Genomic DNA, 55,965 nt, shown 5'->3' on the forward strand with positions numbered 1-55,965 from the left:
CGGATTACATGACGGGCCTGATCATGATCGGCATTGCCCGCTGCATCGCGATGGTCATCGTCTGGAACGACCTGGCCCTCGGCGATCGGGAATACGTAGCGGGGCTGGTAGCGTTCAACAGCATCTTTCAGGTCCTGTTCTATTCGGTCTACGCGTATGTATTCGTAACGGTGCTGCCGCCTTTGTTTGGCCTGCCCGGCGCCACGGTAGCCATCAGTATCGGGCAGATTGCCGAAAGTGTGGCCATCTACCTGGGTATTCCGTTCCTGGCCGGGCTGCTCTCGCGGCTCCTGCTAACCCGGCTGTTCGGTACCGAGTGGTACGAGACCCGTTTCCTGCCCTTCATCAGTCCTATTACGCTGGTGGCGCTACTGTTCACGATTGTGCTCATGTTCAGCCTGAAGGGAACGCTGATCGTACAGATTCCGGGCGATGTGCTGCGGATTGCGCTGCCCCTGGTCATTTACTTCGTGCTGATGTTTTTTATGGCCTTTTACCTGGCCAAGCGGGCCGGTGCCGATTACGCCAAAAGCACCTCACTGGCCTTCACCGCAGCCGGTAACAACTTTGAGCTGGGCATAGCCGTGGCCATTGCCGTCTTCGGCATCAACTCGGGGGTTGCCTTCGCGGCCGTAATCGGTCCCCTCATCGAAGTCCCCGTCCTGATTTTACTCGTCCATGTAGCCCTTAAACAACGCGCTTCGTTTAACCCGGTATCCCAATGAAAATTGCTCTTTTCTCCGACATTCATGCCAATCTGCCCGCGCTGGAAGCGGTGCTGGCCGATATTGACCAGCAGGCCGTCGATGCCGTCTATTGCCTGGGCGACCTGGTAGGCTATAATGTCTGGCCCAACGAGGTCATCAACACCATCCGCCAGCGGGGTATTCCCACCATTGCCGGCAACTACGACTACGGTATTGGCCGGCAGAGCGACGATTGCGGCTGCGCCTATCGCGAAGACGCAGAAAAAGCGATGGGCAACGTGTCCATCAGCTACACCAACCAGGTCGTTGGTGCCAGCGAACGCCAGTACCTGCGCACCCTGCCCACCCACATCCGGCTCGAGTTTGAACTCGGCTTCAACCCGGATCAGCTCTGGCATCAGCAAACGCCCTTTGTCGTGATGCTGGTACATGGCAGCCCCCGGCGCGTCAATGAATACCTGTTTGCCGACCGGGGCGACCGCAGTCTGGGCCGGGTACTGGAAGGGGCCGGAGCCGACGTCCTCTGCTTTGGCCACACCCACAAACCGTTCTATAAAGTAGTCAGTGGCGAACCCGAAGGCCAGGAAACCTATTTTCGGCATGCCATCAATATCGGGTCGGTGGGTAAGCCGAAAGATGGCGACCCCCGCGCCGGCTATGTCCTGCTGACCATCGACGAAACGGCCCGGCCGGGCGCTAAAGAAGGCATTCAGGTCGACTTTGTACGGGTCGAATACGACGTTGAACAAGCAGCCCGCGCCGTTGAGGATAGCATCCTGCCTGACCCCTACGCCGACATGCTGCGTACAGCGCGCTAATCCATTCTCTGTTCATACCCAGGCCCCGTTCTGACGCACTCCTGCGCCGAACGGGGCTTTTTTTGGGCGCAAAGTCAGGGAATCGAAGCCGGTGGATATGACACATGAAAAAAATACAGTATCCTTCTTGCATATATAGCTTTCTTATATATACATTCGCTTATTACTAACCGTGCTTCATGAGTTTATATGGAACCAACCCAGAGTGAATTTCTGCGCGGAACGCTCAAGACAATCGTGCTGACGCTGCTAACGAACCAGGAACGCATGTACGGCTATGAAATAACGCAGGCCGTGAAAGAGCGTACGCGGGGGCAGCTCGTGCTCACCTTTGGCGCGCTTTACCCCGTTCTGCACAAGCTGGAGCAGGAGGGGCTGCTCATCACCGAATCGGTGGAAGTAGAAGGCCGGCTGCGCAAGTATTATTCGCTCACGCCCAGCGGTACCCAGGCGGCCCAGCAAAAAGTTTCTGAGTTCGAACGATTTGTTTCCTTGATGCGCTTACTCCTTCCTTCGCCTAAACTGGCCCTTAACAACTTATAAACGAATCTCGGTTATGGAAAAGCTAAACCCACAACAGGTTGCCCGGCTCTACGACCACCTGGTCCGCTCCGGCACGGATACCGACCTGCTCTCTGAACTACTCGACCATCTCGCCTGCGAAGTCGAATACTACATCTGGCTTGGTTTGCCGTTCGAGTCGGCCATGGACAAAGCACTGATGGAAGCCGACGTCAATGCGGTTCAGACCCTGCGCCAGACCTACCAGCGGGAACTAAGCCTGAGCGGTCTGCAACTTGAGTCAGCCAGCAAGGACGACATCCTCTTCCAGTTCCGCAACAAGGCCTACGGAGCCTATTACCTCCGGCAGGCCTACCCCACGGCGCTGCGCAATGCCTTTGGTCTGACGCTGGGCCTGTTTATGATGCTGATCGGGCTGATGCACATGATCGGTCGGGGTTCGTTTTCCTATTTCAGCATCTGGGGGGCGCTCTGGCTCGGTGGCCTCGTTGCGGTTACCCTGGCCAGTTTAAGCTGGTACCTGGAAAACGAACGCCAGCGCATTCAGCTTGGGTAATCAACAGCTAAACGCCCGTTCGTTCAATCGGGCATCGATGTCTTCCTCTCTTGGCTGGTAGCCAGCCGTTTACCACCCGCCAAAAAGCCTGCCCCCTCATGGGTCAGGCTTTTTGGCGTTGCCGATTGCCGGTTTTGGGTTGCCTACCTGCCGTAATTTTGGTTTATTACCGGCTTAAACGGAGCAGATCAACCTACCGGTTACGAGTTTTTTGCCCACTAGCCAACTTTTTTCTACTGACCAGGCTTATTGACAGGTCACCAATCCTACCAGCCATCTGATGGTCTCACCCAGTCATTTTCGACAGTCAGCCAACCGGAGTTGGTCGTCGTGGTTTCAACGCTCCGGACTACCTGCCGCCGATTCATATACCCGATTTGTTTTTATACAGCCTCATGAATTCTAACCTGAACGTTATTCTGGACGTCAGCATGCTGGGCATTGGCTTTTATCACAGACAGGCCAAGACGGGCGTAAGTCGCGTAGCCGAACAACTGCTTGATGGTCTGTGGCAGACCGACGACATCCAGCTTTCCCTGGCGGCTCCTACCCATCTGCCCGAAGCAATGCGCTACGCCCGGGCGCATTTTGGCCCATCAGCCCCCGCCTTCGTGAATCGCCCGGCCGAACGAACGGTAGCCAGGCTAGAGAACGGGGTACTGAGCCCGTTTCCTGTTGGCAGTGTACCCAGCAAAGCTATTCGGGCGGGCGCGTACAAGCTTCGGAAACGTACCGGCTCCCATACTGCCCGATTCGACACCCGGTCCTGGCAGGGCCGCATCTATCACAGCCCTTTCTACGAAATTCCGGAAGCCATTGCGCAAAGCCGGGCAGTACAGAGCGTCCAGACGATCCATGACCTGATTCCGATTTTTCATCCCGAATGGTTTCCCGCTGGCGATAACAGTGTGCGGAGTATGCTGGCCCGGCTGAACCCCCGAACCCATATTGTCACTATATCGGAAGCAACCCGTAATGACTTTTGCCAGCATACCGGAACAGACCCGGCGCGGGTAACTCCCATTCATCTGGCGGCCTCTCCGGCCCTGTTTTACCCCGTCACGGATCCTGACGCCCGGCAACGCGTTCGCCAGCGCTATCAGTTGGGCGATGCCCCTTACCTGCTTAGCCTGGCCACGTTCGAGCCCCGAAAAAACCTGGATCGGCTGATTCGGGCTTTTGTAACAACAGCACAAAGTGGTGATCTACCGGCCGAGGTCAAACTGGTACTCGTTGGCGCCAGGGGCTGGAAACTGGATCAGATTCTGAACGAACTGGCCAGTCACCAGGCGCTGCAATCCCGGATCGTCGTGACCGGGTTCGTTCCTGATGCCGAGCTGGCCTCCCTGTATTCGGGGGCAACGGGGTTTGTTTACCCGTCGCTGTATGAAGGGTTTGGACTGCCTCCGCTGGAAGCGATGCAATGCGGTTTGCCGGTTATCACCTCCCGCATACCCGCCATTCGGGAGGTAGTTGGCGAGGCTGCCCTGTACGTCTCCCCCACCGATACCGATGATTTATGCCAGGCTATGGTGAAGCTGGTCAGTTCGGATACCCTCCGCGCCGATCTGGCTCAGCAGGGCCTGCAGCGGGCTCGCCTGTTTTCGTGGAGCCGATTCGTAGCCGAGCATGTAGCCCTGTACCGGCGGATAGCAAGCTAATTTACCCGCTTATAAAAGAGACGGCCCACTCAATGAGCGGGCCGTCTGCTAAACACACCTAATTAAACAAATCCTGGTAGGCATGATTGGCACTAAGCTATACCTACGTTAAAAACTATCTCTTCGATTTCAGTAGACTAAAGCAATTCCGACTTTGCTCCCTCGATTTAACAGCTGATTTACCAAGACCGTTTCAGTCGGGTCTTATCAGACGAGTTCGTGCGTTCAGAGTCATCGGTACGACCTTATAATTTTCTTAGGCGCTGAGGTTCCGGTCTGCCTATGCCGCAAACCCGGCTTGCGCACCCCACCCATCTTTGATTCATCTCATTCTGTAGGGTGTATAATGATATAATATCAGGGAGGCACCAAATGTTTCAGTTGGCATGGCCCAAGAAAGACAGGGGTAGCAGCTGACGCACAGCCTGCTTCTTATCAGGTAGTATCGGGATGCGTGATGAGGTGTCAGCGCCCAAAACCCGGTGGAGCCCGGAGAGCGCCTTGTACAAGACGGCCTGTGATTACGTACCGGGTCGGCAAAAAATAATGGGTTCGGATTGATATGAGCAACGACCAGATTGGACCCGCTAAATAGGCGAATGAGCCGGACAGCCATTGCCCAACATGAACATCGGTCCGTTCATTCCAGTCCCGCCAGACGGCTGCCAATTCGGCTACGGGGCCGAAGCGGTCGGTCAGAAAATGGGTCAGCGCCGACGCCAGCCCTTCGTTCTGCCACGGCAGCGCACTGAAGCCTTCGGATGAGTCCGGGTTCAGAAACCGCTGATCAACACCCAGCAGGTAAATACCTCCGCGACGGTCGTACCCAATCGGCAATTGCCCCTGCTGTAGCCGCGTGGCAGCCGTCAGCAGATCACTTACCCGCAGATCGGGGCAGTCGTCACCCACAATGATAAGCTGGTTATAGCCCCTGGCCAGGGTTCTTGACATAGCCAGCTGAAGCTGCTCTCCGAACGGACGGGTGTAGTCGGCTGCGGTAAGCAGGGTACCCGATCGAACGCACACCAGACCGGCCGCCTGTATCTTGGCCCCGGTCAGTTCCGTCATACGCTCCCACAGCCGCTGGTTGCGAGCCATACGGCTTCCGGCCAGCTTCTTGCCAGCAGCCGTCCAGCACGCCGGGCGCGAGAACAATAAAACGGCTGTTGACAACGGAAAAACAGGCATGTGAACAAATAAAGGCCACAAATCAACGATGTAAATCTGTAAATTATATCATCTGCCCGACAAACCTAGGCAACGGTAGTTTATTCGCCTTCCTCGGCGGGTAACTTTCAGTTCGGCCTGACGTCAATCAAACTAAACATCGGCTATCTTTGCCCCGTTTTATTCCGTTCTTGTAACGAAAGGCGTAAGCCTGTTTTATGGAAGATAAGAAGCATTCAGACACCGTAACGGCCGCCGGTCTACTGGTGGCGATGGGTATCATTTACGGCGACATCGGCACCTCGCCCCTGTATACGCTTCGGGCTATTATCGGCGCCGATAATGTTATCCGGGCTGATGTTATATACGGCGCTTTATCCTGTATTTTCTGGACACTTACCCTGCAAACCACCGTCAAGTATGTGATCCTGATCCTGAGGGCCGACAACCGGGGTGAGGGTGGCATCTTTGCGCTGTACGCCCTGGTTCGTCGGCATGCCCGCTGGCTTACCTTACCGGCTATCATTGGCGGATCGGCCCTGCTCGCCGATGGGATCATTACCCCGCCTATCTCCGTGTCTTCTGCCATCGAAGGCCTGCGGCAGCTCTACCCCAACATAGAAACCATTCCGATCGTCATTGCGATTCTGACAATACTATTCCTGATTCAGGCCTTCGGCACCAGTGTGGTCGGTACGACTTTCGGTCCGATCATGCTGATCTGGTTTTCGATGCTGGCCGTGCTGGGTATTGCTCAGCTGGTACAGGCTCCGGGGATTCTGATTGCCCTTAACCCCTACTACGCCTGGTGGCTGCTAACTCAATACCCGGACGGATTCTGGCTGCTGGGATCGGTGTTCCTCTGTACTACCGGTGCCGAAGCGCTCTATTCGGACATGGGCCACTGCGGCCGCTCCAACATCCGGGTGAGCTGGGTGTTCGTCAAAACGGCCCTTCTCCTGAACTACTTCGGTCAGGGAGCCTGGCTGCTGAGCATCGAAGGGCAGAAGCTCTCCGAACGCATTCCCTTTTACCAGGTGATGCCCGGCTGGTTCCTGACAATTGGCATTGGCATTGCCACGATGGCCACTGTTATTGCCAGTCAGGCGCTGATTAGTGGGTCGTTTACGCTGATTAGCGAAGCCATCCGGCTCAACTTCTGGCCCAAGGTACGGCTGCGTTACCCCAGCGTTCAGAAAGGGCAGCTGTACGTACCCAGTGTCAATTTATTGCTCTGGGCGGGTTGCGTGGGGGTCGTTCTGTATTTCCGGGAGTCGAGCAATATGGAAGCCGCCTACGGGCTGGCCATCACGCTGACCATGCTGATGACAACCCTGCTGATGACCTACTATCTGTATACGCACAAATACCAGGCGTGGGGAGTAGTACTTTTTTTAACGGTTTATCTGGGTATTGAAGGGTCGTTCCTGATTGCCAACCTGATCAAATTCCCGCACGGAGGCTGGGTATCGGTATTCATCGGCGCTTCGATCGCCAGCGTGATGTACATCTGGCTACAGGCGTTCCAGATCAAACTTCGCCTGACGGAGTACGTTCGTATCGACCAGTACATTCAGGCCATCAAGGAGCTGAGCCGCGACATCAGCATTCCCAAATATGCGACCCATCTGGTATTCATGAGCAACGCGGCCCGTCAGTCGGAGATCGAATCGAAAATCATTTATTCGATCTTTCAGAAGCGACCAAAACGGGCCGATATCTACTGGTTTGTGCATGTTGATACGACGGATGATCCATATACGATGGAGTACAAGGTAAACACGATCGCTCCCGACGACGCCTATAAAATCACCTTCAAACTGGGGTTCCGGGTCGAGCAGCGGATCAATCTGTTCTTCAGGAAGGTAATCGAAGACATGGTGAAGAATAAGGAAGTGGACATCACCAGCCGCTACGAATCGCTCAGCCGGCAGAACGTAATCGGCGATTTCCGGTTCGTTGTTCTCGAGAAATTTCTGTCGTTCGAAAATGAGCTGCCCGCCCGCGAACGGCTGATCATGAACATTTACTTTACCATCAAGGGCTTCACCACGCCCGAAGACCGCTGGTTTGGTCTGGACAGCAGCTCGGTCAAGGTCGAAAAAGTCCCCCTCGTTATTCGCCCGGTCGAAAACGTGAAACTCAAACGCATTGCATCCTAACTACAGAACGACCGGGTGGAAGGGCAAACGAGCCCCGTACGAACCGCTCGTTTGCCCTTCCACCCGGTCATTTTAGTCAATTTTATGAAACTTCTCATCACCGGCGGGGCCGGTTTCGTTGGCTCCTCGATCGCCATCTCGCTAAAAAAGAACTACCCCAACTACCAGATTTTTGCCCTCGACAACCTCAAACGACGCGGCTCCGAGCTGAGTCTGGCGCGGTTGAAAGCGGCTGGTATCGAGTTTTTACACGGCGACATTCGCAACAAAGAGGACTTCGACGCCCTGCCTGCTGTTGATGCGGTCATTGAAGCATCGGCCGAGCCGAGTGTACTGGCCGGCCTCGACGGTACACCCGATTACCTCATCAATACCAACCTGTTCGGTACGGTCAATTGCCTCAACTACGCGCTCAAGCATAAAGCCAGTTTCATTTTTCTGTCAACAAGCCGCGTATACCCGATCAAAACGATCGAAACCTTAAACTTTGCCGAAGCCGAAACCCGCTTCGTGCTGACCGACGATCAGCCGGTTCCGGGCGTTTCGTCGAAAGGGATCGCCGAGAATTTCCCGCTCGACGGGGCGCGCTCGCTCTACGGAACAACCAAGCTAGCTTCGGAACTGCTCATTCAGGAGTACAACGAGTTTTACGGGCTGAAAACCGTTATTAACCGCTGTGGCGTCATTACCGGTCCGTGGCAGATGGGCAAGGTCGATCAGGGCGTCATGGTGCTCTGGATTGCCAAACATTACTTCGAACAGCAGCTGGCGTATATAGGGTACGGTGGCACCGGCAAACAAACCCGCGACATGCTCCATATCGCCGATCTCTACCGACTGGTGGACTGGGAGCTGCACAACCTCGACGCCGTCAACGGCGAAATACTGAACGCCGGCGGCAGCAACGAAAGCTCGGCTTCCCTGCAGGAGCTGACAGCGATTTGTCAGGAAGTAACGGGCAAAACCATTCCCATCAACGCCGTAACCGAAAACCGGGCCGCCGACATCCGGCTTTACATCACCGACAACACCAAAGTAACGAACCTGACCGGCTGGAAGCCCGAATTAGGTATCCGCGAGATTGTCACCGACATCCACGACTGGTTAGATAGTAACAAGGATGCACTGGAGCCGATATTGAAGTAATACGTATATTTTTCAACACCTTATTCTCTTTTCGTAAAAATGACCTAGCAAATCGGGTCATTTTTCATTTATACACATGTGTGTCAATAGCTTATCCCCCTTATTAATGAATTATATAATTATAAAGCCGTATAATGTATACATAAATTGGCTATATTGACAGACTACTTTTAGCAGATTGTAAAATGACAGTTGAGTCTCTTTGGAGTCAGGTTTCTGAAAGTAAGCTACAAAAATTACTAATGTTGAAGCTTGTAGCAAAAAATGGTCAAAAAGACTTGAAGCCCAGTCGTTACATTGTTTTTCTTGACACACCCATGAAGGATGATGGAACTGACAATGATGAAGTAGCTGGTGATGGCATCTACACTTCAGTCGAGACAAAGGCAGTTAGTGCCGAGGAGCCAACCTTTCAGTACCTATACGCTAGTAAGGAGCTTCAATCAAAAGCAAGATACAGTTGGCCAAAACTGACCATAAAGTGTTCCGATTTCTGCCTTGTATTTAACGGACAGAAATGCTGTGGTCAAACTTGTTCAAAAGGCTCCATTTTTGGTGACCACGCCTACGTCTGTATTGGCGGCTGCGGTTGCAGTTCTGAATTTTCCTGGTAGAAATTATAATACCATTGATGTCAATGCTTAATGCTAGCATTGACATCAATGGTATTTGTAAAATACTGCGTTCATGGATACCTTAATACAATTGCTCAGTGTATGTAGGTTAGCTCTAATTACACTATTTTTGCATTTTTCATCAACAGCTATTAGTGGAATAGTTATCTCTTTGCTAACAAGAGACAATATAGGGTCTGTATATTTAGAGTTATTAGCTAGAACATTTGTGGAGGTATTTTTTGCAGTAATTATCTTGTTCTTATATAACAAAAAATATACTAATAATATATATCAACAAATAAGTATAGTAAATATTAACAAATGTATTAACGTATCAGCAATAGCTACTGGCTTTTTCTTGTTTAATATATTTGTTATGTGGGTTTTATGCATCCAAAAATCCATATCAATCAACCAAGAAATGAATGTTATAGATTTTTTCATATTTATGGTTCGAAGCATAGTTTTAGGTTTAAGAGGCTCCTTACTGGAAGAAATAATTTACAGGGGTTTTCTACAAAAAAAACTTATGAGTTATTCTTATAGGCTTAATTCTATTATTGTAAGTTCGTTAGTATTTAGTACAAGTCATCTAATCGGCATACAATCCTTTACTGAAGGGCTTTGGACATTTGTCGACGTCTTTCTATTTTCTGTAGTTGTTGGCACCATATTCATCAAATATAATAGTTTCGTATATAGTTTTGCTTTTCACTGGATATGGAATTTATTTATCTCCATGCACTGGGTATATGGAGATTGTAATTTACCAAAAAAAGACTATTTGTTTAGAACATACATATACTGTGATAATTATTTATCTAATTTTGAATTCCTTAAACAAGCACCTATTACATACATACTCACCTCCTTTGCCTTCCTTTTTATATTAAATAAAAACCTAAGAGCATGTTTAAAAATTGAGAAAGTTTGATAATCGTGTCAATTTTGTGGTCGACAAACTACAGAGCCATGACCAAAGGGTGGAAGCCACTGACCGACTCTCAATGGGCCGTAATCGCTCCGGCGACAGCAAAACGGCAAAGCTAAACAGCTCAAGCGCATCAAACCGGGCTTTTTTAATCCACCAGGCGGAGGCCCTATCCATGTACCTGGCTTCGAGTGGATGGGGCTATTACTGGCGGGCTTGAAGAGCCACCCTATGGTTGCCTTCTTTCGCTGGTATACCACCTGGGTTGAGTACGCGCAAGACCGCTTAAGAGTACGGTCGACCTTGTTAAGCCAAGCGGTCAGCGCCTTTGGCGGGCAACTCTGGCCTGTCTTCGACCAGGTTTATGCCGGTAAACGCTGGCTGGGGGAGCTACTCACCCAACGGGTGGGCTCTGTCCTACGCTGGCCTACACGGTATCAGTTGGTCGATGACAAGGGTCGGCGAGCGGCCTGGCAGATCGCCCGGCGCCGGACCGCCCAAGTGCGTCGCCGGGTGTGGGATACCCATCACCAGCAGTGGCGGACAGGAGCGGCCCTGGCGCTGGCCGTGAATCATCCGGATTATCCTGATGAAGCGCTGTGGCTGGTTGTCTGCCGGCTGGGTAAAGGCAGGAAGCCCTGGTATCTGCTGACCAATTAGGCCTGTGATCAGGCGGATGTGCTGTGGTCGGTTGTGCTGGCCTACGCGCGTCGGTGGCAGATTAAGGCCTGCTGGCGCTTTTCCAAGAGTGAGTTGGCTCTTCAGTCACCCCGGCTATGGTTCTGGGCTAACCGGCTCAAGCTGATGATGATGGTAGCGTTGGTGTATGCCTTTTTACTGTCCTTGCTGATAACCAACCAACACTCTTACCGCCTGGTTTTGATGCGAAGTTGGTGCCATCGAACCGGAAAGCGGTGCCAGTCTGCACTGACACCGCTTTATCGGCCACGAGCCGCCTTGGCTGCTCTGCTCACTACCTACCAAGTCATCACTCAAACTTCGGGATGACTCATGTAACAATCAATTACCTCCTGTCCTCGACGCTGTTGATCCAGTCTGGCAGTCCTGTTTCTGCAAGCCAGCTGTAGCTCTCCTGAAAAAACAACGCGATATGGGCGGTATCGGCGGCCTCTGAAATAGGCAACAGCGCCCCCTGCCAGTCCGGCCCGACGCGCCACTGGCCTGCCGAAAGCGCCGGTGCGGCCCCGAACCCGACGGCTTGCCCACGCTGGTAGCCCGACAGGTAAAAATAAGGTTCGCTGCACACCGAATCGGCGATGGCGTAGCCGGCCCAGATGGCTGCTTTTTCGCGTCCGTCGGGGTCGGTTTGGGCGTAGTACACACCCGTGTCGAAGTGGTGCGGCCAAATCCGAATGTCGCTCTCCCGACCGCTCCATTCGTTCAGGGTCTTTAACGCTGCGTTGGCGGTTGTTCGCCAATGCGCCCAGGTCAGCAACTCAGCGGGGCGTTTGTAAACGGCCTGTGCGGCAACGGGCGGCTGATCCAGCTGGTAGTTGAGCGGGTTACCGCCAGCCATACCCCAGGCCTGCATCTGACTCGTCCACCAAATCAGGGCGTCGGCCGGGGTTCGGTTTTCGGGCGAGAAGGTTGCCGAGATATGTTCCCGTTCGTCGATGAACTGCAACGTAAACGTGTTCATGTCAATGACCAGCCGTAGCTGGTGCCCGTTGTGGGTAAAGGGCCGGCCTTCGAGCCGGTGCCGGTCGCTGTTCCAGCACAGGTTCGTCTGGCTGTCGTCGGGTCGGGACGGCAACCACTGCATAGCCGTCAGCGCCAGGAGCTGGGCGAGGCTGTGCAGGGTCTGGTCCGCCTGGTTTACCGCATTCATTGGTACGACCATTGGGGCAGTGGCGCGCTGGCCGTTACACATTGAGCAAAGCCGGGTCGGTAATCCGGATCTGGCTACGGTCGTATTCCAGCATGCCCGCCAGCCGAAACTCGTTGAAAAGCTCGGTAACGGTTTGCCGGTTGCTGCAAATCATCCGGGATATATCCTTGTGCGAAAGGTAATTGGTAAGCACATTTGGCTGGCCCGGCTTGGCGTCTTTGTCGGCCCACTCTTTCAGAAACAACCGCAGCCGCGTCCGCACATCCTTGAACATCAGGTTGGCGTACCGATTCTGAAGCTGCCGAAAACGCAGGCCAATCAGTTTGGTATACCGGATGCCGAGCGCCGGGTTCTGCCGCATGATCTGTTCAAAATCAGACACCAGAAAGCTACAGAACGTAACATAATCGGACAGCACTACGGCGTACTGATTGCTGGCGTGGGGGGTCAGGGTAAACTGACCGAACAGATCGCCCGGCCGCAGAATCTCAATCAGTTGTTCGTCTCCGTCATTGTCCAGCTCAACCAGCTTCAGGATGCCCACTTTAATGGTGAAAATACGTTTTTCTTCCTGCGGAAGGGTAATCACGTCGCCTTTACGACCGGTACGAAAGTGGCTGAGGTAGGTCAGTTCATTCAGGTGATTACGTGACAATTCATCGAAAAGCTGATGATTGTGTAAGTACCAGTATTTTGCTTCAAAAGTCATAATGAAGATCGGTTAACAGCTGAGCTGGTTGCCTGCCAGACACGTACCGGCAAGACATACAGCTGCATCTGGTTTAGTAATCGGTTCAAACGGCAGGGCTTACCCTTCCCGTTTCAGTTTGCCGTGCATGGCGTGGCGGAGCTTCTCGACTTTGGGCATCGATACGCGCTGAATATAGGGCTGGTCAGGATGCCGTTTGCAGTAATTCTGATGATACCGCTCGGCGGGGTAAAACACGGCGAAGGGGACAACCTCCGTTACGACCGGGCCAGCGTAGTGCTGAGCCGCATTGACCCGCTGAATGGCCGCCAGAATCTCCTGCTTCTCGGCGGGAGTGCGATAAAACGCCACTGACCGGTAATCCCGCCCCACATCGGGCCCCTGGCGGTTAAGCGTCGTTGTCGGTCGTGGCCCGCAAAAAATGCGTCCAGCAAATCGTGGTAGCTTATGAGGTCGGGATTGTAGTACACCTGCACCGATTCGGCATGACCCGTCTGGTCGGTACTCACCTGCTGATAGGTCGGATTGGCTACGTGACCGCCCGAATAGCCCGACACTACCTCTCGAACACCCCGCAGCTGCTCGAAGCCTTCTTCCTGCGCCCAGAAGCAGCCACCCGCAAACGTGGCGACGGCTTCGCCGGGTTTAAGCCTGGGCAAACCCGCCGGTGCTGTGTCCGGCTCCTGGGCCCAGCCCGGTTGACTCACGAGCCAAAACCCCAGTATAATTAATTGTCTAAGTCGCATGGTATAAGCCGTTCATGGTTTTTTGACAAATTCCAGCGCCACCCCGTTTATGCAATACCGCAGACCGGTGGGCGCCGGACCGTCGTCAAAAACATGCCCCAGGTGAGCATCGCACACGGCGCATTGCACTTCGGTCCGAACCATGCCGTAGCTGGTGTCACTTACGTCTTTCACGATGGATTTACTGATCGGTTTGTAGAAACTGGGCCAGCCGGTTCCTGACTCAAATTTGGTGTCGGAGCTAAAGAGCGGCTCGTGGCAACCCGCGCAGCGATATACGCCATGCGCATGGTTACTGGCCAGCGCGCTCGTAAAGGCGCGTTCGGTTCCGCGGTTGCGCATGACGGCGAACTGAGCGGGCGTCAGTACCTTCTGCCACTCAGCCTCGGTCTTTTCGTACCGCCGGGGCGGTTTACCATCGTAGACGCTATAGGCTACCGGCCCAAAAGCGGATGCCAGCAGCCCGACAAAACCGATCAGGAGCAGTACGGCTAAGCGTTTCGATATGAGTTGTCGATGCATGATGTATGGGTTTGTTCATGGAATTAATACAATACCGAGACGGGTAGCAGCGCGCTTACCTGATCGGCAATGTCGTGCGCCACGGCTCGCTTGGACTTCAGCCCGAAGCGGTGGATCGCGCCATTGCGATGAATGAGGGTTACCTGATTGGTGTCGTGGCCAAAGGCAGCTCCGGCATCTTTGAGCGAGTTGAGGACAATCAGGTCGAGGTTTTTACGAACCAGTTTGGCCCGGGCGTTAGCCAGTTCGTTGTCGGTTTCCAGCGCAAAACCAACCGTACATTGATCGTCGCGCTTCCGGGCGCCGAGGCTGGCCGCAATGTCGGCGGTCCTGACAAGCTCCAGGCTAAAGTCCGGCTCTTTCTTCTTGATTTTTCGGTCGGCTACTACCTTAGGCGTGTAGTCGGCCACGGCCGCAGCCAGTACCGTGATGGCGGCCGTTGGGAAGTGGTCCAGACAGGCTGCGTACATCTGGGCCGCCGAGCGAACGTGCACCACCTGGATGGTTGGATACGCAACGGTCAGGTGGGTAGGACCGCTCACGAGCGTTACGCTGGCCCCGCGTTCGGCCAGCACGTCGGCGAGGGCGTACCCCATTTTGCCCGTCGAATGATTGCTGATGTACCGGACCGGATCGATGTCTTCCTGGGTGGGTCCGGCCGTGAGCAGGACGTTCAGGCCGGTCAGGCTTGTGTTGATGGGTGCAAATAAAGAGTCCATTCGTTTGTTGGTTATGCGTGTTTGATGGCGCCAGGCCCGTGAGACCAGGCGCTTATTGTTTATCGTGCTGAGTCCGTTTCCAGATGCCGACGGCTTCGCAAAGGGTCATATAGGCGACACCCCGCTGGTGGTTTTCGCGGCTGATGTCATACAGCACACGCCAGTGGTGAAACAGCACCCGGTAGGCCTCCCACAGCGAGAAGCCGGGCTGGTAGATGTGTGCGGGTTCGGCACCGGCCCCGTTCAGCTCGAGAATCCGGATGTGCCGACCGGCGTACAGATCAGCCACAGTCCGGCAGCGCAGATCGTATCGGCCATAATAGAACCCCTCAATGGGCTGGCTGATGCGATCGAATACGCGGGTTAGCTCAGGCGTGATGAGGTGGTTGGCATCCAGAAATTTGGTTCCTTTGCTGTGGTTGCCGATAGACACCAGCGTCATCAGTTCGCCCGGGGCCGGTATCTCATGGAACCGGTTACCGTAGCGGGCCGTCAGGGCGGGTAGCTGCAGAATGGCCCGCTCGTTTTGTCGGATGAGGGCTTCGATGCAGTCGCGTCCGTTCCCCCGAATGGTCAGGAATTCTTTCTGAACAATCGACGAAATTACTCCCTGTAGCTGCCCGGGAAACCGGTAGTAAAACACGCCCAGTTCGAGTGGTTCGTCGACATATTCCTGAATCAGAAAATCGCCGGGGCTGCTCTGGCTGTAGTTGACCAGGCTCTCCCAGTCCCCGATCGTCTCGACCCGCCAGCCGCGTTCGCCCACGTTGGGTTTGGCAATTAAGGGGTAGGTCAGGCCCTGATCGGCCATCTGCGCAAAAACGGTATCGAGCTGGGTGGAGGCCGAAACGAACAGCGTCTTCGGCTTGAATTCGGCGCTGATGCGGTCCAGAATACCGGCCTTCGACTCACCCAGCAGCCCACCCGTTTCGATGGATGGGTTGGCAGCCGAGAAGAAAAATAGCGACCGGGCCCTGATCGACAGCCAGATGTGGTAGATGAATACCGGGAAATACACCACCGCAAACGGCCAGTACTCCCACGACCGCAGGCGGATAAAAAACGGGGTAGCAAGCCGCAGCCGGGCTAACCGGGCCCGCAACGGTTGCCCGAGCGAGGCAGACACCCCGGGGCGTTGGTCGAGTGAACTAAGCGATTGCATAAGCGGGTCGGATGGTTTGCTGGCTGAACGTAGACTGCGTAAAATCTTCGTAGATAAACTCGGCGTCCCCGTCCTGCTGCACGATGCTCGTCAGGCTGATGGTCAGCAACGCATGCTGCCGATTCATACGGATACTGGTTTCGGCATCACCATCACCGGCCGACTGGTGAAAATGCCGGATGTCATCAACCGTCGGGTTGGGGTGTTGCGGTAGCCAGTCTCCAAACCAGCCTTCGCGCTTCTTGATCATGTCGGGCGTGTAGAGGGTCACCGACGACCAGATGTGGGCGCGGTTGGGGTCTTTTTCGTGCGTGAACAGCCGCTGTCCAGTCCAGCGGAGTTCGGTCAGACGCTCTGCTTCGGCAACCAGCAGGGTAAACGGTTCGATGTGGCCGAAGTCGTAGGCGGCCGAGAACGCGTTGATGGACGGATAAGTGAAGAAGTGCGGAATAACCAGCCCCCGGCTCTGTTTATAGGCCGGTTGCACCTGGTGCGGCACGAAGGCACCGTTGAGTAGGCAAACGGTGGTTCGGGCTGAGCTGGCAATCCAGGTACCCTGGCTCTGCGGGTCCTGCGGGAAGATTACGGCCTGGTCGCCAATCGAAAACGCTTTGGGTGGGCGCGCGGTCGGCCGAATCGCTTTCTCGTCCCGGCTGTGAGTCAGGATAAAGCCGTTGGTGGTAAGGGGTACATAGGTGGCGGTACACATAATCGGGCTGCTTGATTACCTGTTTTATAGTCAAGCAACGTACCAGCCTTTGCACGAAGCCCAAACAACTGGTTTACAGTTGTTTGGGCTTCGTGATTTTGCATAGACCAGCCAGGCCGGTTACGATATTTCGTGAGATTTCCGGCAGGCCGTAACAGGCTACGGCAGAATGGCATTCTCGGCAACCTCGCGCCAGCGGTTTAGATCAGCCTGAACACTGTCCAGTTTGGTGCTGATGGTCTGGATGGCGATGCGGCCCAGTGGTAACCGCAGCGGTGGGTTATCTATCCGGGCGATGTGGATAATGGCTTCGGCCGCCTTCTCTGGGTCTCCTTCCTGCTGGCCGTTCCCCTGTTTCATCCGGTTACGAAAGAGGCCCGCCGTTGGCTGATAATCGGCAAGTTGACGCACGGCTTCCCGGAAGGCGGTACCGGCAAAGTTGGTTCGGAAGGGGCCCGGCTCAACAATCGTCAATCGAATACCCAGGGGAGCCAGCTCGCCGGCCAGGGCTTCGCTGAGTCCCTCCAGCGCAAACTTACTGGCGTTGTAAATACCAAAGCCCGCAAACGCTTTAAAACCCCCGTGCGACGACATTTGAATGATGTGCCCGCTGCGTTGTTGCCGAAACTGGGGCAGCAGCAGCTGTGTCAGGGCGATTGTTCCGAAGAAGTTGGTTTCGAACACGTCGCGAATTTCCTCGTCTGACGCTTCCTCCACGGCACCTGCAAACCCGAATCCCGCATTATTGACCAGCACATCAACGCGGCCGAATTGCGTCAGAACCATGCGTACAACCGCTTCCCGCTGCATCGGCTGGGTTACATCCAGCAGCATCCCGATTCCTTTACCCGCGTTTGCTGCGCTGAATGCATCGGCCTGGGCCTGCTGACGGAACGTACCGATCACAACGTCTCCGCTGTTCATCACCGCTTCGGCCAGGGCCTGCCCTAAGCCACTGGATACGCCCGTGATGAACCAGATTTTGAGTTGATCGCTTGTCTTCACTGCTTCAGCAACTCGATTTGACAGCTAATTCTGACCGTCTCTCCAACAGCCAGACCGCCAAAATCCATGATATTGTTCCAGGTCATGCCCCAATCCTTGCGGTTGATAGCGCCCGTTACTTTAAGCCCCGCTTTGGTGTTGCCAAACGGATCTTTCAGTACGATGCCCATGAACTGAACATCCAGTTCAACGGGTCGTGTGATGCCCAGCAGCGTTAGGTCGCCAGCCATTTTGTACCGATTTTTCTCCACGACGCGCATACCGGTGCTGACGAAGGTCATTTGCGGATGTTTTTCGGCGTGGAAGAAGTCGGCCGAGCGCAGGTGGTCATCCCGCTGCCTGTCCAGCGTATCAACGCTGCTTACATCAACGTGCATCGTCACGGTGGCATCCGAAAAGTCGTCGGATTCGGCCGCAACGGTTCCATCATACCGGGTAAAATGGCCTTCGGTTTCGGTGATGCCGAAGTGGGTAACGGAGAAGCCAATTTTGCAGTGTGCGGGTTCAAAAACCCATTTTGTGCGTTGTTCCTGTTGTGTCATTATGGTAGTTATTTGACGGACACAAAGGTATCCTGCCCCTACCCGACGGGGTTAGAACGGGACTTACTTTACCCGGTACTTTTCGGACATTGTCTGTTTGAAGGCAGCAGGTGACAGCCCCGTTTCGCTCTTGAAAACGCGGGCGAAATAAGACGAGTCGAGAAAGTTGAGCTGCGTGGCTACTTCCGTAATGGTCAGGTCGGAGAAGGTAAGCAGGCGCCGGGCCTCCAGCATACTTCTCGACCGGACAACGTCGCTGGCCGTTTTTCCGGTTACCTGTTTACAAACCACGTTGAGGTGGTGTTGCGTAATATTCAGCTGGTCGGCGTAGAAACTAACCGGCCAATTCTGGGCGAAGTGCTGATCGAGCAGGTTCTTTAGGTTCTTGTACAGAATCACGTATTTCCGGGACGATGCCTGTTCTGTCTGGCCGTCGACGCACCGCTGAATCTGGGCGAGCAACACGTGCAGCAGCGACTGCCCGATGGCGGTTGACCGGTCGTTTCGGCTCTGTTCCCGGCAAAGCAGGTCAATGGTATGCCGGATGTCGGCAAAGTTTCCGGCGCTCGGCTTCAGCAGTGGATTGGCATAGAAGTTATCCAGAAAACTCAGCTCGAACAGCTTATCCTTATCCTGATGATTGAGCAGAAAAAAACTCTCGGTGAACAGGATACTTCCGCCCGTGAGCGGCTCCCACTCTTCAAAAAAATGGAGCTGCCCCGGTGAGATGAAAAACAGCGATTGCGGGCTTAATTCATAATCGGTGTAGTCGATGGTCTGACGACTTTTTCCCGAATCAATCCAGATAACTTCGTAGAACGTGTGTTTGTGCGGATCATCAACGTCGGGCTCCTCCATCTGCTCAAACCGCAGAATCTCGAACTCAGTCCGGTTCTCGGGCTGGTTGATAAAGTGACCAATGGAATAGAGTGGGAAAGTAGTTTGCATAGTACGGTGGCTGGGTGCCTAGTTTTTTCAGGCGCGGGTTCAGCGTGGCTGGCGCGCGGGTCAGGCCGTCTCTGCCTCCGGTTGAGAAGCGTCTTGTGTAGCCGGTCTGTGTTTTCTGCGGTTCGGTCGGTTAACTTAGCGTTTCACCGGTTTGGGAGTCGATCTGTTGTTGGCTAACGCTCCCAGGCTGCTGGTTGTCAACCGATGGATAAAGAACCACTAATCCTGTTTATTGAGCAAATCCTGCCCATCTCCCGGGCAACGGTCGAACGCATAGCCAACCAGTTTGACGATAATGTGTTTGCCAAAAATGAGTACTTCGTCCGGGCGGGTAAAGTCAGCAATGACTATCTGTTCCTGACCGATGGCGTTATGCGGGCCTTTACCCTCGATACCGACGGCAGGGAAGTGACCACCGGATTTTACGTTAAAAACCGGGTCGTGTTCGAGGTGTCATCGTTTTTTATGCGTCGGATTTCCGACGAAAACATTCAGGCCCTGACCGACTGCCGGGGCTTTGTGCTGACCTTCGACAAGTTAAACCAGCTATTCCATACCATGCCCGAATTTCGGGAGTTTGGGCGGGCGATGCTGGCCCGGGAATTTGCGGCCTTCAAACAACGCACGCTGGCCCTGATTAACCAAAGCGCCGAGGAACGCTATGCCGATCTCATCCGCACCAACCGGGAGGTCTTTCAATACGCCCAGTTGAAGCACATTGCTTCGTACCTCGGCATTACCGACACATCGCTGAGCCGAATCCGGCGCGAATACGCCAAAAAGGGCTGACCCATTTCTTGCCATTTGGCAAGTACGTTCTTTTCATTTGCGAAGCTGCGCCCAGCCTTAGCCCGCGTCCTTTGTATCGTAAACAGACACGATTATGATACAAAGGAATGAGCCAGTATTGATAACGTCAGCGACGGGAAAAACGGGTTACGAAACCACCCTTCAGTTGCTGAACGACGGATATCCCGTCCGGATCTTTGTCCGATCCCGCAACAAACGGGCGCTGGAACTGGAAAAACGCGGGGCCGAGGTGGCCATCGGTGCGTTTAGCCAGTACGAGTCGCTGGCGAAGGCGCTAAAAGGCGTCAGGCGGGTGTACTACTGTTACCCGATCATGCCTGGTATGCCGCAGAACGTAGCCCTGTTTATCCGGGCAGCCAGGGAAGCCCAACTGGAGGCCGTTGTCTTTATGGGACAGTGGCTGGCCGAATTTGCCGATCAGGAAAGCCGGCTCACCAACGACATTAAAACGGCTTACCAGCTGCTCGAAGACTCCGGTCTGCCTGTCATCTATTTCAATCCGGGATACTTTGCGGAGGTGGTTATCCCGTTTCTCGAATTTATTATTCAGCTGGGTATTATGCCTTCGCCGTACGGGGCCGGGAAATGTCCCTGGGTTTCGAGTCGGGATCTGGGGGCGGCAGCTGCGGCTTTGCTCAGGAATCCGGCCCCCTACGTCGGCCTGAAAATACACCCGACGGGTCCGGAGTCGGTTTCGGCGGAGCAGATGGCGGCTGTTTTTTCCAGAATCCGTGGCCGGAAAGTCAGACTCCTGCCCCTGCCCGACCAGCTGTTTCTGAAAGCCGGCTTCATGACCGGAGAGGAATTCGGCTATGACGCGTTCAGCATTGTTCAGGCTAATTGTTACAACCGGCAGTTCCGACTAAACCGATTCGATGTGGGCGGGCCAACCACCGTCGTTAAGGAACTGACCGGCCGCGAACCCGAAGATTTTGAGACCATTGCCCGCCGGTTCATCGAGCAGTCGCCCTACCGACAACGCAGTTTCTCCCGCTGGCTCTCGGCCGTCACGAAGTTTATGACAATGCCCTTTACAACCCTGCCCACCAAACGGCAGCTTGCCGCGTTGAACCAACCCTGAGCGCAGCACCACCGCATGCCCCTCAACCATCCTCTGGTTGCTTTTGGTTGGCAACTTTGTCCTGTCGGCCGCCACGTCGAAATCCTGGCGTAAACGACCGGGGGCCACTGTCTACGGCCGCTGGATACCCAGTTTTTTCATGCGCGAGTCCAGCGTGGTTGGTATCATCCCCAGGATTTCGGCGGCTCCGTTTTTGCCGCTGACTTTCCAGCGGGTGTGCTCCAGCACGGCCAGGATATGGTTGCGCTCGGCTTCTTCCATGGTTATGAGTCCGGTGGGTTTGGGAACCGACTGTTTCCGCCGGAGCCAGTCGCCGAGTTCCAGTTTCCGGCCCGACGAGATGATCAGTGAGCGTTCGACGACGTTTTCCAGCTCGCGGATGTTGCCCGGCCAGTGGTACTCCATCAGGGTATCGATCACGTCTGGTGGAATAACGTCGATCTGGCGACCAATACCGGGGCCGTGTTTGGTGCAGAAGTGGCGGACCAGCAGCGGAATATCTTCTTTACGCTCGCGCAGGGGCAGGCTTTGGATAGGGAATACGTTGAGCCGGTAGTATAAATCTTCCCGAAAGCGTCCGTCGCTGATTTCTTTGTCCAGATCACGGTTGGTGGCGGCAATGACCCGCACGTTGACTTTGAGGGTTTTTGTGCCCCCCACCCGCTCCAGTTCACCTTCCTGCAACACCCGCAGCAGTTTAGCCTGCAAATCGATCGGCATTTCTCCGATCTCGTCCAGGAAAATCGTTCCCCCGTCGGCCAGTTCGAAGCGACCGATTTTCTGGGCGGTGGCCCCGGTGAACGCGCCTTTCTCGTGGCCAAAGAGTTCACTCTCGATCAGGGTGGCGGGCAGGGCAGCGCAGTTGATTTTCACCAGCGTTTTGTTCCGGCGGCTGCTCCGGTTGTGCACGGCCCGCGCCAGTAGCTCCTTGCCCGTACCCGATTCGCCCAGAATCAGGACCGACGTTGTGGTGGGGGCAACCTGCTCGACCTGCCGGAGCACCTTCCCGAAGGCTTTGCTCTGACTAACGATTTCCTCGAAGTTGCTGGTCTGCTTGATTTCTTCGCGCAGGTACGTATTCTCGGCCTGTAGCTTGTTCTTCAGCTGCTCGACTTCGGCCAGTGCTTTCGAGAGCGACTCGGTTCGTTCGGCAACGCGTTGTTCGAGCAGGGCGTTGGCAACCTGCAGTTCGCGCTGCAACCCGCGCAGGGCCAGGTGCGTGTTGATGCGGGCCAGTACCTCCTGCAGCTGAAAGGGTTTGGTGATATAATCCACCGCGCCCATGTTGAAGCCGTTGACCTTATCGATCGTTTCGGCCAGGGCCGTCATGAACAGCACCGGAATAGCCTGCGTGGTGTCTGCCCGTTTGAGTCGGCGGCAGGTTTCGAAGCCGTCCATGCCAGGCATCATCACGTCGAGCAGGATAAGATCGGGCTGGGCCAGCTGCGCCTGCTCGATGGCACTTTTGCCGTCGCGGGCCACCAGCACTTTGTACTTGAACCGGGTCAGGGTTTCGTACAACACGCTGATGTTGTTAGGCATGTCGTCTACGATGAGGATGGTGCGGCCGGTGCCGATGCTGTCCATGTCGTCCGTAGCCGCGTGGTTCGTAATGAGCGCGCTCATACCGTTTCTAAACAGGTTTGAAGGTATTTTTTAATCCGGCGCGTATCGAACTCACTGGCGGCCTGTCGGATCTGGTCGGCAAACGGCTGGTGGGCCGGGTTGGCGTTTTCTACCTCCGCAATCATCGTCAATACCCCCTGAATATCACCCAGGCGGGCCAGTTCATACAGCGCTTCCAGCTGGGTCGGTTCGGGCAGTTGCGTCGGCGCGCCACCCGCCTTTGGCGCGGCTGCCGGGTCCGCGCTGGGCCGGGTTTGCCACGTCAGGTTGAGATGCCTGCCGATTTTGGTCAGCAGCGAATCCAGCTGAACGGGTTTGGGCACGAAATCATCGAATCCGGCCTGCTGGCTCCGTTGCTTATCCTGCTCAAACACCTTCGCCGAAAACGCAAACACGGTGGCCTGACTCGTAGCCGGATTGCTTCGAATCTGCTTCAGGGCGCCAAACCCATCCAGATACGGCATCACCAGATCCAGCAGCATCAGGTCCGGTTGGTGCAGCATAGCCTGCTCAACGGCTTCGCGACCGTTGCGGGCTTCGATAACCGTAAAGCCTAAGGGGGACAGCAGGTTGGTCAGCACCGAGCAGTTTTCCCAGCCGTCGTCGGCCACCAGAATCGTTCGGCGCGCCCCTTCGTACCCAATGATCGGCTGATCGGACTGGGTGCTCTGCCCCAAAGCGGGGGCACCGGTGGCCTCGGGCAAGGTCAGCGACAGCCGGAACTGGGTACCCTGCCCCGCCTGACTCGATACGTACAGATCGCCGTTCATGAGCCGGACCAGCTGGTCGGTGATGGACAGGCCGAGGCCGGTGCCCTCCACAAAGTCGTTCGATTCGCGGATTTGCTGAAACGGCTGAAAAATACTGGACAGTTGTTCGTTGGCAATGCCCACGCCGGTGTCTTCGATCATGAAGCGGATGGTGGGGGACGGTGTTTCCGGACGGGCGTGATCCAGCCGGTCGGGGTTCCACTCGGCCCGGAACGTAATTGTACCCGTTGGCGTAAACTTCACCGCGTTTCCGAGCAGATTCAACAGCACCTGCCGGAGTTTACGCTCGTCGCCTACCACCCATGCCGGCAGGTTGTCAGACAGGTGCGTCTCGAATCGAAGCCCCTTCTGTTCGGCCCGAACCTGCGTTTGCTGCGCAATATGCTGCAACAGCTCGGGCAGGTAGAACACCTCCGACAGCACGTCCATCTTGCGGGCTTCGATCTTCGACAGATCCAACACGTCGTTGATAAGCGAGAGCAGGCTCTCGGCACAGTCGTGCATGATTTTTACGCCTTTCTGCTGGCTTTCGGTCATCATCGGATCCCGTTTGAACAGCTGGGTATAGCCCAGAATACCGTTGAGGGGGGTGCGTAGTTCGTGGCTCATCGTTGCCAGGAAATCGCTCTTGGCCCGGTTGGCAGCTTCGGCTTCTTCCTTGGCTTCGGCCAGTTCGCGGGTTCGCTCGATGACGGTGGCTTCGAGCTGCTCCTGAATACGCAGCAGCCGCTCTTCGGCCACCTTACGGGCAATTTCGGCCCCCGAGCGGGCAGCCAGTACCCGCAGAATACCGATGTACTTGTGGTGGTCGGCCATCGGGCGGGTGTCACTCACCGACAGGTGGCCAACTACTTCACCCAGTTTATCGTAGATCGGCACCCCCAGGTACGATTCGAGGCCGACACCTTTACTAAAATTGTCGGCTACATCGGTGGGAAAGTACAAATCGCGGCCCTTCATGACAATGTCGCAGGGCGTACCGGCCAGATCGTATTCGACGTTTTCGTGCAGCGCATTATGTACGCTGAAGGCCAGGGTCCGGACGCGGGTCTTTTCGACGTTGGTGCACTCGGTCACCATCGCGAACTGCACGTTCAGCGTGGTAGTCAGTTGCTGCACCAGCGACTGAAAAAAGTCGATGCCGATGTTGGCAGCCGTTCCTTCCGAGATTTGGCGGAGCGTATCGTCCAGCTGCGAGCGTTCGGTCACGTCGCGCACGAAACAGCACAGGTATTCCTGTTCGTCGAGCTGGATAAAGTTCATGCCAATCTCAGCCTGTCGTAGCGTCCCATTCTGCCGGAGCTGGCTCATCTCCAGCGTCAGTGTCTGCGCCTGTTTCAGCCGCTGCCATAGGTCGGCGTATTGCTCCTGGCTGTAGTCGGGGTGAATGGCACAAAAATGCAGGGTGCTGAATTGGTCAGGGCCATAGCCCAGTTGCCGGCAGACCGCTGCATTGGCCCGCTTCACCTGACCGCGCTGGTCGAAAAGAAGAATGGGTTCCAGGGCGTTTTCGACGGTGAAGTGCGACAGTCGAAGCACCTTGGGGGAGATGACAGCGGTTTCGTTTTCCATCATGATCGGGTGAAAAGTCGTTGCGGTATGCCGTTGACCGGCTCATACACGATAAGTACGCCTGCAATTCCTGGTCCGAATGGCCCGCTGGCCGGGATTAACAGCTATATGAGCCAGATTGGGCCCTTTTGCGCCATACTCATCACGGGTCTGACACATAACGGGCGGGTAAGTCCCGGTCATTTCGTGAAAGTTACGAAATATCGGGACTTACCCGCTGGCAAGGAAGCGTGCTCTCTGCGCGTTTTAGGCGTTTTCCGGCCAGTGAGCGCGTTTTTGGCCGGCCTGGCACGGCTGGAACGGTATTTGGCAATTGAGTCAGGGAGTTTGCGCCAAGCACTCGACCATCAATCGTCAAAACAAGATCATGAAAACGCTTTCAATACTGTTCATCGCTTTCGCCTTTTTTATGCAGCCGAGCCAGGCCGGGTCGGGCCTGGTTCAATCGGACCCGACTGTTCGTAAAAAGCACTTCAACCTCGATAAAGGGGTCGCCATTCAGGGCTACGATCCAGTGGCTTACTTCACCCAGAACAAGGCCGTAAAGGGGTCGGCCGCCCACACATTCACGCACAGAAATGTAACGTACCGCTTCGCTTCAGCCGCCAACCTGAAGGCGTTTCAGGAGAACCCCGGCCAGTACGAACCGCAATATGGTGGCTGGTGCGCCTACGCCATGGGGGCCGCGGGTGAAAAAGTTGAGGTCGACCCCGAAACCTTCAAAATCACCGACGGTAAGCTTTTCCTGTTTTACCACACCTTCATCAACAACACCCTCACCAAGTGGAACAAAGACGAGCCAGCGCTGCACCGGAAAGCCGACGCCAGCTGGTCGAAATTCATCCAGTCCTAACACAATTCGTAAACCCCTTATCAATCATGAACACCATCACTCTTTATGTCCTTTGGGCCGCTCGTTTGCTAGCCGCCATCATCCTGCTCCAGACGCTGTATTTCAAGTTTGGCGCACAAGCCGAATCCGTGTACATCTTCGCCAAGCTGGGCGTCGAGCCCTGGGGCCGCATCGGGTCGGGCGTTGTTGAGCTGGTTGCAGCTCTACTCATCCTGATTCCCCGCACGAGCTGGATCGGAGCCAGTATTGGCCTGGGCGTCATGGCGGGCGCTATCCTGTCGCACCTGACGGTGCTGGGTATCGACATTCTGGGCGACGGCGGGTATCTGTTCTTTCTGGGGGTCGTCGTGGCCGTAAGCTGTGTCGTTATCCTCCTCCTGACCCGTCAGCAGTGGGTGCCCATCGTGTTCACTCTACTGGGCAACGCCCCTGGCAAGAAAACCGTCGGGGGAGCCCGCGTCAGGCAGTTTATGTAAACGCAGCCGCCTGGTATAGCCGTAGTGCCTCATCAACAAACACCTCATTCATTCACCCATCCGCTTTTCTTACCATGTGTCTGAAATCTGCCAGTACCGACATTATGATGCAACTCGCCGACGTAATCGGCCAATTAACCGATCATGACTACGCCCGCCCACTGTCCGTACTGTCGGGAAACACCATCGGCAAGCACGTCCGGCACATTCTGGAATTCTACGAACTGCTGGTCAACAGCGCCCGGACGGGCCTGCTCAACTATGACCAACGGCAGCGCGACCTGCGGCTCGAAGTAAACCCCGACGAAGCCATCCGGCGCATTGGCTCGATCGACCGGTCTATCCAGCGGCTCGATCTCAACCAGTACCTGCAGCTGGAAGCCGACCTGTCGGTGGCGGGCGCCGAGACCATCCGGATCCCGTCGTCGTTTGCCCGCGAGCTGCTCTACAATGTCGAACATGCGATTCATCACATGGCGTTGATCCAGGTTGCAGTTATGAACGCGTTCCCTGACGTTGACCTACCCCCGCATTTTGGAGTAGCCTACTCGACAGTACAGCACCAGTCTCATTGACCACCCACAACTCCCCGGCCGGTCAGATTACCAGCCTGACAATGGAACCGTACAGAACTGACAATCAAGCCCCATGCTCCTGCTCTTCTTCATCGTCAGCGTCATTAGTTTCGCCGGGTCCATGCATCCCGGCACGGTTAATCTGGCCGTGGTACAGACGACGCTAAGCCAAAGCCGGCGCGCCGGGCTGTGGCTGGCCCTGGGCGGCAGTCTGCCCGAGATCGGGTATAGTGGGCTGGCGGCCGGTGGGCTAATGCTCATTCCTGCGCAGTCCTCCTGGACGGTCGTTCTGGCGTATGCGCCGATTCCGGTGCTGCTGGGCGCTGGCCTTGCCGCCTTTCGGCAGAAGCCCGTTGTGCTGAGCGTTGCGCCGACCAATGGGGTATCGCTGCCGTTCTGGAAAGGGATCGCCCTGGGTGCCACGAACCCGCAGCTACTGCCTTTCTGGTCGGCGGTGTGGCTTTACCTGAGTCAGGCCACCATTGGCAGCCACATGCTGGTGCCGGCCGGGCAGTTTACCAGCCAGTGGGTATTTGCGCTCGGAACGGCCGCGGGTGCCTTTGGTTTGCTGGTCGGTCTTGTCTGGCTGGCCGACTGGCAGCGGCACCGCCTTTTGCGGTACCTGAACGGCCCGTGGATCAACCGGCTAACGGGTGGGCTGTTTATCGGCATGGCGATCTGGCAGCTGGTTCAGGCCGTCATGTAAGTGCGGTCAAAGGTAGTTGCGTTTTTGCCGATCGGATGATTATGGATACTAATTGCTGACGCCAACCAAACGCAATTGCCGGTCCGCCGGTGCGGTTGCGTCTCTACTCATGGGCTCTTCTCGTTTTCGATGGCGTATGCTGCTACTCATTTTGTTTCTGTTGATAGCGCTGATCCCCCGGTTTGTGTCGGTGCGGATGTCGGATCCGAACGTGGCTGATCATTTCGCCAGTCGACCGGTGAAACCCACGTTTGCGATGATTCAGGCTGTTCCCGGTAATGGGACCCGGCCGGTTCACTACGCCCGGATTGGACGGGATACCTTACCTACAGTCCTGTTTATTCACGGTTCGCCGGGGTCTTGGGATGCTTTTATCAGCTTCTTTGCCGATTCGTCTCTCTATACCCGCGCGCAGTTAATTTCGGCAGATCGGCCTGGTTTTGGCAAGTCAGGGCTGGGAAAACCCGAACGCTCGCTGGCCGTTCAGGCCGCCAGTCTGGCTCCTCTGTTGCGGCTCAGTCGTTCTGTCCGCAAGCCCATTCTGGTCGGGCATTCGCTAGGTGGACCCGTAGCCGCCCGGATGGCGATGGACTACCCCAACGACGTGGGTGGCCTCATTCTGGTTGCTCCCTCGATCGATCCCGACCTGGAAGAAAAGGAATGGTACCGCCCCATCGGCACTGTGTTTCCGTTCCGGCAATGGCTGCCCACCGAACTCGACGTAAGTAACCAGGAAATTTTGCCACTCAGGGGTGAGCTGGAAACGATGCGTCCGCGCTGGGCCACGATCCGCGTACCCGTTACGGTCATTCAGGGCGAAGATGCCCCCCTGGTACCCGCCGGCAATGCCGCGTTTGCCCAACGAATGCTCGTTAACGCGCCCGTTACGATGCAGCTGATTCCGAAGATGAATCACTTCATCCCCTGGAGTCGCCCGGATTTGATTCACGACGCGATTCTGGACCAACTGACGTCTGGTCAATCAACCCATGTATCAACTAAATAACCACCATGAAACTGCCCATTCTTCGTCTGATCGTTCTTGCCCTGTTGTCCGTCACGACAGCTCTTGCTCAGAAATCAACCGTCTACGCCCCCGGCGGTAAGGCCATCAACGGCTACGACCCCGTCGCTTACTTCACCGAGCACAAACCGGTACCGGGCGACCCTGCAATTACCTACCGCTACGAAGGCGCTGACTGGTATTTTGCCAGTGAAAAAAATCGGGATGCGTTCAAGGCAAACCCCGTGACTTACGCTCCGCAGTACGGCGGCTATTGCGCATTTGGCACATCGCGCGGCTACAAGGCCCCCACCGAAGCCGCTGCCTGGACCATCGTTGATGATAAGCTGTACCTGAACTACAACACGAGCGTGCGGACGGAATGGAACAAAGACCAGACGGGCTACATCAAAAAGGCCGACGCCAACTGGCCATCGATAAAAGATAAAGAGCCCAAGTAACTCACCCTCATCTACCACTCGTATGCGCCGTCTTTTTCTTGTTTCGCTCTTCCTTACCCTGTCTACACTGTCGATGGCGGGTGGCCCCTGGATTCGTGGCTACCGCAAAGGCTTTGTGCAGCTTGGCTATTCCGGTCTGTATTACAACGCCGTCTACGGGCCCACCGGCTCAGAAACCGCCGTGTTCAGAAACACCAGCGACGTAACCCTGCAGCTCTATGCCGAGTATGGCATCGCCAAAGGCTGGGAAATTCGTGGGGTGTTGCCCTACAAACTGCTGAAGACCGGGCCGAGCACCAATCTTAGCGCCAACCCGGTCAATGCCGGTACGCTGACGGGTATCGGCAACATGGGCCTGGGCGTAAAACGAGCGCTGCTCGATGGTCCCGTTACAGTCAGTATAGGCGTCGATGCGCTGGCCAACACCTTCACCAACAATGACCGGCTGGGTCTGCGAACGGGCTACGAAGGCTGGACCGTACTGCCCTACCTCTCCGTAGGATCGGGCGGGAGCCGCACCTATTACTACGCCGAAGCGGGCTATGGACTTATGACGCAGAACTACAGCAACTTTCTGAAGCTGAACGGCGAATTCGGCTACCGGCTGCACCCGCGGCTGTGGGTAGCCGGTACGATCGATTTTCGGTTGCCCGCCAAAAACGGACCGTTTTTCAATACGGAGGCCTACCAGTTTACGGGCACGTACCTGAATGACCAACAGTTTCTGGGGGCGGGCCTGAAGGCGGCCTACGACATCGTTCCGGACAAACTGGGGCTGACGGCCAGCGTGATTGGCGCGCTGGCCGGTGAGAACGTGCCGTTCTCGCGGTCGTACAACGCCGGCATATTCATCAAATGGTAAACACACAATGACCGATACGATGAAAACGCTTTTATTCGTTTCCCTGCTGGCCCTGGGCCTGCTGGTCGGCTGTTCAACGACCGAAGAAACCATCAACCCCGGCGCCACGACCGGTACGGCCCCGGTATCCGGCACCGCCACCGTCGGAACACCCGCATCATCAACGACTACGACAGGGCAGGCTGGAGGCCTGCAGGGCATGTTTGTGAGCAATGTGCACCCCACCAGCGGGACCGTAAGCGTGCAGGCCGTTAACGGCAAACAGACGCTGGTCTTTACCAACTTCCGCACAGATGGCGGCCCCGACCTGCGTATCTACCTGGCCGAAAACACGGGGCTACGCAATTTTATCGAAGTGTCGAGACTGAACAGCACGAGCGGTACGTTCTCGGTCGAGCTCCCGACCAGCGCCGATCCGGCCCGGCAGCGGTTTGTCATCATCTGGTGCAAAGCCTTTTCGGTACTGTTCGGGAATGCCGAGTTGAAATAGCCCACGCCTACCCTGCTTCTCTGTCGCATGGCCACTACCCTTTCTACGTTCGTTGGCGGAGAGTCCGGCCAATGGAAAGTAACCAGCGTACAGCCCGTGGTCGGTGAGCCGCTGGGTTGGGTATCGCACCTGCAAATCTGGTCGGGAGCGACGCCGTTGGTCTGTTTCCCGCCGACATGCTGGACGAGATGCTGGCTGATTACGTTACGAATCCCGACAGTAGCGACAGCTGGCTCACCGACGACGACAACGGGCCGGTGGGTATAGCTTATTACGCGCCGGAGCGACTGACCGACGGCACGTATAATCTGTACCTGATTGCCATCCATCCTGACCGGCAGGGACAGGGTCGCGGAGCGGCTTTGCTGCGTTACGTTGAACAGGCATTGCGGACACGGCACGAACGGTTGTTGCTGATCGAAACCTCAGGATTACCGGACTTTGAGTACCAGCGAGCCTTTTACCGGAGATGCGGCTACGTGGAGGAAGCACGAATACGAAATTTCTATCAGGCTGGCGAATAAAAAATGTGGCCGGACGGGGAATGCGCTTACTAAACTGATGAGCACTTGTCAGCCCTGGGGTTACCGGGCGTTGAGGCTCCAGTCGTACTCGTAAAAGCCCACGGCATAATCCGCGGGGATTTTCTTGCGCCGAAACCCGTTGACGAAGGCGACCGCAGACTGGCCGTCTTTCGTGAAATCACCCTTGTACCAGTCGAATATTTTGGATAGTTCCACCTTCTTCTGGCCTTTGTTGACCCGGATAAACGATGCATTGTTGAGCGCCAGCCTGGTACGTTCGTCCAGCTGGGCGTCCAGCTTACTGGCGGTGTAGGCGAAACCAGCCAACGGCGGGCAGCTCACGGCCGCGCATACGACAACGAAATGCACACGCGCATCGCCGTAGGCAGCGAGCAGCTTCTCTTTTTCGAGCTGGTTCAGGGTCATCTCCTGCCCCGCCACCCGATGCTTGAGCTTATCGAAGAAGCCTGCTTTGTCGAGGGGTGATTTAAGCGGGAATGCCTGCACAACCTGGTAGATAACCGCTACGTTATAGGCGTTGATGTAAAATGCCTTCTTTTCCGGGCTGGATGCGCCCGTCAGATTAACCGAGCCGAGTTGCCTGTACAAACCTGCCAACTCAGCACCCGACTTTTTTAGCTGCGCGTAATCCACGCGCCCGTCGACCACATGGGCCTTCATAAACGCGTCTACATCGTCGGTAAATCCGTTTGTGGTTTGGGCGGAGAGCGTGGCGGGTAACAAACACACCCCAAGAGCGAATATGTAAGGAAGGAGCTTCATGAACAGAATAGCAGCTGATTACGAAACTCAAATCAACGTATAGTCTCCATACCCATTTGTCAACAAGGCGACAAACGCGATGATTATAGCCGTGTATTGTTTACTAGTACCCTTATTAGCTCCGTATAGGTTCTTTACTGTACAAACTTATCAGGAGCGTCGCTACGTATCATTCGAAAACAAATCATAAACGCCTGACCAGAAGAATACCTGACAGCTTCAAGTGCATACTAATCCATTTTATTTTTGCGCCAGTATTCTCCGTTAATCTACCCTCTCGCACTTCAACCTTAGCATTTTTATGAAAGCAACTCTTGTTGGTTTACTGGTGCTTGTAGCAGCCGCAATCGGCAATTACTTCCGTAAGAAAGAAGACCCATTCTCAGGCCAACGTTGATCCCAAATCGACCTGAGGATGCCGTACATTACCTTTCAAATGCCTTAGTACCAGGTCGCGCATTATAATTCATCAACACCGTACCCAGCTTATACCCGGCAAGTCCGGTTATTTTATCCGTTTCATTAGCTCGTCGGTTGTGACTTCGATCAGGCGACCGATGGGTTTGCCGTTTCGGTAGGCTACGACTTTCAGGCGGTCGGCGCCTTTGGGCATGAGGATCGGTTTGGTATAGAGTGGAGAGCGGTCGTCGGGCAGGGTATTGTCGGTGGTGTAGTACAAAAACGCGTCGGGTAGTTCGTGGCTCAGGAATACCTCGACAAACCCGATGGGCGGCCGCTTTACGGTAATAATCGGGTTATAAACGCTCCGGGCGTAGTTGACGCCCAGCACATCGAACCGCCGGAAGTGGGCTTCGACGCGATTCATGAAACCCGGCCAGTTGCGGGCGGCTTTGGGCGACCAGAGTACTTCGGCCAGCGCAAACGCACGGGGCCAGATCATGTACTCGGCATGGCGCGCGTTCGGCACCGATTCTGTCCACAGATTCCCCTGCCCACCCAGAATCAGCTCCGCCCGCACACTGTCAGGAACGGGTTCAAACGCGTAGGAATCGCTCAGGCGGCAGATCCCATAGGTACTGGGTTCGGCCGTAGGTTCGCCCTGGTACAGATCGAGGTAACAATGCTGAAACGGCGTCATAATGACCGGGTGCCCCTGTCTGGCGGCTTCGATCCCTCCTTTCATGCCGCGCCAGCTCATGACGGTTGCATCGGGGGCGAGCCCTCCTTCCAGAATCTCGTCCCAGCCGATGAGTTTCTTTCCTTTGGCCTGCACAATCGTTTCGACCCGTTTGATGAAGTAGCTCTGCAGCTCCAGAACCGACTTCAGATTGTTGGCGGCCATGAACGGCTTGCAGGCATCGCATTTCTCCCAGAATCCCTTGTACGCTTCGTCGCCCCCCACGTGAATGTAGGGACCGGGAAACAAGGCCGCCACCTCGGTCAGCACCTTATCGACAAAGATGTACGTACTGTCTTCGCAGGGGTTGAGATTGTTATCTTCCAGCCGGTAAAATTTGCCGTTGGGCGGTACCACCACCGGTTTGTTTCCGCAGGTCAGATTCGGATAGGCCGCAATAGCCGACATGATATGGCCGGGCATGTCGATCTCGGGCACAATGGTGATATGCCGGTCTGCCGCGTACCGCACAATCTCCCGGATGTCTTCCTGCGTATAGTAGCCACCATAGGTAGGGTTCTCGCCGGGCAGCGGGTTCTCGATATCCCACCACCGACCGGTACGGGGTACGCGCCGGGAGCCGATCTGGGTCAGCAGCGGCAGGCTCTTGATCTCGATCCGCCAGCCCTGATCGTCGGTCAGGTGCCAGTGAAAGACGTTATACTTGTACTGGGCCATCTGGTCGATGAATCGCTTCACGAAGGCCTTATCAAAGAAATGACGGCTTACGTCGAGCATCAGCCCCCGCCAGCCAAACCGCGGCTGATCGCGAATGTGCAGCGCCGGCAGGGTGCGCCGGGTCAGGGGTTGGTTTCCGGCAACACCCCTGGCCGGCACCGGGTCTCCGGCGGGCAGGAGCTGCCGCAGCGTTTGTAAGCCGTAAAACAACCCGGCCGGTTGCGGGGCTGTCAGCGTAATACCCGATGGCCCCACGACCAGGTCATACCCTTCCGGGCCCACGCCCGCTACCGCGGCCAGCCGAACCGTAATGGCTCTGGCCGGACGGGGCTGATCGGTCAGCTTCAGACCCGGTAAGTTGTCCTGCACCATCCGGCGCACCGACGCAACCGGCGTCAGCACCGTGATCGGGGTCTGGGCCGTCAGCACAAACGTGCCAGAACGGGTTTCGAGGGTTTGCGGTGCCGGAATCAGGGCAGGCAGGGATGATTGAGCCAGGGCACTCGTGGCCCAGAGAAGTAAAAAAAGCAGTCTGCTCATGAACGGATGATCAACGAGCGCCAAATATAGCAGCCGTCCCACCCGAAAAATCCGCTGACCGCCGGGTAAAAAACAGGCAACCGCTTCTTTTGACAAGTGAACCAGATTCAAGCACTTTTTTTATGAATCAACCCGATAAACCAACCGGTAACGGCACAACCCGTCGCCAGTTTATCCAGACTGGTGCCCTGGCGGCTACCAGCTTTTTCATCGTACCCCGTCACGTACTGGGTGGCAAAGGCTTTATTGCGCCCAGCGACAAGCTAAACATTGCCGGTGTCGGTATTGCCGGCAAAGGCTTCTCAGATACCAACAATGCCTTCAACAAAGGGGCCAACAACATTGTAGCCCTGTGCGATGTGGATTGGAGCCGCGATCAGGTCAAGAAAAACTTCGAGCAGCACCCCAACGCCAAACGGTATAAGGATTACCGGGAGATGTTCGATAAGGAAGCCAAAAACATCGACGCCGTAACGGTTTCGACCGCTGACCATACGCACGCCGTTATCGCTATGGCAGCCATGCAGCGGGGCAAACACGTATACGTGCAGAAACCACTAACCCACAATATTTACGAAGCGCGGATGCTCACCGAAGCGGCCCGCAAATACAAGGTCGTTACCCAGATGGGCAACCAGGGGTCCTCGAACCCGCAGCAGAAACAGATGGTCGAGTGGTTCGACAAAGGACTGATCGGTAAGGTGCATACCGTTCATCTCTGGACCAACCGCCCCGTATGGCCGCAGGGTATTCCGGTTCCGCAGGCCGATGCCAGCGTACCGGCCGACCTCGACTGGGACGTATGGATCGGGCCAGCCCAGAAAGTGGGCTATACCCCCGCCTATCACCCGTTCAAGTGGCGCGGCTGGTGGAACTTCGGCGCCGGAGCGCTCGGCGATATCGGCTGCCACATCATGGACGTGCCGTTCCGCGTACTCGGTCTGGGCTACCCCACCGAGGTAGAAACCAGCATCGGTTCGGTATTCCTCAAAGACTGGACACCCGAATATATTCCCGAAGGCTGCCCGCCCTCGTCGCGGGTTGAGCTGAAGTTTCCCGAGTCGGCTAAAAACAAGCAGGCCGTTACCATGACCTGGTCCGACGGTGGCCTTCGTCCCTTCCGGCCCGAGTTCCTGCCCGAGGGCGAGCCAATGCCGGAAAACGGCGAAAATGGCGTGCTCATGATCGGCGATAAAGGCCTGATGGTATGCGGCATGTACGGTAACGATCCGAAGGTATACACCAAAGACGGCAAGAAATTTGAAGCGGCCAAGATCCAGACCGACGGCCCTGCCCTGCCCGAAAATGGTCATCAGGTGCTGTGGACCGAAGCCTGCAAGGCCGGCTTTAACAGCAAAGAACATAAAGGATTGACCTCGTCGTTCGACTTTGCCGGTCCGCTGACCGAGTCGGTGCTGATGGGTAACGTGGCGATCCGGAGCTATACCCTGCGCAACGCCAATGCCAACGGCCGTGGCTTCAGCTACCCAGGACGCAAGAAGCTAACCTGGGATGGCAAGAACATGAAGATCACCAACTTCGACGAAGCCAACCAGTTCGTATCGCGCAAGTACCGCGAGGGCTGGTCGCTGACGGCCTAAGTGGTTCGTTGGATTCGTTTTATCGGCCATGCGTTGATCAAAAAAACCGCTCAGACGAGCGGTTTTTTTGTTGGGCCCTTCCCTAACCCCGCCGAACAACCCGCCCGGTTTTGCAGGCTGCTCCCCGACGACAGACGATTCGACGCCAACTGGCAAACGGGTAAGATCGTGCGGCTGCCGACCCTGACCGGCCATCAACACAAACACGTCAGGGAGTGGCAGCTTTCCGGACGAGAAACCAGCCACTCCCTGACGTGTTTACGAAATGCGTTACGCGGGTAAACGGCGCACGGGCTATCTGACCAGCAGCCCCGTTACCAGATTTCGCAACCGGTCATGGGCAACGTAGGCCCAGATCAGCAGCATGTACATCGAAAAATCCTGATACGAAACGTGCAGCGCCATGTTGTTGATGTAATAGCGGGTCGCCGTGAAATCGAGCGAGGGCGTAAACCCCAGCAGGTTCTCGTACCCCAGTATCAACGTGAGTCCGAGCGCGTAGAAGAGATACTGCGGCTTACGAAACGCCCACAACACCCCCGCTACGGCCGTAGCGCCAAAACCCAGATAATGCTGCCAGCTAAGGGATAAGTCGGTGGTTACGGCTACATAAATGGAGTACGCCTGTACAGAAATAAGAACGGCCAGAATCAGTCCATAGCCGTAAAACTCTTTCAGCTGAGTACGTTGCATAAACAGATATTGATTAATGGAAAGAGGGATTAACACTAAAAATACGATGAAACGTAGGTTTACAGATGGATTTAGTAGATTATTTTCCACACTTTTTCCCACTAACACCCTTCTTTCGGCGTATCGTTCAATCCTGTCTGGTTTAAGGTATATTTGTGTACATCAACTCATCCATCGTAACCATGTCGACGCCTTCTGTTGACGTAGCCATTATCGGAGCCGGTTTTGCGGGTCTGGGCGCAGCCATCCGGCTCAGGCAACGGGGCACTTCGTTTGTCGTGTTCGAGCGGGCCAGCGAAGTGGGCGGCACCTGGCGCGACAACGTATATCCGGGCTGTGCCTGCGATGTGCCCTCTCACCTCTATTCCTTCTCGTTCGCGCCCAATCCGCACTGGTCACGGGTCTATTCGACCCAGCCCGAGATTCTGGCTTACCTGAAAAAAACCGTCGGGCAGTTCGACCTGACCCCGTACATCCGCTACAATACCGAGATTGTCAGAACCACCTTTTCGGAAGAGGACGGCTATTGGACCCTGACCGACCGGGCGGGGCATACTACAACGGCACGGGTAGTGATCGGCGCGATCGGTCCGCTCAACCGCCCCAGCCTGCCCGTATGGCCGGGCATGGATACCTTTGCCGGTCGCCTGTTTCACTCGGCCAGCTGGGACAGTTCGTATGATTTGACCGGGAAACGCGTAGCGGTAGTGGGTACCGGTGCCAGCGCGATCCAGATCATACCGGCCATTGCCCCGCGGGTTGGGCATCTCACCGTTTTTCAACGAACCGCGCCGTACGTCACCCCGCGCCTGGACCGACCCGTGTCGCCTTTCACGCAGCGGCTGTTCCGGCACGTGCCCGCGCTCCGGCAACTGTACCGGTCGTTCATTTACTGGACCAACGAGCTGCGGGGGCTGTCGTTTCTGGGCAATGACACGTTCAACGCTTTCGGTACCAAACAGGCGCTCAGGCATCTGGAAAGTGCCATTCAGGACCCGGCCTTACGGCGCAAGGCCACGCCAGCCTATAAACTGGGCTGTAAACGGGTGCTGGTTTCGGATGACTATTACCCGGCCCTCGCCCGACCCAACGTCGAGCTGGTTACCGACGTCATCACCGAACTGACGCCCACCGCCATTGTCGACAAAACCGGTACCGAACACCCGGTCGATGCGATCATAGTCAGCACGGGCTTCGTCGCTGCCGACATCATCTGCGATCTGCACGTGACGGGCCGACGGGGCCGGGTGTTGTTCGACGAGTGGCTGACGAACGGCGCCGAAGCCCATTACGGCCTGACGGTATCGGGCTACCCCAACCTGCTGTTTCTGGTCGGACCCAATACCGGCCTGGGGCACAACTCCATTGTTCACATGATCGAATCGCAGCTGAACTACGTCATGGGTTATCTCGACCTACTCGATCGGGCGGGCCAGGGCGCGTTCCTCGATGTTAAACCCGATGCGCAGGAGACTTACAACCAGGGTATCCAGCAGAAGCTCAGCACCACCGTTTGGGCCTCGGGCTGCCAGAGCTGGTACCTGAACAAACAAGGCCGGAACACCACCATCTGGCCTGACCTGACGGCAGCCTACCGAAAGGCCACCCGCCGGGTCAATGCCAGTGACTACGAGGTGATTCAGGCCCAGCCGCAGGCAACCGCCCAGCCCAACCTGCAACCACAGTAGCGCCGACCAACCTGGTTCGTACGGTCGGCTCCCCGCTCTTCACCGTGTCCCTTCACCGTGGTCCGTGTCCTCACGGACCACTCGCCCGGATGGTTTAGCTGATACCTGATTATTGCTGACGCGGGCTTGGTTCGACTACGCGTCCCGGTGAGGACACGGACCATGGTGAAGACCAAACCATTGATAGTCAACTAAAAATTAACCTTCCATCGCTACACCCGTCAGAGCCTGGGCCATGTGCAGACCGGACAGGAACGCACCCTCTACGTTGCCGCTCCCGAAACCATCGCCCCCGAACAGCAGCGGAAACGGTGCCGTAGCGGCCAGATACGAATCCGGATGGCGGACCTCGGCCTGGCTATACCGCCACCGATGCACCTGCATGGCAACAATCGAGCTGGCCGGCACCATGTCCTCCACCTGCTCAAGCAGCCGCTGGCCGAGGGTGTTGAGATCGGCTTCGTCGAGATGAGCCTGGCTGAAGGCCGCGCTGGCGTGCAGGGTAACGGAAGGCGTAGATGAAATGCCTTTCTGCTCATTATCGGCAATCCAGGCAATATCGCCCGTTTCGTAGCGGATACCGCCCGGCGCCGGAATGTGGCTGGCCTTGTTGAGCGCGGCCAGCACCGCGATACAGGGCTGGTAAACAATGGCTGACAGAGCCTGGCGGTCAGTGTCGGTAAGAGACAGACCGCTATCGTGCAGCAGGGCCAGGACTTGCGGAGCGGGTATGGTGATGAGCAGCGAGTCAGCCCGGTGGGTATCGCCGGTCTCGGTAATGACCTGCCAGCCTGCGTCGTCCTGACCAATGCGAATCGCTTTCTGGCCGGTCAGCACCGTCAGAGCATCGGCCATGTATTTAGGAATAGCGCTCATGCCCCCTACCCCAACGAAGCGCGAATGGGTGAACTCCGACTCCGTGCGACCGGCTTCTTCCAGATGCCAGGGGGTCACCACCCCGGCCGCGGCCAGCCTGTTGGTGAACGAGCTGAACGCCGTGCTTTGGGCGGAGAAATACTGAGCGCCGTGGTCGGCACGGGCCGTCAGCAGGCGTCGGGTAGCCATGCGACCACCAACTCCGCGCCCTTTGTCGAGCAAAGTAACGCGCCAGCCCTGTTGCGTCAGGGCCTGGGCGGCCGACAGACCCGCCATACCCGCGCCAATGATAAGTGTAGATGTTGCCATAGAAACCAATAAAGTAGGCCAGTAATCCGGCTTTGATCGTAAGGTATTGTCTAAGCGTTTGGTTTTGCCAGCCGGCTCTGACCAAACAAACTGCGATTTACGACGTCTTGAATTTATACCGTACTTCGTAGTATACTTCGTCGCTTACTTCGCGTCGAATAAAATCTGCTTCCGCTTGCGCCTTTTTGTTCGTTATCTCCTGCCTTTACTGATTGCCCTGCCGATTGGTTTTCTGCTGCTGTATCCGCAGCTGTGGCGGTGTATGCGGATCGGACAGACGCCGGGCTTTCGCCTGCTGAACGGTAGCCCGGGGGTATACGTCAATCAGGCAGCCACAGCCCGGCAAACCAGCCAGCTCAAAGCCCACGTGCTGACGGCCCGCAACCGGATCAGCCGGTTCTGGGGCGACCGACGCGGCCAGGCCGTACTGATCTACTGCCCGAAACAGACTGATTATGAACAATATTGCCTGGGTGGCGAAGGCGCCGGATGCAGTCTGGGAACGCCCTGGGGCGATTCGTTTCTGGTACTTGGGCCAGAAGGCAACAACGCCGACGTCATTGCGCACGAGCTTTGTCACGACGAGCTGTTTGCGCGGCTGGGCTGGTGGCGGGTGAAACGGCAGATTCCCGTCTGGTTCAACGAAGGGCTGGCGCTCATGGTCGATTATCGGTTCAGCCCCCCCGACCTCTGGGACAAACCCGCCGATACGCCCGCTCCGGCCGACTCGTTCGACGTCGACGAGTACCAGCTTCCGTTCACCCAACGGTCGGTGCTGCCGCTTTCGGAACTCGAATCGACCCGCGATTTTTTTGGCGGAGGCTACGAACGGGTTATGCTCGCTTACCAGACGGCCGCCGACGAGGTATCGCGCTGGCTCACTACGGTTGGGCGGGCCAACGTGCGGGTTCTGACCGACGCCGTTGCCAGCGGACAGGAGTTCAGGCAGGTATACCGGCAACTGGAACTCGACAAACGGGCCCGACGCACCCCACCCCCGAAGCGGCCGGCTCCCTAGCCCGCCCCGTATTTCCGCTCGAACTCGTCGACATAACTACTGCCCACGGGTATCTCCTGCTTGCCCACAAAAATTTTCGTTCGCTGAAACGAGCTGATTTTATCGAGCGATACGATGAATGATTTATGCACCCGGCAGAACGACTCGGCAGGCAACCGGGTCTCGATGGCTTTCAGCGTCAGCCGGCTCAGGAACGGTCGCGCCTGATCGGCCACGAAAATCTTCACGTAATCTTTCAGTCCTTCTACGTACAGCACCTGATCGAAATAAAGCTTGATTTCCCGGTATTCGGAGAAGATAAAGAAGTAGCCCCGGGTGGGGGGCGGTGTGGCCGCCGACGGCGCATCGGGCGGGGCGGGTGCGGGGGGTGGCTGCCGGAGGGCGAAGAGATCGTACGCTTTGTTGACCGCTTTCAGAAACCGCTCGAACGGAATAGGTTTGAGCAGGTAATCGACCACGTCGAGTTCGTACCCCTCCAGGGCGTACTGCTCATAGGCGGTTGTGAAAATAACCATGGGTGCCGATACGCCGGCCCGCTGCGGCAGGGTGCGCAGAAACTGCACCCCGGTCAGGGTTGGCATCTGAATATCCAGAAAGAGCAGATCGACCGGTTGCTGCCGGAGGGTATCCAGCGCATCGAGCGGACTCGCAAACTGCCCGACAAGCTCCAGAAAAGGAACCCTGGCAATATCGTCGGCCAGCATCTCGAGGGCAAACGGTTCGTCGTCAATGGCGATGCAGCGGAGCTTGTTCATGGCGTAAATGTAAGGTCAGTACAACCCGAAAGCGATTATCCTCCTGCACCAGCGACAGCGCGTGCTGGCCGGGATAATGCAGCGCCAGCCGTTTCTGGACGTTGGCGACGCCGATTCCCGACTCAGGCAGCCCAGCCTCTGGCGGCTCCGAACCAGGCTCGAGTGGCGGAGGCCCGGCAACCGGGTTATCGGTCCGGAAGGTCAGCGTATCGTCCGTGACGGTCAGGCCGATGCGGATATGGCTCTCCCGCTGACCGTGTAATCCGTACTTGAACGCATTCTCAACGAACGGGATAAACAGCAGCGGCTCGATGGTATGCTCATCGATAGGGCCTTCGCAGTTGAAACTGACGGTATGTTTATCGGCCAGCCGCATCTGCTGCAGATCGATATAATGGCGAAGATGGTCGACTTCCTGCCGCAGCGGCACCCGGTCCTGCTGCGCCTGGTAAATCATGTACCGGAGCAGCTGGGCCAGGGTAACCACGGCCGTTTCGGTCTGATCCGACTTTCGGCGGGCCAGCCACCGGATGTTGTTCAGGGTATTGAACAGAAAGTGCGGACTCACCTGTAGCTTAAGCATGGCCAGTTCGGCCGATACTTTTTCGAGGGCCATCTGTTGCCGGGCTTCCCGACTGCGGGTATGAAACCGGAACAACGCCATCAGCGAACTGACCATCATGGCAAATCCGAACGAAATACCACTGCTCAGTGCCCCCGGCCAGGGGCTATGCGGTCCCGGCCCCCGGTGGCCATCGGGTGGTGGCGGGAAACCCGGCCCCGGGCCACCCATCGACCGCTGGATCATGTCGGCGGGTGGAACCAGGAAAAAGCTGGCATAACGGGTCAGCACGACACCAGCCAGCATCCCCAGCACGATCAACAGATACTGCCCCGTTGAGAGGCCATCCGAGCCAGCCTGATCACGACTGTCGAGCAGCTTCGGCATCAACAGGCGCAGGTTGACGTAAAAGAACGCAATGATCAGCAGGCTGGTGAGCAACTGGGCCATACCGATGCTGATCAGATCCTGCTGGTTCCAGAGAAACGTGGGCAGGGTCAGAAACGGCAATCCGATAAAAACGAGCCACCCAATCAGATGAAGCCCGGTCTGGTAGCGTTCAAAAAACTTCATACGGATGCAAAATACAAGCCTGGGGCGGCTTTACCGGCTCTGGCCTTCCATCTGCCGACAGGGGCTGCGAATGTGTCGATATAATCAGGTTCAGCGCCGGTCGTCGGCACACAGAGGCCCACCGTCGTCGTGGCCATAAAGTTTACCACTTTAATAGATTATTAATGCAACGTCGGGCATTCTACGGGCGTAATAATCGTTATACGAGTGTGGGAAATCCCTGCAATCCAACAAATAACTATGAGAAACGTAAGCACAAACCCTACCCGGCGACGGACGCCCTGGGTACTTGTCGCCAGCTTCGCGGTGTTGCTATCGGCCTGTAAAAAAGAGGCAGACCTGGTGACCCCCGCCACGACAACCACAGCCGCTAACCCCAATGCCGAGGTCAACAACTGGATTCTCGACAACATGCGGTATTACTACTACTGGAATACGAAGATCCCGGCTAACCCCGACCTGACGCTGGCCCCCGAGCCATTTTTCAACTCGCTGCTGAATACATACAACGCAACTTCTAACCCCGATGGCGACCGTTTCTCCTGGATTCAGGAAAGCGCGGAGGAACTCCAGGCCAGCCTGAGTGGCGAAACCACTACCACCGGTATGGAATACCAGCTGTACCTGCGGGCATCCGGCTCCGACGATATCATTGCCCAGGTGTTGTACGTACTACCCGGCTCCCCCGCCCAGAAGGCAGGGCTGAAACGGGGCGACATCATCTCGAAAGTGAACGGACAGGTGCTGAACCGGAGCAATTACCTCAGCCTGCTCTTTGGTAACACCACCAATTTTACGTTCGGTCTGGCCAGCGTCAATAATGGCAGCCTCGTCGATACGGACGTGAGCCGGAGCGTTACGGCCACCGTTTTTCAGGAGAATCCGGTGTTTCTGGACTCGGTCTACACGGTCGGCAGCAAAAAGATTGGCTATCTGGTTTACAATCAGTTCGTTCCCGGCGCCAACAACAGCCGTGCCAATGAATACGACGCCCAGATCGATGCCATCTTCAGCGATTTCAAGGCCCAGGGCGTTAACGAGCTGGTGCTGGATCTGCGCTATAACCCGGGTGGCTATACCTCTTCGTCGACGAACCTGGCCAGCCTGATCGGCAAGGGCGTTACGACCGGCAAATTGTTTTTCCGCGAGGAATGCAACCCGACCCTGACGGCGGCCTGGACCCGCCAGTACGGCAGCGATTTTCTGGTCAACAACTTCGTTACCAAGCCCCAGAATATAGGCGCTAACCTCAGCCGCGTATTTGTGCTGACCACCGACCATACGGCCTCGGCCAGCGAGCTGATCATCAACGGCCTGCGCCCCTACATGACCGTGACGACCATCGGCACGACCACGACCGGCAAAAATGTAGGCTCGATCACCCTGACCGACGACAGTGGCAAAATAAAATGGGGCATGCAGCCGATTGTGTTCAAGTCGTTCAACAGCCTGGGGCAGTCTGACTATGCCAGTGGTTTTAAACCCACGATCGAGGTCGAAGAGCCGCTCAACCTGCTGCCCCTAGGCGATACGCGCGAACCGCTGCTCGGCACGGCCCTGGCGCAGATTACCGGCACCGCCCCCTCTGCCCGGGCCGGATCGGCCAACGCCAATCCGCTCAGCTCGATCGGCTCATCCATCCAGCGCAAAGCCGGTGCCCGCTATGGCATGGTGAAACCGCTGAAGACACTGGAGCTGGCCAACTAAGTCAGCTACGTCAACCGTTACCGGTTGGTTCTGAACCAGCCGACCCCGCTGAGGAGACAGGTGCTCCCGGCAGGGTCGGCTGGTTTTTTTATAGGCCTGATCGGCTCATACACAGCCAGGTAGTTTTACTCACCCACGGGTAGGCTACCAGAAATTTCGGACAGGCTGCAACGGAGTAGCCAGAGTCCACGTAATCGTCTACAGTAAACCAAACAACAACCATGAAAAAACTAATTTTATCCAGCCTCATTGCCCTGTTGGGTATTGGTCTGTGGAGTTGCAATCAGCAGGAAGGTTTGTCGGTCGATGCCGATTCGACGCTGGGGGCTGCCCGGCTTTCGTCCGATTCAACGGGTTTCCACTGCCGCGACAGTCTGACCCGCGTGGATGTGTCGGCTTTGCCAGCCGCTGTAACGGCGTATATCACCTCGAAGTACACCAGCGCTACCATCAACTACGCAGCCAAAGACGATACGGGGAACTTCCTGGTGGCCATCACCCAGGCCGACGGCCGTAAAGCCTTGCTGTTCAACGCCGACGGCACGTTCAACAAAGAGCTGTCCCTGCGGGGTGGCGGCCCCGGCAAAGGGGGTCCGGGCCGCGGACACGGTGGCAAAGGAAACCGCGACAGCCTGAACAAAATAGCGGTGGCTTCGCTGCCAGCGGCCATTACCAGCTACATCACCACCAACTTTGCCAGCGCTACCATCAACGCAGCCGTCAATGATCCGGACCGCGGCTATATCGTCATGATTACCCAGGCCGACGGCCGTAAGGCGCTGTTGTTTACTACCAGCGGGGCCTTTGTTCAGGAAATCGTTCGCGGGTTTAAAGACTATACCATCATCAAAACCAGCGAGTTACCCGCTTCGGTAACCAGCTATATCAGCACCAACTACGCAGGCTCAACGATTAAGGTAGCCGGAAAAAGCAGCACCGGGCAGTTTAAAGTCCTGATCCAGACGGCCAGCAATGGCCCCGCCGAGTTGCTGTTTGCGGCCGACGGTACATTTGTTCAGATAAATCGCCGGAAGCGGTAACCGAACCCGTTGTCTGTTCAACTAAAAAGGACCTGGTCATCTGGCCGGGTCTTTTTTTTGCAGGGCCTCGCAGGGCATTAAAGAGGCTAAAACAGGGATTCGCTCATGGAATTTCGGCATTCGGAAAAAATACGTGTAGCAGCATCTAATTTCTAGGCATATTTACCGTTGTAACTGAGTATTACCCCAATAAAAACCGTATATCCAATGAAACGTCTTTTCCTTACCCCAGCTATTGCCCTGTTCGCCTTCGCAGCCCAAGCCCAGACCTGGGCGGTCGACAAGTCGCACTCGAAAGTCGGCTTCACGGTTACTCACCTGATGCTGTCTGAAGTGGACGGTAATTTCAAAACATTCGACGCCAAAGTAACGGCTGCCAAACCGGACCTCTCGGATGCCGTATTCGACCTGACGGCCGACGTCAACAGCATCAACACCGACAACGACCGGCGCGATGGCCATCTCAAGAGCCCTGACTTCTTCGATGCCGCCAAATACCCGACGCTTACCTTCAAAAGCAAGTCGTTTACCAAGGTAGAAGGCAAGAAATACAAAGCCGTTGGCGACCTCACCATGCACGGCATTACGAAGCCCGTTACCCTCGATGTGGTGATGACAGGCCCCGTCACCAACGAAAGCCCCCGCGGCAAGCAGGAAAAAGTAGGCTTCAAAGTAACCGGCCTGATCAAACGGTCAGACTTCAGCCTCGGTACCATTCCGGTAACCGTTGTCAGCGACGAAGTGGAGCTGAAAGCGGCCGGTGAGTTCACCAAACAGGATGGCTCGGTAGCCGAAAAGAAATAATACGCAGCGCTTTACCGGTAGCCGCGGTCTCCGTATGCCTTCTGTGGGCTACCGGGACCGCGGCTTTTTTTTCGGAAGTAGTTTCCCTACGTCGCACCCTGAGCAGGCTGGTCGGCACATTAGCCGCCTTGCTCTACACAAGCCGGAAAGCGGGCAACGAAGCCGGGCCTGTAGACGTACTAGATGCAGAAGACGACACAAACCCGTCTGCCATCAGCGCTCTATGATCCCCAGCGAACCCATCTCCCGGCTGAGTTTTCTCCGCAAAGCCATTGCCAGCACGGTACTGACCCCGGCCCTGCTACAGTCCTGCTCCAGCCAGACGGAAATTACCCCTGGCGGTACAACAACCAACGGCTCTACCACGGGCGGCTCCACCACCGGCAGCTGCGTAGTAACCGACACCGAAACCGACGGCCCCTACCCGCTCTACAGCAGCCGGGGTTCGGCCCTGCAACGGGTCGATATCCGCGAGGGTAAAACCGGCCTTCAGCTCGACATGACCATGACCGTTAAAAACGTAAACAATAGCTGCGCCGTGCTGGCCAATGCCCGCGTCGACATCTGGTATTGCGATAAAGACGGGTATTATTCGGGCTACAGCAACTCGGGCTACCTGGGTACCCAGAACAATACCGGCAAGACCTTTCTGCGGGGCCTCCAGTATACCGATGCCAGCGGACAGGTAAAGTTTACGGGTATCTATCCTGGCTGGTACCAGGGTCGCGCTACGCATATCCACGTGCAGGTTTACGTAGACAATACCTTGAAGCTGACCTCACAGATTGCGTTTCCGGAAGATATCAACACGGCCGTCTATACTACCGATCTCTACAAAGCGCACGGACAGAACTCGCTCAAAAATTCCGGCGACAACATCCTCAGCGACTCCCTGGATAATGAACTCGCCACCGTTACCGCTAACAGCGCCACCGGTGGGTACAACCTGACTCATACCATCTACGTAAAAGCCTGATGATCGACTGGCCTGCGTTCAGCCCGTTTCCCAGCCGGTTTGTTGGCGTGTCGACCTTCGATGCCGCCGACACCGACCGGGTACGCACCTATCTGAACTGGAGTGAGCTGTTTCGGCAGTGGGAAATCCCGGTTCCGTTTCCGGACGCCCTCGACAGTCCGGACTGGTGCACAACGGCCCGCAGCTTACTGGCCGACGCCAACGCCCTGCTCGATGACTGGATTGCCCGTGGGCTGCTGCGGCCTGAGGTTACCTTCGGCGTCTGGCAGGCTTGGGCGGAAGGGGATCAGGTGGTGGTTCAGCCCCCTGGCGGAGGTGCCGTTCGGCTGACATTCCCCCGCCTGCCCGTGGCCGATGGTTCGTCATACTGCCTGGCCGACCTGATCAAGCCAGCCGCTCTCCTGACCACCGGCGAGTCGGACTACATCGGCGGGTACGCGGTCCGGCTCGACCAGCGTATCGGTGCGGCCATTCAAACCTGGGCTGCTGCCGAAGACGACTACCGGGTGTTTCTGGCTACCGACCTCTGCGCGCTCTACCGATCGGCGGTGGCTGACTACCTCCACTACCGGCTCAGGCGGTTTATCTGGGCCTATTGCGACGACGATGACCTGAGCAATACCGACATCATCGAAGGCATACACCAGGGCATTCGGGTGTCGATCGGCGACTACGCCTGCCCCGGCCCGGTCGAGCGCTTCGGGCTGTCGGCCCTGCTGGGCCTGACGCCAGACATCGGTATCGTCAACGACCCCGCCAACCCGCTTTCGGCCGACTCTGGTTTTTTCTTTGCCCACCCCAGGGCCCGACATTTTCCGCCCCAGTCCGTCGCTAATCCGCCCATAGTCAACGCATGAGTAAAGCCCGCATCCGGCTGGCCTTCCGTCATCTCATCGACGCCGGGAGTGCCCGCTCCGAGTTCGAAAAGGTTGTTTTTGCCGACTCGTACCAGGAGTTTCGCCTGCAGGTACAGGCCTACAATCCCAACAACCAGTACACCACCTATCAGCAGGTTCGGGCCGCCGTTCCGCAGGCTGACCCCGGTCTGTCGGTTCGGGTCAGCTTCGCCATAGGCCTGTACGTAAACGAACTGAACGGGCAGATACCCGGGCTGGTCGACGCGATCGGCCAGCCGGTTTCGTTCGTCGAGCATCGGTTTACCCTGCTCGATTCGCACATCACCGACCGGAGCCAGCACCGGATCGCGCTCACCTACCTGACCGATTCGCTGACCTGGCTCGATACGGTGGGTAACCACCTGCTGCTGAGCGCCATCGATCCAGCCGACAGCCCTGAGCCGGTCGATACGTTCCTGCTTCTGGTGCAGCCCAATCTGAGCATTTGTTCGTACCAGGCCAGCCCGTATTTGCCCACGGCTTAACAATCAGACAACACGGGTTTCGGGAAGGTTGCCCTGCTTTTTGTGTTTATTGCAGGAAACAACCTCTTCCACCATGAACACGATTCTGTTGCCTACCGACCTGAGCGAAGCCACCAATCAGGCCCTGAACTGGGCGCGTCTGCTGGCCAGCCACTACAACGCCCGGCTTATACTCCTTCACGTGCAGCCCATGCCCATGCCCGACACATCGATGCCGGTCATTGGCGATCTGGGCGTGGGTACGACCGTACTGATGGATACCGAACCCGTTTATCAGGACCAGCTCACGAAGCTGGCCGGCCAGCTGGAAGCCGAAGGGCTCACCTGCCAGACCGACCTGCGCCGGGGTGCTGTTAAAGAAGCCATTCTGGAAGCCGCCCGCGAACACCAGGCCGACCTGATCGTAACCGGGCGCAGTGATCTGTCTTCGTTCTTCGACCGGCTCATTGGCAGCGAAGCCACCGGCATTGCCCGCGATGCCCACTGTCCGGTCCTGGTCGTTCCCGCCGATCAGTCAGACGAAGCCCGGCCCGTATCGCTGCAAAAACTGGTCTTTACGACACCCCTCGAGTTTGATCAGGACGATACGTTTGCGCAGGCCGTGGCGCTGGCCCGGAGCTTCGGGGCTTCGCTGCGGGTGCTGCACGTACGCGCCAGCAACCAGCCTAACCTCAACGACGATGCCGAGATGACGGCCCAGCTCCAGGCGGTCTACGGCACCGAACCGCTCCCCGTCGATACCGTTGAGGCCAACACCGTAACGGGTGGCCTGGAAACCTACCTGAGCGACCATACCGTCGATCTGCTGGTGATGACGACCCGCGAGCGCGACTTCCTGTCGGGCCTGCTCAACCCCAGCCTGACCAGCCGGATGGTGAAGCTATCGGACGTGCCGCTGCTGATTTATCAGGACAAAGGCGACTTATAACCGGTCGGGCGGCTGACGCCGGGCGGCCATTTCGTCGGCAATACGCCGGGCATTGGGGTCGCTCTGCTGCCGGAGCTGGGCTACGATGGCCGCATGGTTCTTATCGTCCCGGTTCTGGCTCAGTTTGGCGGCCCCCTCCAGGGTGTCGATGGTCATCTCGAACGCCACCACACCGCGCATCTCCCGGCGCACGTACGCTTCGGTCAGGCTATCGACCGATACCGGATGCTGGGAAGCGGCCTCGTAGCGATCTAGCTGTATCCGCAGCAGGGCCAGCGTTTCGTCGTCAGACAGGATGCGGGTCCGGCCGCTGGCTTGTACGGACAGGTAGTTCCAGGTTGGCACGTTGGGATGATCGTACCAGGACGACGAGATATAGGCGTGCGGCCCCGAAAACACCACCAGCGCGGGCGTTTCCGGCACCAGCGTTTTCCATTGCGGGTTCGCTTTGGCCAGATGCCCAACCAGTTTATGCGGCCCGTCGGCACTGACCACCAGCTCGATGGGCAGATGTGTAGCCATGGGCATACCGTTTTCCCCGGTTGTGATGAACAAGGCGAAGCTATGCGCCTGCATAAACTGGAGCAGCCTCTCGGGATCGGTCTCCCGGTTGTGTTTATTGATGTACATAGGCGGTTATGGGGTACGTTACAGGCCCCGAAGCCCGTCCGGCTTCACGGTCATGTAATAGAGATCGAGGCCCGGCACCCAATAGTCGGGTTGGGTGTACTGCAGCTGGAAGCCGAATCGTTCGAAAAAGGCATACGCAACCTGCGAGGTGCGACAAATTAGTTCCGTTACCTCCGGATACTGCCGGATCGCCAGCAGGTTATACCGCATCAGTGCGGTACCTATACCGAGTCCTTTCAGCGCCGGATCGGCAAAAATCCAGACAATGTGCGCTTTCTGTTCGTGGAGCCGGATCGAGTGCCCGCAGGCGCCGACCACCCGGCCTTCGTGTTCGGCCACGACATAGGGCTCCTGGTAGGTAGTCAGAAAGTCGGCATACTCGGCTACTTCGCTCTCGCCGAAAGCGACCGGTACGTTTTTCCGGAACACAGCCAGCAACGGCTCCGTATCGGCAACCTGCCAGGGTCTGATCTGTATCATTGCAGATAGTCAGGTAAGGGCCTGTCGGAATCCTGGGGCACTGGCGCCAGCCGAACGGTTTGCATCGGCACGACCCCCGACCAGGTGGGCAGGTCCATGTCTTCCGGATCATCGGAGGGGCCACCGGTGCGCACTTTGGCCGATGCTTCGTGCAGCGAAAAAGCCAGCACCGTGGTTTTACGCATCTCACTATCGGTAGTCGGGCGCAGGTCAGCCCAGCGCCCCGGCACCAGGTGGTCCGTTATCAATGCCAGCGCTTCCATCCGTTCGGCTTCGTCGGTTACTTTCTCGGCCGTAGCGAAGATAACCACCGACCGGTAGTTTACCGAGTGATGAAAAGCCGACTTGGCCAGCACCAGCCCATCGGTCAGCATCACCGAAATACAGACCGGCGCCCCCGCTTCGATGGTCCGGATAAAGTGGCTCCCCACCGATCCGTGGATGTAGAGTTTGTCTCCTTGGCGGGCATAGGCCGTTGGGATGGCCATGGGCTGCCCGTCAACGGCGTAGCTGACGGTACAGAACAGGGCTTCGTCCAGAATGGGGTGGATCGTTTCGGCGTCGTAGTGAGCGCGTTTGGCCAGTCGGCTGGGGATAAGGCGGGATGTTGTCATGGCGGTATCAATCGTTTCTCTGGCAAAAGTCGTACTTTACCGGCCCGTACAAATCGTCCGGTTTATACAAAACAGCTAGTCCGGTTATGCTTCCTTTCAAGTCGCTGCTCGCCGTCGATAAAACAGCCGCCACACCCGTCTTCGTCCAGCTGGCCGACCAGCTTCAGCAACTGATCCGGTCCGGCACCCTGACGGCCGGGCAGCGCCTGCCCGGCACCCGCCAGCTGGCCCAGCTGCTGGGTCTGCACCGGCAAACCCTGGTGGCTGCCTATGACGAGCTGCTGGCGCAGGGCTGGCTCGAAAGCCGGTCGGGCAGCGGCACCTTTGTTACGAGTCACGCCCTAGACAGCCGGCCTCAGCCCCTGGCCGACAGTCTCGCCCTGCCGTCGGTCCGGCACCAGCCCGGCTATTCGTTCGAGCCCCGCTCGTTTCTGGCCCGGCCGGTACTCACCAACCCGGGTGGCCTGCGGCTGGACGACGGTTTTCCCGACATCCGGCTGGCCCCTATGGACGAGCTGAGCCGCGCCTATCGGTCTTATTTCCGGTGGGGCAATCCGCAACAGCACTTCGGCTACGGCGACACCAAAGGCCACCCGCTCCTGCGCGAACAGCTGGCCCGGCACCTCAACGAAACCCGGGGCCTGCATACCACCCCAGACAATGTGCTCATTACCCGGGGCAGCATCATGGGCCTGCACCTGGCGAGTCAGCTGCTGCTCCGCCCCGCCGATGTGGTAGCCACGGGGCTGACCAGTTGGGCGGGTGCCACCATGAACTTCCTCAACACCGGCGCTACGGTACTGCCCGTTGCGGTCGATCAGCACGGGCTCAACACAGACCAGCTGGCCGACCTCTGCGACCGGCAGCAACGCCTGGGCCGACCGATCCGGATGGTGTACGTGACGCCCCACCACCACTACCCGACAACGGTTACCCTCCGGGCCGACCGGCGGGTGCGGCTGCTGCAACTGGCCGGGCAGTATGGGTTCGTGATTCTAGAAGACGACTACGACTATGATTTTCACTACCTGAGCCGCCCCATTCTGCCACTGGCCAGCGCCGATCAGCGCGGCATGGTCGTATACGTGGGTTCGCTCACCAAGTCGGTAGCGCCTGCTTTTCGGGTTGGGTATGTCGTAGCGCCCACCGCCGTCATTACCGAGCTGGCTCAGCTCCGGCGCATCATCGACCGGCAGGGCGACCAGATGCTGGAGTTCGCCATTGGCCAGCTGATCAAAACGGGGGTGCTGAAACGCCATTTCAGGAAGGCGCTGCGTACGTACGAAAGCCGACGCGATTATTTCTGCCAGCTGCTCAGCACCGCCCTGCCCGAGGCCGTACAGTTTACCCGGCCCGATGGCGGTCTGGCCGTCTGGGCTACGTTCGACCCGGCCATCGACATGGCCAGTCTCGCCGAACGGGCCCGACAAACGGGGCTGTCCTTAGCCAATGGGTTGTTTCATAATCCGCCGGGGCAACGGCTCAACGGCACCCGGCTGGGGTTTGCCTCAAGCACAGAAGCCGAGCTGGAGCAGGCGGTGGCGCTGCTGAAACAAGCCGTGAACAATCGGTAACCGGTTGTCAGCCTACCAATCATCGATCGGTTGGTTTATCTAGCCGGCGGCAATCAGCGCCGTAACCGCGTCGGCTTCTTCGTGCTGAACCCAGTGGGTAGCGTTCTCGAAGAACACCAGCTGGCCGCTGTCGCACAGGTCAATGCTCGGCTGCGCCATCTCCCGCTTCAGAAACCGATCCCGGGCGCCCCAGATCAGGAGGGTCGGTACCCGTATTCGGAGCTGGGTGTTTCGCTTTGGCGGGTGTTTCAGCGCGGCCCGGTACCAGTTGATCATGGTCCGCAGAGCGCCCCCGCCCTGGCTCCAGGCAGCCCGGTACTGATCCAGATCGGCATCGCTGAACGTACCCGGCCGGCTGCTGCTGCGCATGGTCCGGGCCAGCATAGCCCAGTTGTTCAGCCGGGAAATGGCTTCAGGGAGCCACGGTATCTGGAAAAAACCGATGTACCAGCTCCGCAGCATCTGCCCCGGGTCGCGGCTCGCCACCTGTTTCATCACCCCCGGATGCGGTACGTTCAGCACGACCAGCCGCTCGACCCGCTCCGGCGCGGTGGCCGCTACCCACCAGGCAACGGCCGCGCCCCAGTCGTGTCCGACAACGATAGCTCTCTGCCGACCGGCTGCGTCGATGAGCGCGACCACATCAGCCGCCAGGATATCGATGGTGTAGGCGTCGATACCGGCCGGTTTGTCGCTGAGGTTATAGCCCCGCTGATCGGGCACCCAAACGCGGTAGCCGGCCTGCGCCAGCGGCCCGATCTGTTGTTTCCAGCCAAACCAGCATTCGGGGAAGCCGTGTAGCAGTACGAGCAGGGGGCCATCGGCCGGACCCGCCTGCACCACGTGAAGCCGAACCGGCGGGCGCGCCCCCGGCTCCGTAACTTGTATCGTATGATGTTCCAGATCGTAAGCAGCCATATCCGTCTAACCAGCAAGGATCGGACCGTGTTTGATTGGACTACCGCCGGGCCCGGTCAGCAACCGGTCGGAAGCCCGAGCCAGCAACAGGCTGCGATCCGGTCGGCCCTGGATTCAGTCAGCGCCGGAAGCGGTCCGGGCGGCTTCCCAGCCAACCATGGCCTGTTTCCGGTCAGCGCCCCAGCGGTATCCGCCAAAGAGTCCGGTTTTTTTGATGACCCGGTGGCACGGAATCAGATATCCGACCGGATTGTTTCCGATGGCCGTGCCGACCGCCCGCGAGGCCGTGGGCTGCCCGATGGATGCGGCAATCTGGTCGTAGCTGACCAGGCGTCCTTCCGGAATCCGCAGCAGCGCTTCCCATACTTTTAGCTGAAAGGCCGACCCGCGCAGTAAGACGGACAGCGGTTTTTGCAACTGACCATCTGCCGTCGTGACTCTGAAAATCTGATCGGCCAGGGGCTGGAGGGCGGTCGGGTCGTGGTACAGGCTCGCTTCGGGCCAGGCAGCCCTAAGCAGCGACTCAGCCGACGGTCCCGTTTCATCCAGGAATTGCAGTACCGCTATTTTTCCGTTGATGGCCCCGAGCACATAGTCACCGAACGGACTTACAAACCGGCCGTACTGCAGCCGAAGCCCGGCTCCGGCCTGCCTGAACTGGCCCGGGGTAACTCCTTCCAGGGTAACAAACAGGTCATGCAGCCGGCCCGTACCCGACAGGCCCGCATCGTAAGCCGTGTCGGCCAGCGGGCTACCCTGCCGCAGTTGCTGCCTGGCGTGTTCGAGCGTCAGGTACTGGCTGAACTTTTTGGGGCTCACCCCGGCCCATTCCGTGAAGAGTCGCTGAAAGTGGAACTCGCTCACGTTGGCACGGCTGGCCAGTTCGGCCAGCGTTGGCCGGTCGCGGTAGGTAGTCGCCAGCAGCTCAATTGCCTGTGCCATCTGCTGATAGGTGTAGGTGCTGTTCGTGTTCATGAATTTGTTGTTCAATTGACACTTACAAAGGTCGGCATACGCCCGCCCCAGGCCAACCCGATTCTTGCGGACTTGCCCCCCGAAACTGGTATCCACTTATCACAAACCGGTCAATTTTTACGTTCTTAATTTAGTATCTTTGGATACGTTAACGCTAATTTCTACATGAAAAAACAACTGATTGCCTTCGTTGCCTTCGTGGCAGTGCCGGCCCTCGCGTTGGCACAAACGGCCGACGAAGTGATTGATAAACACCTGGCTGCGCTGGGTGGGGCAGACAAGGTCGCTGCCATCAAAACCCTCGACGTAGAGCAGTCTATGTCGGTCATGGGTAACGAACTGACGGCTAAAAGTACGTACGTCGTTGGTCAGTCGATGCGCAGCGACGTATCGGTGATGGGTTCGCAGATAACGACCGTATTCGACGGCGACAAAGGCTGGATGATCAACCCGATGCAGGGCGGCACGACCCCGCAGGATATGCCCGCCGAGGCCATGAAAGCGGCCAAGAGTGGTACCGAACCGCAGATGATGCCGCTGGCTTACGTCAAGAGTGGCAAATACCCCTACGAACTGGTCGGCAAAGAAAAATACAAAGACAAAGACGTGTTCAACCTGAAGGTGAACCGGCCCGAAGGCGTTTTCAACTATTTTGTCGATGCCACCAATTATCAGCTTGTCGGCATGAAAGGCACAACGCCCCAGGGTGAGATTACGGCTTCGTTCTCCGACTACAAAACGACCGACGGGCTCACCATTCCGTACGGTAGTGAAATAACCTCACCGATGGTACCCGCCCCGATCACCGGCAAAATCACCAAGATCACCTTTAACGCCCCGGTCGACGCGACGATCTTTGCCAAACCCAAATAAGATTAGCCAGTTAGAGATTTCAGTCACCGAAGCCACCTCCCGATGGGGTGGCTTCGGCGTTTTCACGGGCTGCGTATTTTCCGGCTTTTGTTTTCTGCCTATCTTATGCCTGAATCGTAACCAAACGACCTGACTGTATGAAACCAACCGCTTTACTTGTCCTTACGCTCGCCACCGGCCTGTCGGCCAGCGCCCAAACCCTGAGTGGGTTCGTACCGGCGCGGCAGGAAGCCCAGCAGAAGCTCGAAACCGAATTCAAGACCAAACAGTCGCCGGCTGCCTTCAAGGCGCATCTCGAAAAGTTAAGCAGCGTGCCCCACATTACGGGCTCGCCCGAAAACGAACGCGTCCGCGACTACATTGCCGAAACCATGCGCAAAGCGGGCTGGCAGGTCGACATCTACCCGCACGATGTGATGCTTCCCAAAGGCCCCGGCGAGATTGCGGTCGAGCTGGTCGAACCCGTTCGGCAGCCGCTCAACATCCGCGAGTTCATTTATCGGGAAGACAAGTACGCCAGCGACCCGCGGCTCACCCCCGGCTATAACGCCTGGTCGGGTTCGGGCGACGTGACGGCCGAAGTCGTTTACGCCAACTATGGCCGGAAAGAAGATTTCGAGCAGCTCAAAGCCATGGGCGTTTCGGTGGCCGGCAAGATCGTGCTGGCGCGGTACGGCGGCAACTTCCGCGGGTATAAAGCCCAGTTTGCGCAGGCCGCCGGGGCTGCGGGCGTGCTGATTTTCACCGACCCGGCCGATAGCGGCTACATGCGGGGTCTGACCTTTCCCGAGGGGCCGTTCTACTCGGAGAGCACGATCCAGCGCGGCTCGCTGCTGACAGTTCC

General features: G+C 57.0%; 58 protein-coding genes and 1 pseudogene (2 of these 59 only partly in view). 35 read left to right on the top strand and 24 right to left on the bottom strand.

Features of this window, described 5'->3' with window-relative positions:
- The 5 genes from arsB to EQG79_RS04500 all read left to right on the top strand — a co-directional run.
- Window positions 1-725 carry the 3' portion of an ACR3 family arsenite efflux transporter gene (gene arsB / locus EQG79_RS04485; protein WP_077919068.1) on the top strand. It extends 346 nt beyond the left edge of the window, so the window shows 725 of its 1,071 coding nt (coding positions 347-1,071); the start codon falls outside the window, past its left edge; it ends in the stop codon at window positions 723-725.
- On the top strand, window positions 722-1,525 hold the full coding sequence (locus EQG79_RS04490; RefSeq protein ID WP_077919069.1) for a metallophosphoesterase family protein: 804 nt from the start codon (window positions 722-724) through the stop codon (window positions 1,523-1,525). Before arsB ends, EQG79_RS04490 begins: the two co-directional genes overlap by 4 nt.
- Window positions 1,526-1,714: 189 nt before the next feature.
- Complete coding sequence (locus EQG79_RS04495) at window positions 1,715-2,068, top strand: PadR family transcriptional regulator (RefSeq protein ID WP_077919070.1); 354 nt, start codon at window positions 1,715-1,717, stop codon at window positions 2,066-2,068.
- A gap of 13 nt (window positions 2,069-2,081) precedes the next feature.
- Window positions 2,082-2,603: a hypothetical protein gene (locus EQG79_RS30920; RefSeq protein WP_077919071.1), complete on the top strand. Its 522-nt coding sequence runs from the start codon at window positions 2,082-2,084 to the stop codon at window positions 2,601-2,603.
- Between the two features lie 395 nt (window positions 2,604-2,998).
- Window positions 2,999-4,264, top strand: coding sequence for a glycosyltransferase family 4 protein (locus EQG79_RS04500; RefSeq protein ID WP_077919072.1), 1,266 nt, complete (start codon window positions 2,999-3,001; stop codon window positions 4,262-4,264).
- 465 nt (window positions 4,265-4,729) lie between these two features.
- Here the strand turns inward: EQG79_RS04500 and EQG79_RS04505 are convergent, their stop codons facing one another.
- Window positions 4,730-5,362, bottom strand: coding sequence for a DUF2064 domain-containing protein (locus EQG79_RS04505; RefSeq protein ID WP_165358834.1), 633 nt, complete (start codon window positions 5,360-5,362; stop codon window positions 4,730-4,732).
- Between the two features lie 287 nt (window positions 5,363-5,649).
- On the opposite strand from EQG79_RS04505, the gene EQG79_RS04510 reads away from it, so the two are divergent.
- The 5 genes from EQG79_RS04510 (at window position 5,650) to EQG79_RS04530 (ending at window position 10,947) form a co-directional block, all read left to right on the top strand.
- Window positions 5,650-7,593: a KUP/HAK/KT family potassium transporter gene (locus EQG79_RS04510; protein WP_077919074.1), complete on the top strand. Its 1,944-nt coding sequence runs from the start codon at window positions 5,650-5,652 to the stop codon at window positions 7,591-7,593.
- An 84-nt stretch (window positions 7,594-7,677) separates the two neighbouring features.
- Window positions 7,678-8,739: an NAD-dependent epimerase/dehydratase family protein gene (locus EQG79_RS04515; RefSeq protein WP_129600235.1), complete on the top strand. Its 1,062-nt coding sequence runs from the start codon at window positions 7,678-7,680 to the stop codon at window positions 8,737-8,739.
- 185 nt (window positions 8,740-8,924) lie between these two features.
- On the top strand, window positions 8,925-9,353 hold the full coding sequence (locus EQG79_RS04520) for a choice-of-anchor X domain-containing protein (protein ID WP_129600237.1): 429 nt from the start codon (window positions 8,925-8,927) through the stop codon (window positions 9,351-9,353).
- 451 nt (window positions 9,354-9,804) lie between these two features.
- Window positions 9,805-10,290, top strand: a complete 486-nt coding sequence (locus EQG79_RS31595; RefSeq protein WP_394343299.1) for a CPBP family intramembrane glutamic endopeptidase — start codon at window positions 9,805-9,807, stop codon at window positions 10,288-10,290.
- Window positions 10,291-10,518: 228 nt separating this feature from the next.
- On the top strand, window positions 10,519-10,947 hold the full coding sequence (locus EQG79_RS04530; RefSeq protein ID WP_129600241.1) for a hypothetical protein: 429 nt from the start codon (window positions 10,519-10,521) through the stop codon (window positions 10,945-10,947).
- A gap of 364 nt (window positions 10,948-11,311) precedes the next feature.
- Here the strand turns inward: EQG79_RS04530 and EQG79_RS04535 are convergent, their stop codons facing one another.
- The 10 genes and pseudogenes from EQG79_RS04535 to EQG79_RS04580 form a co-directional block, all read right to left on the bottom strand.
- A complete protein-coding gene (locus EQG79_RS04535) occupies window positions 11,312-12,136 on the bottom strand; it encodes a hypothetical protein (protein WP_240699269.1) in 825 nt (274 codons plus the stop codon).
- A 34-nt stretch (window positions 12,137-12,170) separates the two neighbouring features.
- On the bottom strand, window positions 12,171-12,845 hold the full coding sequence (locus EQG79_RS04540; protein ID WP_077919077.1) for a Crp/Fnr family transcriptional regulator: 675 nt from the start codon (window positions 12,843-12,845) through the stop codon (window positions 12,171-12,173).
- A gap of 99 nt (window positions 12,846-12,944) precedes the next feature.
- Window positions 12,945-13,591, bottom strand: a pseudogene (gene msrA, locus EQG79_RS04545) (peptide-methionine (S)-S-oxide reductase MsrA).
- Between the two features lie 12 nt (window positions 13,592-13,603).
- Window positions 13,604-14,113, bottom strand: a complete 510-nt coding sequence (msrB, locus tag EQG79_RS04550; protein ID WP_129600245.1) for a peptide-methionine (R)-S-oxide reductase MsrB — start codon at window positions 14,111-14,113, stop codon at window positions 13,604-13,606.
- Between the two features lie 23 nt (window positions 14,114-14,136).
- On the bottom strand, window positions 14,137-14,832 hold the full coding sequence (locus EQG79_RS04555) for a phosphopantothenoylcysteine decarboxylase domain-containing protein (protein WP_129600247.1): 696 nt from the start codon (window positions 14,830-14,832) through the stop codon (window positions 14,137-14,139).
- Between the two features lie 52 nt (window positions 14,833-14,884).
- Window positions 14,885-15,994 carry an ATP-grasp domain-containing protein gene (locus tag EQG79_RS04560; protein WP_129600249.1) on the bottom strand — a complete coding sequence of 370 codons (1,110 nt, stop codon included), beginning with the start codon at window positions 15,992-15,994 and terminating at the stop codon, window positions 14,885-14,887.
- Complete coding sequence (locus tag EQG79_RS04565; RefSeq protein WP_129600253.1) at window positions 15,981-16,703, bottom strand: NRDE family protein; 723 nt, start codon at window positions 16,701-16,703, stop codon at window positions 15,981-15,983. The genes EQG79_RS04560 and EQG79_RS04565 overlap by 14 nt, the downstream gene beginning before the upstream one ends.
- Before the next feature lie 159 nt (window positions 16,704-16,862).
- Window positions 16,863-17,708 (bottom strand): oxidoreductase, encoded by an 846-nt coding sequence (locus EQG79_RS04570; RefSeq protein WP_129600256.1) that lies wholly within the window; start codon window positions 17,706-17,708, stop codon window positions 16,863-16,865.
- Window positions 17,705-18,250: a YceI family protein gene (locus EQG79_RS04575; protein WP_129600260.1), complete on the bottom strand. Its 546-nt coding sequence runs from the start codon at window positions 18,248-18,250 to the stop codon at window positions 17,705-17,707. The genes EQG79_RS04570 and EQG79_RS04575 overlap by 4 nt, the downstream gene beginning before the upstream one ends.
- Before the next feature lie 63 nt (window positions 18,251-18,313).
- Window positions 18,314-19,198, bottom strand: a complete 885-nt coding sequence (locus EQG79_RS04580; protein WP_077919083.1) for an AraC family transcriptional regulator — start codon at window positions 19,196-19,198, stop codon at window positions 18,314-18,316.
- Window positions 19,199-19,402: 204 nt separating this feature from the next.
- Here EQG79_RS04580 and EQG79_RS04585 point away from each other — a divergent pair, with 204 nt between their 5' ends.
- Together EQG79_RS04585 and EQG79_RS04590 are read left to right on the top strand one after the other, a co-directional pair.
- A complete protein-coding gene (locus tag EQG79_RS04585) occupies window positions 19,403-19,987 on the top strand; it encodes a Crp/Fnr family transcriptional regulator (protein ID WP_129600263.1) in 585 nt (194 codons plus the stop codon).
- 94 nt (window positions 19,988-20,081) lie between these two features.
- Entirely contained in the window at window positions 20,082-21,089 is a 1,008-nt protein-coding gene (locus EQG79_RS04590; RefSeq protein ID WP_129600266.1) for an NmrA family NAD(P)-binding protein, read from the top strand.
- Between the two features lie 111 nt (window positions 21,090-21,200).
- Here the strand turns inward: EQG79_RS04590 and EQG79_RS04595 are convergent, their stop codons facing one another.
- Together EQG79_RS04595 and EQG79_RS04600 are read right to left on the bottom strand one after the other, a co-directional pair.
- Window positions 21,201-22,715: a sigma-54-dependent transcriptional regulator gene (locus EQG79_RS04595; protein WP_394343291.1), complete on the bottom strand. Its 1,515-nt coding sequence runs from the start codon at window positions 22,713-22,715 to the stop codon at window positions 21,201-21,203.
- Window positions 22,712-25,060, bottom strand: coding sequence for an ATP-binding protein (locus EQG79_RS04600; protein WP_240699270.1), 2,349 nt, complete (start codon window positions 25,058-25,060; stop codon window positions 22,712-22,714). The genes EQG79_RS04595 and EQG79_RS04600 overlap by 4 nt, the downstream gene beginning before the upstream one ends.
- Window positions 25,061-25,424: 364 nt before the next feature.
- Between EQG79_RS04600 and EQG79_RS04605 the strand changes: the two genes are divergently transcribed.
- The 9 genes from EQG79_RS04605 to EQG79_RS04650 all read left to right on the top strand — a co-directional run bounded on the left by EQG79_RS04605 (window position 25,425) and on the right by EQG79_RS04650 (window position 31,007).
- On the top strand, window positions 25,425-25,910 hold the full coding sequence (locus tag EQG79_RS04605) for a YHS domain-containing (seleno)protein (RefSeq protein WP_077919088.1): 486 nt from the start codon (window positions 25,425-25,427) through the stop codon (window positions 25,908-25,910).
- A gap of 26 nt (window positions 25,911-25,936) precedes the next feature.
- Window positions 25,937-26,386 (top strand): DoxX family protein, encoded by a 450-nt coding sequence (locus EQG79_RS04610; protein ID WP_077919089.1) that lies wholly within the window; start codon window positions 25,937-25,939, stop codon window positions 26,384-26,386.
- Between the two features lie 74 nt (window positions 26,387-26,460).
- On the top strand, window positions 26,461-26,961 hold the full coding sequence (locus tag EQG79_RS04615; RefSeq protein WP_129600270.1) for a BAR domain-containing protein: 501 nt from the start codon (window positions 26,461-26,463) through the stop codon (window positions 26,959-26,961).
- Window positions 26,962-27,034: 73 nt separating this feature from the next.
- Window positions 27,035-27,667, top strand: coding sequence for a LysE family translocator (locus EQG79_RS04620; protein WP_129600273.1), 633 nt, complete (start codon window positions 27,035-27,037; stop codon window positions 27,665-27,667).
- Between the two features lie 136 nt (window positions 27,668-27,803).
- A complete protein-coding gene (locus EQG79_RS04625; protein WP_240699271.1) occupies window positions 27,804-28,673 on the top strand; it encodes an alpha/beta fold hydrolase in 870 nt (289 codons plus the stop codon).
- Window positions 28,674-28,678: 5 nt separating this feature from the next.
- Window positions 28,679-29,131 (top strand): YHS domain-containing (seleno)protein, encoded by a 453-nt coding sequence (locus EQG79_RS04630; RefSeq protein ID WP_129600278.1) that lies wholly within the window; start codon window positions 28,679-28,681, stop codon window positions 29,129-29,131.
- A gap of 22 nt (window positions 29,132-29,153) precedes the next feature.
- Entirely contained in the window at window positions 29,154-29,993 is an 840-nt protein-coding gene (locus EQG79_RS04635; RefSeq protein WP_129600280.1) for a hypothetical protein, read from the top strand.
- A 19-nt stretch (window positions 29,994-30,012) separates the two neighbouring features.
- A complete protein-coding gene (locus tag EQG79_RS04640; protein ID WP_161492688.1) occupies window positions 30,013-30,483 on the top strand; it encodes a DM13 domain-containing protein in 471 nt (156 codons plus the stop codon).
- Window positions 30,484-30,599: 116 nt separating this feature from the next.
- Complete coding sequence (locus EQG79_RS04650; protein ID WP_240699272.1) at window positions 30,600-31,007, top strand: GNAT family N-acetyltransferase; 408 nt, start codon at window positions 30,600-30,602, stop codon at window positions 31,005-31,007.
- A 60-nt stretch (window positions 31,008-31,067) separates the two neighbouring features.
- On the opposite strand, the gene EQG79_RS04655 is transcribed toward EQG79_RS04650, so the two are convergent.
- On the bottom strand, window positions 31,068-31,790 hold the full coding sequence (locus EQG79_RS04655) for a DUF547 domain-containing protein (protein ID WP_129600284.1): 723 nt from the start codon (window positions 31,788-31,790) through the stop codon (window positions 31,068-31,070).
- A 505-nt stretch (window positions 31,791-32,295) separates the two neighbouring features.
- A complete protein-coding gene (locus tag EQG79_RS04660; protein WP_077919594.1) occupies window positions 32,296-34,146 on the bottom strand; it encodes a beta-N-acetylhexosaminidase in 1,851 nt (616 codons plus the stop codon).
- 122 nt (window positions 34,147-34,268) lie between these two features.
- Here EQG79_RS04660 and EQG79_RS04665 point away from each other — a divergent pair, with 122 nt between their 5' ends.
- Window positions 34,269-35,747, top strand: coding sequence for a Gfo/Idh/MocA family protein (locus tag EQG79_RS04665; protein WP_077919097.1), 1,479 nt, complete (start codon window positions 34,269-34,271; stop codon window positions 35,745-35,747).
- 33 nt (window positions 35,748-35,780) lie between these two features.
- Window positions 35,781-36,029 (top strand): hypothetical protein, encoded by a 249-nt coding sequence (locus tag EQG79_RS04670; protein WP_129600286.1) that lies wholly within the window; start codon window positions 35,781-35,783, stop codon window positions 36,027-36,029.
- Window positions 36,030-36,041: 12 nt separating this feature from the next.
- Here the strand turns inward: EQG79_RS04670 and EQG79_RS04675 are convergent, their stop codons facing one another.
- On the bottom strand, window positions 36,042-36,440 hold the full coding sequence (locus EQG79_RS04675) for a hypothetical protein (protein ID WP_077919098.1): 399 nt from the start codon (window positions 36,438-36,440) through the stop codon (window positions 36,042-36,044).
- 182 nt (window positions 36,441-36,622) lie between these two features.
- On the opposite strand from EQG79_RS04675, the gene EQG79_RS04680 reads away from it, so the two are divergent.
- On the top strand, window positions 36,623-38,128 hold the full coding sequence (locus tag EQG79_RS04680) for a flavin-containing monooxygenase (RefSeq protein WP_077919099.1): 1,506 nt from the start codon (window positions 36,623-36,625) through the stop codon (window positions 38,126-38,128).
- A gap of 198 nt (window positions 38,129-38,326) precedes the next feature.
- Here the strand turns inward: EQG79_RS04680 and EQG79_RS04685 are convergent, their stop codons facing one another.
- Complete coding sequence (locus EQG79_RS04685) at window positions 38,327-39,313, bottom strand: NAD(P)/FAD-dependent oxidoreductase (protein WP_077919100.1); 987 nt, start codon at window positions 39,311-39,313, stop codon at window positions 38,327-38,329.
- 175 nt (window positions 39,314-39,488) lie between these two features.
- Here EQG79_RS04685 and EQG79_RS04690 point away from each other — a divergent pair, with 175 nt between their 5' ends.
- A complete protein-coding gene (locus EQG79_RS04690) occupies window positions 39,489-40,331 on the top strand; it encodes a hypothetical protein (protein ID WP_077919101.1) in 843 nt (280 codons plus the stop codon).
- On the opposite strand, the gene EQG79_RS04695 is transcribed toward EQG79_RS04690, so the two are convergent.
- The gene (locus EQG79_RS04695) at window positions 40,328-41,086 is read right to left on the bottom strand and encodes a LytR/AlgR family response regulator transcription factor (RefSeq protein WP_077919102.1); all 759 of its coding nucleotides are present in this window, start codon (window positions 41,084-41,086) and stop codon (window positions 40,328-40,330) included. The genes EQG79_RS04690 and EQG79_RS04695 overlap by 4 nt on opposite strands.
- The gene (locus EQG79_RS04700) at window positions 41,058-42,221 is read right to left on the bottom strand and encodes a sensor histidine kinase (RefSeq protein WP_077919103.1); all 1,164 of its coding nucleotides are present in this window, start codon (window positions 42,219-42,221) and stop codon (window positions 41,058-41,060) included. Before EQG79_RS04700 ends, EQG79_RS04695 begins: the two co-directional genes overlap by 29 nt.
- Window positions 42,222-42,461: 240 nt before the next feature.
- Between EQG79_RS04700 and EQG79_RS04705 the strand changes: the two genes are divergently transcribed.
- The 7 genes from EQG79_RS04705 (at window position 42,462) to EQG79_RS04735 (ending at window position 49,057) form a co-directional block, all read left to right on the top strand.
- Entirely contained in the window at window positions 42,462-43,928 is a 1,467-nt protein-coding gene (locus tag EQG79_RS04705) for a S41 family peptidase (protein WP_129600288.1), read from the top strand.
- A 221-nt stretch (window positions 43,929-44,149) separates the two neighbouring features.
- A complete protein-coding gene (locus tag EQG79_RS04710; RefSeq protein ID WP_077919105.1) occupies window positions 44,150-44,968 on the top strand; it encodes a PepSY-like domain-containing protein in 819 nt (272 codons plus the stop codon).
- Window positions 44,969-45,175: 207 nt separating this feature from the next.
- Window positions 45,176-45,772: a YceI family protein gene (locus EQG79_RS04715; RefSeq protein WP_129600290.1), complete on the top strand. Its 597-nt coding sequence runs from the start codon at window positions 45,176-45,178 to the stop codon at window positions 45,770-45,772.
- 223 nt (window positions 45,773-45,995) lie between these two features.
- A complete protein-coding gene (locus EQG79_RS04720) occupies window positions 45,996-46,748 on the top strand; it encodes a dioxygenase family protein (RefSeq protein WP_129600292.1) in 753 nt (250 codons plus the stop codon).
- Window positions 46,748-47,605: a vitamin B12 dependent-methionine synthase activation domain-containing protein gene (locus tag EQG79_RS04725; protein WP_129600293.1), complete on the top strand. Its 858-nt coding sequence runs from the start codon at window positions 46,748-46,750 to the stop codon at window positions 47,603-47,605. Before EQG79_RS04720 ends, EQG79_RS04725 begins: the two co-directional genes overlap by 1 nt.
- The gene (locus EQG79_RS04730) at window positions 47,602-48,129 is read left to right on the top strand and encodes a hypothetical protein (RefSeq protein ID WP_129600295.1); all 528 of its coding nucleotides are present in this window, start codon (window positions 47,602-47,604) and stop codon (window positions 48,127-48,129) included. Before EQG79_RS04725 ends, EQG79_RS04730 begins: the two co-directional genes overlap by 4 nt.
- Before the next feature lie 73 nt (window positions 48,130-48,202).
- Complete coding sequence (locus tag EQG79_RS04735) at window positions 48,203-49,057, top strand: universal stress protein (RefSeq protein ID WP_129600297.1); 855 nt, start codon at window positions 48,203-48,205, stop codon at window positions 49,055-49,057.
- Here EQG79_RS04735 and EQG79_RS04740 read toward each other — a convergent pair.
- The 3 genes from EQG79_RS04740 to EQG79_RS04750 are packed head-to-tail and all read right to left on the bottom strand — an operon-like array spanning window position 49,052 to window position 50,781.
- Window positions 49,052-49,687, bottom strand: coding sequence for an FMN-binding negative transcriptional regulator (locus tag EQG79_RS04740; protein ID WP_129600299.1), 636 nt, complete (start codon window positions 49,685-49,687; stop codon window positions 49,052-49,054). The genes EQG79_RS04735 and EQG79_RS04740 overlap by 6 nt on opposite strands.
- An 18-nt stretch (window positions 49,688-49,705) precedes the next feature.
- Complete coding sequence (locus EQG79_RS04745; protein WP_129600301.1) at window positions 49,706-50,167, bottom strand: GNAT family N-acetyltransferase; 462 nt, start codon at window positions 50,165-50,167, stop codon at window positions 49,706-49,708.
- Window positions 50,164-50,781 carry a pyridoxamine 5'-phosphate oxidase family protein gene (locus EQG79_RS04750; RefSeq protein WP_129600303.1) on the bottom strand — a complete coding sequence of 206 codons (618 nt, stop codon included), beginning with the start codon at window positions 50,779-50,781 and terminating at the stop codon, window positions 50,164-50,166. The genes EQG79_RS04745 and EQG79_RS04750 overlap by 4 nt, the downstream gene beginning before the upstream one ends.
- Before the next feature lie 86 nt (window positions 50,782-50,867).
- Here EQG79_RS04750 and EQG79_RS04755 point away from each other — a divergent pair, with 86 nt between their 5' ends.
- Window positions 50,868-52,355, top strand: coding sequence for an aminotransferase-like domain-containing protein (locus tag EQG79_RS04755; RefSeq protein ID WP_129600305.1), 1,488 nt, complete (start codon window positions 50,868-50,870; stop codon window positions 52,353-52,355).
- 39 nt (window positions 52,356-52,394) lie between these two features.
- Here EQG79_RS04755 and EQG79_RS04760 read toward each other — a convergent pair whose 3' ends face one another.
- Window positions 52,395-53,273 (bottom strand): alpha/beta fold hydrolase, encoded by an 879-nt coding sequence (locus EQG79_RS04760; protein WP_129600307.1) that lies wholly within the window; start codon window positions 53,271-53,273, stop codon window positions 52,395-52,397.
- Window positions 53,274-53,387: 114 nt separating this feature from the next.
- Window positions 53,388-54,248 (bottom strand): methylated-DNA--[protein]-cysteine S-methyltransferase, encoded by an 861-nt coding sequence (locus EQG79_RS04765; protein WP_129600310.1) that lies wholly within the window; start codon window positions 54,246-54,248, stop codon window positions 53,388-53,390.
- A 165-nt stretch (window positions 54,249-54,413) separates the two neighbouring features.
- Between EQG79_RS04765 and EQG79_RS04770 the strand changes: the two genes are divergently transcribed.
- A complete protein-coding gene (locus tag EQG79_RS04770) occupies window positions 54,414-55,121 on the top strand; it encodes a LolA family protein (RefSeq protein ID WP_077919116.1) in 708 nt (235 codons plus the stop codon).
- A 137-nt stretch (window positions 55,122-55,258) separates the two neighbouring features.
- On the top strand, window positions 55,259-55,965 hold the beginning of the coding sequence (locus EQG79_RS04775) for a M28 family peptidase (RefSeq protein WP_129600312.1). 1,465 nt of this gene lie beyond the right edge of the window; only the first 707 of its 2,172 coding nucleotides appear in the window; it begins with the start codon at window positions 55,259-55,261; the stop codon falls past the right edge of the window.

Origin of the sequence: Spirosoma sordidisoli (genome assembly GCF_004138325.1) — a bacterium.
In the GTDB taxonomy this organism is placed as follows: Bacteria; Bacteroidota; Bacteroidia; order Cytophagales; family Spirosomataceae; genus Spirosoma; species Spirosoma sordidisoli.

What these genes read in the sequence shown, in the direction of transcription:
- EQG79_RS04660 (WP_077919594.1), bottom strand. Translation starts at nt 34,146, where the DNA reads ATGAGCAGACTGCTTTTTTTACTTCTCTGGGCCACGAGTGCCCTGGCT.
- EQG79_RS04680 (WP_077919099.1), top strand. Translation starts at nt 36,623, where the DNA reads ATGTCGACGCCTTCTGTTGACGTAGCCATTATCGGAGCCGGTTTTGCG.
- EQG79_RS31595 (WP_394343299.1), top strand. Translation starts at nt 9,805, where the DNA reads ATGGTTCGAAGCATAGTTTTAGGTTTAAGAGGCTCCTTACTGGAAGAA.
- EQG79_RS04510 (WP_077919074.1), top strand. Translation starts at nt 5,650, where the DNA reads ATGGAAGATAAGAAGCATTCAGACACCGTAACGGCCGCCGGTCTACTG.
- EQG79_RS04710 (WP_077919105.1), top strand. Translation starts at nt 44,150, where the DNA reads ATGAAAAAACTAATTTTATCCAGCCTCATTGCCCTGTTGGGTATTGGT.
- EQG79_RS04720 (WP_129600292.1), top strand. Translation starts at nt 45,996, where the DNA reads ATGATCCCCAGCGAACCCATCTCCCGGCTGAGTTTTCTCCGCAAAGCC.
- EQG79_RS04770 (WP_077919116.1), top strand. Translation starts at nt 54,414, where the DNA reads ATGAAAAAACAACTGATTGCCTTCGTTGCCTTCGTGGCAGTGCCGGCC.
- EQG79_RS04715 (WP_129600290.1), top strand. Translation starts at nt 45,176, where the DNA reads ATGAAACGTCTTTTCCTTACCCCAGCTATTGCCCTGTTCGCCTTCGCA.
- EQG79_RS04635 (WP_129600280.1), top strand. Translation starts at nt 29,154, where the DNA reads ATGCGCCGTCTTTTTCTTGTTTCGCTCTTCCTTACCCTGTCTACACTG.
- EQG79_RS04745 (WP_129600301.1), bottom strand. Translation starts at nt 50,167, where the DNA reads ATGATACAGATCAGACCCTGGCAGGTTGCCGATACGGAGCCGTTGCTG.
- EQG79_RS04640 (WP_161492688.1), top strand. Translation starts at nt 30,013, where the DNA reads ATGAAAACGCTTTTATTCGTTTCCCTGCTGGCCCTGGGCCTGCTGGTC.
- EQG79_RS30920 (WP_077919071.1), top strand. Translation starts at nt 2,082, where the DNA reads ATGGAAAAGCTAAACCCACAACAGGTTGCCCGGCTCTACGACCACCTG.
- EQG79_RS04505 (WP_165358834.1), bottom strand. Translation starts at nt 5,362, where the DNA reads ATGGCTCGCAACCAGCGGCTGTGGGAGCGTATGACGGAACTGACCGGG.
- EQG79_RS04750 (WP_129600303.1), bottom strand. Translation starts at nt 50,781, where the DNA reads ATGACAACATCCCGCCTTATCCCCAGCCGACTGGCCAAACGCGCTCAC.
- EQG79_RS04675 (WP_077919098.1), bottom strand. Translation starts at nt 36,440, where the DNA reads ATGCAACGTACTCAGCTGAAAGAGTTTTACGGCTATGGACTGATTCTG.
- EQG79_RS04590 (WP_129600266.1), top strand. Translation starts at nt 20,082, where the DNA reads ATGATACAAAGGAATGAGCCAGTATTGATAACGTCAGCGACGGGAAAA.
- EQG79_RS04620 (WP_129600273.1), top strand. Translation starts at nt 27,035, where the DNA reads ATGCTCCTGCTCTTCTTCATCGTCAGCGTCATTAGTTTCGCCGGGTCC.
- EQG79_RS04735 (WP_129600297.1), top strand. Translation starts at nt 48,203, where the DNA reads ATGAACACGATTCTGTTGCCTACCGACCTGAGCGAAGCCACCAATCAG.
- EQG79_RS04705 (WP_129600288.1), top strand. Translation starts at nt 42,462, where the DNA reads ATGAGAAACGTAAGCACAAACCCTACCCGGCGACGGACGCCCTGGGTA.
- EQG79_RS04765 (WP_129600310.1), bottom strand. Translation starts at nt 54,248, where the DNA reads ATGAACACGAACAGCACCTACACCTATCAGCAGATGGCACAGGCAATT.
- EQG79_RS04520 (WP_129600237.1), top strand. Translation starts at nt 8,925, where the DNA reads ATGACAGTTGAGTCTCTTTGGAGTCAGGTTTCTGAAAGTAAGCTACAA.
- EQG79_RS04685 (WP_077919100.1), bottom strand. Translation starts at nt 39,313, where the DNA reads ATGGCAACATCTACACTTATCATTGGCGCGGGTATGGCGGGTCTGTCG.
- EQG79_RS04615 (WP_129600270.1), top strand. Translation starts at nt 26,461, where the DNA reads ATGTGTCTGAAATCTGCCAGTACCGACATTATGATGCAACTCGCCGAC.
- EQG79_RS04625 (WP_240699271.1), top strand. Translation starts at nt 27,804, where the DNA reads ATGCTGCTACTCATTTTGTTTCTGTTGATAGCGCTGATCCCCCGGTTT.
- EQG79_RS04495 (WP_077919070.1), top strand. Translation starts at nt 1,715, where the DNA reads ATGGAACCAACCCAGAGTGAATTTCTGCGCGGAACGCTCAAGACAATC.
- EQG79_RS04490 (WP_077919069.1), top strand. Translation starts at nt 722, where the DNA reads ATGAAAATTGCTCTTTTCTCCGACATTCATGCCAATCTGCCCGCGCTG.
- EQG79_RS04575 (WP_129600260.1), bottom strand. Translation starts at nt 18,250, where the DNA reads ATGACACAACAGGAACAACGCACAAAATGGGTTTTTGAACCCGCACAC.
- EQG79_RS04500 (WP_077919072.1), top strand. Translation starts at nt 2,999, where the DNA reads ATGAATTCTAACCTGAACGTTATTCTGGACGTCAGCATGCTGGGCATT.
- EQG79_RS04630 (WP_129600278.1), top strand. Translation starts at nt 28,679, where the DNA reads ATGAAACTGCCCATTCTTCGTCTGATCGTTCTTGCCCTGTTGTCCGTC.
- EQG79_RS04535 (WP_240699269.1), bottom strand. Translation starts at nt 12,136, where the DNA reads ATGAATGCGGTAAACCAGGCGGACCAGACCCTGCACAGCCTCGCCCAG.
- EQG79_RS04730 (WP_129600295.1), top strand. Translation starts at nt 47,602, where the DNA reads ATGAGTAAAGCCCGCATCCGGCTGGCCTTCCGTCATCTCATCGACGCC.
- EQG79_RS04565 (WP_129600253.1), bottom strand. Translation starts at nt 16,703, where the DNA reads ATGTGTACCGCCACCTATGTACCCCTTACCACCAACGGCTTTATCCTG.
- EQG79_RS04600 (WP_240699270.1), bottom strand. Translation starts at nt 25,060, where the DNA reads ATGATGGAAAACGAAACCGCTGTCATCTCCCCCAAGGTGCTTCGACTG.
- EQG79_RS04700 (WP_077919103.1), bottom strand. Translation starts at nt 42,221, where the DNA reads ATGAAGTTTTTTGAACGCTACCAGACCGGGCTTCATCTGATTGGGTGG.
- EQG79_RS04665 (WP_077919097.1), top strand. Translation starts at nt 34,269, where the DNA reads ATGAATCAACCCGATAAACCAACCGGTAACGGCACAACCCGTCGCCAG.
- EQG79_RS04530 (WP_129600241.1), top strand. Translation starts at nt 10,519, where the DNA reads ATGGTTGCCTTCTTTCGCTGGTATACCACCTGGGTTGAGTACGCGCAA.
- EQG79_RS04540 (WP_077919077.1), bottom strand. Translation starts at nt 12,845, where the DNA reads ATGACTTTTGAAGCAAAATACTGGTACTTACACAATCATCAGCTTTTC.
- EQG79_RS04605 (WP_077919088.1), top strand. Translation starts at nt 25,425, where the DNA reads ATGAAAACGCTTTCAATACTGTTCATCGCTTTCGCCTTTTTTATGCAG.
- EQG79_RS04560 (WP_129600249.1), bottom strand. Translation starts at nt 15,994, where the DNA reads ATGCAATCGCTTAGTTCACTCGACCAACGCCCCGGGGTGTCTGCCTCG.
- EQG79_RS04595 (WP_394343291.1), bottom strand. Translation starts at nt 22,715, where the DNA reads ATGAGCGCGCTCATTACGAACCACGCGGCTACGGACGACATGGACAGC.
- EQG79_RS04740 (WP_129600299.1), bottom strand. Translation starts at nt 49,687, where the DNA reads ATGTACATCAATAAACACAACCGGGAGACCGATCCCGAGAGGCTGCTC.
- EQG79_RS04515 (WP_129600235.1), top strand. Translation starts at nt 7,678, where the DNA reads ATGAAACTTCTCATCACCGGCGGGGCCGGTTTCGTTGGCTCCTCGATC.
- EQG79_RS04655 (WP_129600284.1), bottom strand. Translation starts at nt 31,790, where the DNA reads ATGAAGCTCCTTCCTTACATATTCGCTCTTGGGGTGTGTTTGTTACCC.
- msrB (WP_129600245.1), bottom strand. Translation starts at nt 14,113, where the DNA reads ATGCATCGACAACTCATATCGAAACGCTTAGCCGTACTGCTCCTGATC.
- EQG79_RS04580 (WP_077919083.1), bottom strand. Translation starts at nt 19,198, where the DNA reads ATGCAAACTACTTTCCCACTCTATTCCATTGGTCACTTTATCAACCAG.
- EQG79_RS04695 (WP_077919102.1), bottom strand. Translation starts at nt 41,086, where the DNA reads ATGAACAAGCTCCGCTGCATCGCCATTGACGACGAACCGTTTGCCCTC.
- EQG79_RS04725 (WP_129600293.1), top strand. Translation starts at nt 46,748, where the DNA reads ATGATCGACTGGCCTGCGTTCAGCCCGTTTCCCAGCCGGTTTGTTGGC.
- EQG79_RS04610 (WP_077919089.1), top strand. Translation starts at nt 25,937, where the DNA reads ATGAACACCATCACTCTTTATGTCCTTTGGGCCGCTCGTTTGCTAGCC.
- EQG79_RS04585 (WP_129600263.1), top strand. Translation starts at nt 19,403, where the DNA reads ATGGATAAAGAACCACTAATCCTGTTTATTGAGCAAATCCTGCCCATC.
- EQG79_RS04760 (WP_129600307.1), bottom strand. Translation starts at nt 53,273, where the DNA reads ATGGCTGCTTACGATCTGGAACATCATACGATACAAGTTACGGAGCCG.
- EQG79_RS04555 (WP_129600247.1), bottom strand. Translation starts at nt 14,832, where the DNA reads ATGGACTCTTTATTTGCACCCATCAACACAAGCCTGACCGGCCTGAAC.
- EQG79_RS04755 (WP_129600305.1), top strand. Translation starts at nt 50,868, where the DNA reads ATGCTTCCTTTCAAGTCGCTGCTCGCCGTCGATAAAACAGCCGCCACA.